Genomic DNA, 53,752 nt, shown 5'->3' with positions numbered 1-53,752 from the left:
GGCGGGTTTGGTTGCCGACCAGATCAATCGCGGGCAGTGGACCGAGGCTCGAAGATCGCTTCGGCAGGGATCGCCCTTCGTTCTGGCGGTTGCGGACTTCGCCGCCGCCTTAAGGCGAATGCGGGCGACGGCAGGATCGGTTGCGGCCTAGCTAAGCCCGCCGCGCCAAGGCCGCCCCGGTTTGCGCCCCGTGAGATGGAAACAAGAAGCGGCCGGCGCGCGCGCCATCACGCAGTCGGATCTCCAAGACCACAGGCTCCCCGGCGTCCGCCAGGCGATGGGCCAAGTCACGCGCGGCCTGCTCGGCGCGGGCGCCGGTGGCAAACTTGAGGGGACCGCCGCTCAAGTCGCCGCGAACGATCCAGCCGTCGCTCGACGGCTCGACAAAGATGAAACAAGGCATGGTCATAGCGCAAAACAGTGAGCGGAGCGAAGTAGCGGCCGGCCCTCCGCTGGCCGGCCGCCCGCCCCAACTCAAGAGAACATGTCGCGGTCCAGGCGGCGCAGCGCGGACAGGACCTCGCTGAGCGGCACAGGCGCGGGCGTTCCCAAGAGCCATCTCTGACTGGGCCGGTGCTCGACCGCGCTGGCCTCCGACGCCCAGGCCGCCAGGATTTCGCGCTTTTCGGCGAGATCGAGATCTTGATCCTTCAGCACCTCCAAGGGGTGGAGGAAGCCGACCGCCGGCCGAACGGGCCATGGCCGAGCCCGGTCGTTTGCATGGGTGTGCGTGCGCATGGCCAGCTCCTTACGCGGCCTTGCGCGCCTTAGGCGGCTTGAGCTCCAGCGCCTGTTGGCGCGCGCCGACCCCGATCGCGATCTGCTTGGGTTTCAAGGCCTCGGGCACCTCGCGGACCAGATCGATCGACAAGACGCCATGGGCATGGACGGCGTCCTTGACCATGACATAGTCGGCCAGCTCGAACCGGCGCTCGAACGCGCGGTGGGCCAGGCCCTGGTGAAGGAAGGTTCGCGCGCCCAGGTCTTCGTTCGCCGCCCTTCGGCCCTTGATCACCAGGAGATTGGGCTGGGCCACCACCTCGAGATCCTTCGGCGCGAAGCCCGCGACCGCCAGCGAAATGCGGTAGGCGGTCTCGCCGGTTTTCTCGATGTCGAACGGAGGATAGCTGGCGCTCACCTCGGTGCGGAGCGCGGTCTCGACGAGATCGACCATGCGATCCACACCGATCATGGAGCTGTAGAGAGGGCTGAAATCAAAAACAGTGCTCATTTCCATCTCCTCGAAAGTAAGTTGGACATGAGGGGCGCCGAGCCACGCGCTCCGCGCCCCAGGGCCAAGCCCTGTCGGCGCCCGGCAAGCAGGCGATGAATTAGGACGCGGCCGAAAAGCGTCAAGACGCTCGCATCAGAAATTTTTCGATCCGTGAACCGAAGCGTTGCACGGCCTGAACCCAAGGCTTAACCTCGCAGCTGTGCATCACTGTTGGAGGTTAGGTCAACGATCATCCTGAGCGGTGATCTCGGCGACCAAACACGACCCGCGTGAGACCTTGCGCCTGGTCGTCTCAGTCCCCAAACGCGAAAGCCTGGGGAGGCCGCGCGCTCAGCACGGCTTCCCATCTTGAAATGGTCGCCGGAGAAATGCGCCTAGTGGCGGCCTTCGGCGAATTCCTCGACCATCTTGGCGCAAAAGGCCGGTAGGTCGTCGGGCTTGCGCGAGGTGACCAGGCCGTTGTCGACCACCACGTCCTGGTCGACCCAGTTTGCGCCGGCGTTCTTCAGGTCGGCTTCCAGCGACGGCCACGAGGTCATCTCCTTCCCCTTGACGGCGCCGGCGTTGATCAGGGTCCAGGGCCCGTGGCAGATCGCGGCGATCGGCTTCTTCGTCGTCACGAAATGCTTGATGAAGTCGATGGCCTTGGGCTCCAGCCGCAGGGCGTCGGGGTTCATCACCCCGCCCGGCAGGACGATGGAGTCGTAGTCTTCAGGCTTGGCGGCCGAGAGTTCGCGATCGACAAGCACCGTGCGGCCCTTGTCATGGTGTTCCCAGCCTTGGATCTGCCCGCCCTTGGGCGAGACGACCTCGACCTGCGCGCCGGCGGCCTTCAGGGCCTCGACCGGCTTTTCAAGCTCCGACTGCTCGAAGCCGTCGGTGGCGAGCACGGCGACCTTTAGGCCAGCCAGGGTTTGATCGGGCATGGGAGGACTCCTCGGTAAGCGGCAGGGATAAAGTCTTGGCGGAAACCCGGTCTGGCGAGCGGCGGTTCCAATCAGCGCCGACAGCGGAAAAGCCAGAAGCCGTTTCCGAGATTTCGGCGCCGTTCGAGGTGCTAAACGCCCTCAGTTATGGGCGTGATGCTCGGCGTTGCGCTTGCGCGTCGCGGCCGCCTTCTTGGCCGAGGCCGAGCGGTCGGCGGCGCTGCGATGGGCCGACGCTTTGCCCCCCGCCTTGCCGCCCTTATGCGCCGCCGGATGACCCGTGGACTTTCCGCGTCCGGAGCCGCCCTGCTTCTTGCCGCCGCCGTCGTCCTTGTTGACCGTGGCCCAGGCCCGTCGCTCGACTTCCTTCTCTGAAACGCCCTTAGCCTCATACCCACCACACACCATGCGGCCGAAGACGGTGAGCGCTTCGCCAAAGCGGCGCTCAAGCGTCGGGGCGGGATCGACATCCTCGCCCACGCATGGGCAAGGCATGTAAGCACCCGGCCTTAACGGCAAGGCCGAACGCTTCATCCAGACCCGTCCGCGCAAATTGCGCCTAGAAGCGCACGTCACGCTCGTCCTTAAGGTTGGGCTTGGATACGCCACTGGGCGTTGGCGTTCTTAGGGTTGCCCGTGCGCGTCAGATAAGGTTCGTCGCCCGACAGCCAGATGTACTGGTTCCAGTAGGTGTTGCGGATCGACGTGCCCTGGCCGGCGCTCTGCAGGTCGTAGATGGCTGGCTGGGTCCCGTTGCCGGGGGCGAACAGCTTCACCGCCCCGGTCAAGGCCCGGTAGTCGAGGAACAGCATCGGGTCCTGGGCGGATCGGAACATCGTGTTGGTGTTGGGCCCGATCCGGGCGAAGTCAAGCGGCGTTCCGTCGCGATTGTAGATCAGCGAGTCGGGGACCACCCCGTCCGGGGCGATCATGTACTTGCCGTTGGCCACGCTCTGGATCCGCACGACCGTGCTGGTGCTGGCCGGTTGGGTCGGGATCTGCCAGCCGGCGGGCGTCGGGCTCATGGGCGCGATCGGCCCGTTGCGCCAGCGCCAGTTGTACCAGATCCGGGTCTGCGGATCGAACTGGTCCTCATAGCCGGGATTGGGCAGGGCGTTGTAGAGGCACTGGCGCTGGGTGTCCTGCAACTGGCGGACCGCCGCGGCCTGGTCGGTGGTTCCGAAGTCCAGTTTGCTCATGCACTGGGCCTGGGTCATTCCCTTGCCGGTCTGTCCGGCGGCCAGCACATAGGTGTCGCCACGGTTGGCGGCGTTGGCGTACCAGCCGCGCATCTCGGTCTCGTCGTAGCTCAGCCAGTTCTTGACCAGGGTGTTGGCCTCGGCCCGGGCGGCGGCGGCGCGCTGGGCCGGCGGCAGGCCCATGGTGCGGATGAAGGCGGCCCAAAGGTCCTTGCTGGCTTCGGTCGCGACAAGGGCCGTCGGCTTCATGTTGCTGGCCTTATAGGCGTCCCAGCTGGGGTTCAGCCGCCCGTCAACCGTGGCCTTCCAGATCACGTCGCCGCTGGAATAGTCGACGGCCACGGCCCAGTTCGAGTGGCTGTGCTGCTCGGAGCCAAGCGCGCACAGGTAGCTCTTGACCTCACGCACCTTGATATAGTTGTCGCTGGCGATCCGCACCGTGTGCTCGGAGCTGAACGAGTCCTGGAAGAGGTGCACGGCCCGGCCGAACAGGAAGTAGTTACGGTCGACCGTCACCAGCGACGAGGTCACCCCGCCGTCATAGACCGCGATGTTCGACTTGGGCGCCGTGGCGGCGGCGACGAAGTAGTCGACGAAGCGCTGTTGCGAGGTTTTGGCCGCGCGTACGCCGCCGTCCGGGCCGTTGTCGTCGTAGCGGCGCATGAAGTGATCGTACTGCACCTCGGCCGGCTCCTGGGCCACGGCGTCCCAGCACTTCTTCGATTCGGCGACGCTGTAGCCGGCCAGGTCGACCCAGCGTTCGCCGATGATGGCGTCGTAGACGGCCTTGTAGCGCGAGGCATAGCGGGTGTCGTTCCATCGCTGGCTGCGGATGCGCTGGGCCTCGGCCTGGCCAGGACCGTTCAGGACGGTGTTCCAGGCCTTGCCGCCGCCCACGGTCCAGCCGCGCCGCGGGTCGTTGGGGTCGGGCAGGTCGGGCGCGCTGGCCGGCGAATAGCCAAGCAGCTCGATGGCCGACATGCGGGTCAGCCACTCGTGTCCCATCGGCACGGCGTTGACGGGCCCCAGGCTGACGCTCTGGGTGAAGGCCCCGCCCGGCACGGCCGCTCCCACGCCAAGGGTGAAGGCTACGGCGGCGCCCAGCTTGCCGAGGATCGATGCGCGCATGATGTGTCCCCATTCGCGATCGCCCACACGACCGCTTGCCTGAGCCGGAAAACACAACACCACGCACTCTTGAGATGTATTTATTTTCACACCCTTATTGCGAGCATTTCTAGGGCGGGACTAGGCCGATCTTTGAGCTGAGGAGCGCTGCGCTCGCGCGACACGGCGCGGACTTGCGGCGGATCACGATCGCATGCACGTTCGAACCCTCGGGCGAGATCGCGCCAGTAATACACGTGGCCTCGGCTTCGACGGCCCAGCGGCCTACGTATTCGCTTGAAGGCTGAGCGCGGCTAATTTGTCTAGCGCGCTTGGCAGGGCGACAGCAGACCAAGCCAATGACATCAGTCCACCCTTCTCTGCCGAGCCGGAGGTCTGTATCGCTGGCCGGGTCGCGCCAGTTGCTGCCATTGGCCTCCTTCCAGCAAGCGGACATTCAGCCCGCCATGCACAAGGGCGAGAGATCCTTTGCGGAAGTCGGCGCCGTTCGCTTTTGGCGCTCGCCGACGTATTGCTGGATGACCAACGGCCTGTACGGCTGGTCTATTAGTGTTCCTTCAAAATCGCCGGATGCGCCGCTGCGGCAAGAGCGTAGGGCGACGGCGCTTGGCGCGCGTCGTTCTGGGTTGCGAACGACGCAGCCAGCAGCGCCAGGCCAATGACGGCGGGCGCCGCCCCCTTGAAGCTACGCACGCCCAGATGGGCCATTCCCGACAGGATCAGGTGATAGAACATACCGGCATAAGCCAGATCGCTGAGCGGCACGCTGACGCGCGTCAGGATAGCCGCAGGTCCGAGGATCTTCACGACGATCATCAGCGGGATCAGATGGGGGGCCTGATAACCCAGATCGGCCTGCGCCTTTTGGACGAAGTCCTTCTTGGTCAGGTAGAGAAATGCGGATGAGAGATACAGCGCCGACAGGAGCGCGGTGCTGATCCAGTACGTATAGGTGGCGGCCATGAGGTGTTTCCCGTCGCCAATGTCTTGGCGAGATTGTTCGACAAAGCGTGAGCCTGGCAGTCCGGCAGATTGCGACATCGTTCAGGAGCCTGTATCGAACCTGTCCACTATGATGATCTGTTGCAAGTAGGATGAATTTGCGACAGCAAGTATGGAAGTTCTGACTAATGTCCGAGATTGTCGCCACCATGCAGGAGGAGATGCGCCGCGCCTTCGCGATGCTGTCGGGCAAGTGGAAGCTCGAGATCATGTGGCTGCTCAACCAGCGCATCCATCGCTTCGGCGAACTGCGCAAAGCCATACCGGGGATCACCCAGCACATGCTCACCGCCCAACTGCGGGAGTTGGAAGCCGACGGCCTGGTCTCACGGACGGTCTTCGCGGAGGTGCCGCCCCGCGTCGAATACGAGATGACGGCCAAGGCACGCGCCCTGGGCGCAACGATGGAAGCCCTGACGGCATGGTGGCTGGAGTACGGCTCAAGCCTTCCCAGGAAGTCGGCCGGCCCAGGTCGCAAGAGATCGACCTGACCGGAAGGCGCGTCCGAAAGCGGGATCAGAGAGCGAAAAGAATAAGTCCGCCGCCGGCGAGCACGCCGTAGGTCGCCAGGATGCCCAGCCCGCGGAGGACTGGGGTGTCCCTGTACATGCCTACGGCGTGCAGCAGCCGACCGACCGCAAGCGCTGTCCCCAGCGAGAGGATGGCGACGGCAGGTAGGCCCCGCAGTTCGATCAGGGCCAGTACGATGAACCCGAGCGGCACATATTCGATGAAGTTCGCCTGGGCCCGGACACGGCGACGCAAGCTTACGTCATCGCCTTCGCCAAGCAGGATCGTCGTCTTCACGCGACGCAGGGTCACCATGAGCGAAAGGCCGACCAGGGCCAGCGCGAAGCCCCCTGCGAACAGGGATGTAATGGGCAGATCGGCCATAAGGCCTCCCGAATGTCAGAGGATGGGATGAGCGTAGCCCGACCTGTCGCCGGGCGGATTGCCCGTCAGCGCGCGCCGTCGATCATCGCCCCGCCGTCCGGGGACAGGCTGTAGCCGGTGATGAAGCGGGATTCGGCGCTGGCGAGGAACAGGACGACCGGCGCGATATCGTCCTCGGGAGACCCCATCCGTTCCAGCGGGGACTGAATCCTCGGAACACCCGTTTCGGGGATCTCTTCGAGCGTGTTTGCGATCGGCAGGATGTTGTTGACGGTGATCGCATCTTTTCCCCACTCCCGGGCGGCGACGCGGGTTAGGGCCCGGACAGCTTCCTTGGCCATGGCATAGGGCGCGTAGCCCGCCATGCCGGTGACCCCGGCAATGGACGCCAGATTGATCACCCGGCCCCCGCCGCTCGCTTTCAGGTGGGGATGACAGGCCTGCATCAGGCGCAGATAGGCGATCGGACCGACCTCGAAATTGCGCTGGAGTTGCTCGATGGCGAGGTCCGTCACCGGGGCCATCACGACGGAGGGATCGAACGCATTGTTCACCAGAATATCGATCCGGCCAAAGGCGCTGGCGACCTGGTCGATGGCGGCGGCAATCTGAGCAGCATCGGAGATGTCGCAGACGACCCCGATCGCTTCTCCGCCCTTGGCCCTGATGCCGGCGACGACCTCCTCGACGTTCCGCGGCGTGCGCGACACCACGGCGACCTTGGCGCCTTCGGCCGCGAACCGTTGCGCCACGGCGCGGCCTATGCCCCGACCCGCTCCGGTCACAATGGCGACCTTTCCGTTCAGTCGTGTCATCGAACTCTCCTCTCGAACATCTGTGTTCGTTTTTGCCGTCCGCGTTTGGGCACGCAGACCGGCTCGCTCGGAGAGATCGAAATGTAGGCTTGGATCGAAATTGAAAAGAAGGATGAAATCTTCACCCTAAGGATGTAATTGTATACTAATGGACTTCTCAGGCTTGGAATTCGGTCGGCGCGGCTGACGCCGACGTGAAGGACATATTTGCGTGAGGGTCACTGAGTCCGCTCCCCCCTATCTCGGCAGAGAGCGATGGCAGCTTTCGCGGCGATGCTGCGCCAATTGCGGACTCGACGATCTCTCCAGGAAGGCGACGCTCAGTGAGCTTGTCTTCCGGTGAGATGAACCACCCGGCAAATTGAGAGGTAATCCGTCATCGGCTCGATAGAAAGAACGTATTCCCGTCGGGATCCTGGAAATAGACATGAGGGAAAGGCTTTAACTCTGGCGGCGCCAAAAAGGTCACGCCCTTTTCCAACAATCGTTCGTATTCGTACTGCACGCTGTCACAGCCAAATGAGCCGTTGAAAAAGGTGCCAACTCTGTCTTCGTGGCCTTCCGGCGTGAAGAGCAAGATGCCGGTTTGGGCGCCTGGGATGGAGAGTTCAATCCAGCGCCTGTCGCCGATCGGGCGATCCGTCGTGATGATAAATCCCATGACGCCTGTCCAAAAGGCTAGGGCCCGCTCCTGATCTCTGGTTGGAATTCCAACATAGTTGAGCTTCTTGATCACCAGACAGTTTCCGCGCCACAGGCCGTCAACTTGCGACCAGACACCCGCGTGGTATCGGCTAGTCCGATGAGCAACAAGCAGTACACGGTGGACGCCTATGTCCTCGACACTCTCATGCGCGACCTGGTGGGTCACGATCACCGGGCCTCGGCGTTTCTGGTCTATCTAGCCTTAGCGGCCCTGAGCGATACCCGCCCTCGCCTCAGTCACGCCCAGTTGGCGGAGCGGACCGGCCTGTCAAAGCGCAGCGTTCAGGCAGCGGTGGTCCATCTTGCCGAGCGAGACCTGATACGCCCCACCCGGTCCGGCGCCACCGACGCGACCCGCTACGAGGTTCTGGCCCCCTGGCGGCGTGGGGCCGAACCCGCGCCAGGTCCGTAGGACTCATTTAGGCTGCCACAACTCAACCAGCGTGCCGTCGGGGTCTTGCACCCAGGCAAACCGTCCGAAGGCATTGTCGTCGTCGCGCTTTAAAATGGCGACGTGTGACGCCCGCAACCGAGCGATGATCGCATCCATGTCATCCACGGCGAAGTTGACCATGAACTCGCGCGTTGATGGCGCCATATGGTCCGAGGTCTCTGGGAAAGCCATCCAGGAGATCTTAGGTGGGTGGCCCGGCGCATTGTAAGGCAGCGCCGCGCCGCCCCAGTCGGCGACATCCAAACCAAGGACATCGCGATACCAGTTTGCCAGGGCTTTGGAATCCTTGCTTTTGACGAACACGCCGCCAATGCCGGTAACACGACCGATCGGCTCAGCCATGGCCGCCCCCTGCCAGGTAAGCGCGAAGGTGATCGCGTAGACTGGTTTCAAGAACGCCTGCATTCATGGTGCTCCCCGCAGGTCCCAAGCAGGTCCAACCCTGCGTCAACGTTATAGATCGGGTGGCGCCTAACGCGCACCGGAAGCAACAATTGCTATAGCAGCGATTGTAGATCGCGTTTGCACGAGCCTGGGCGGGGTCGCTGCTGATGAAGTCGCGGATCGGCTGGCTGGCGCCATGAACGGACGTTGGCGCACCTGCAGAAACTCGACCTTCAGCCGCGCGCTCGATCAGGGGCGTTAGGCGGGTGGGTAGGTTAGAGCCCGCTGAACGGTGGCGCTGTCCACGTACTGCTCCATGCGAACGATCTTGCCGTCCTTGAACGTGTAGAGGTGAGCGAAGGTCGCGGTCATGGCCTTGCCAGTGGCGCGATATGTCCCCGAATAGACCCCGAAGGCGGCGACTTTGTCGCCGTCTTCCGGGCGGGTCACACGGTGCTTGGCCATGCCCGGATTGAGCCTCAAGCCGGGGCGCGGAGAAATCGGGCGCCGCCGCCGGGGCCGCGCCGGAGCGGCGCGAAGGCCAAATGAATCGAGGGCGTGCCGATCATCCGTCCAGGCGTGCCGGAGTCCGGCACGATCGGTGAGGCCAGCCGGCGCATCGTGGGCCGCCCCGAAGGCGCGGCGAAAACCATCCACAGACTTGTGGCGGCGGCTCGCCCGCCCTCAGCGGCTCGAGCGCCAGATCGCCGCCGTCCGTCGGGCCAACCCTTGCGGCGGGCGCAGGCCAAAGGCGGCGCGGTAGCCGCCTGACGCCAGGCGCTCGGCCGACCGCACCAGTCGCTGGACCCGCATGCGCATGTAGTCGGACGGGACCGTTCCAGTCCTCGGCCACGCGGTCCTCGCCGAAGATCACGCCGGCGATCTGCCTCTGGCTGGCCCCCGCGCGTCGAGCGTCCAGGGCCCGCAGGGCGCGCAGCCAGCGCCCGGTCCTCGCCACTCCGTCCTCGACCGGCGCCGGCAGGCGGCCGGTGTCGCGCAGGGCCAGGAGCCCGCGCACGGCCGCCAGGCTCGCCGCGCCGACCCGCCGGCGAGGGCAGCATGAAACCCAGGCGCACCGGGCCTTCGAGCACGTCGCCGCGGGTCACCGCGAACCGCAGCCGCCGCGGTCCGTCGGCGACCAGGACGTGCTGGTCGCCGACCTGGCTGGTCACCACCAGGGTCGGCAGGCCCAGGGCGGCGACCTCGATGGCGTCGGCCCGCCCGCCGCGCGCGGGCTCGGCCTGAAAGACGGGAATGCTCGGATCGGCCCCGAAGCGCCAAAGCGCCAACGGCCCCTCGACGCCGGCCGCGCCCGCCGCCGCGAAACAGAGGTCTTCGGTGTCCCTCGCCGCCCCGGGCTCGGCGACCTGTCCCCGGCGGGCGAACTCCCAGGCCCAGGACGAGGCGTCGGCGCACAGGAGCGGCCGATAGGTCTCGGCCGCGCGCCAGTCCCTGCCTTGCTCGTCCTCGTCCGCCATGGCGACCCGTCAAGCAGGCCCCCCATGGCGAGTGTCGGCGCCGCGGCCGAGCCTGTCGAGCCGACGGACCGGCTTGCATCCCACCGGCCCAGGGGCTTGTCTGACCCTCGCCCGGCCGACGGGCGGCCACGGATCAGCGTCTTGCAACTGCAGCCCGACATCGCTGACGAGGTCGTCTGGTCCGACAGTCTGACGGCCTACGACCAGGAGCATCTGGCGGTCTATCTGCGGCTGCTGGACGCCGATCAGGCCGGCGCCGACTGGCGCGAGGCCGCCAGGCTGGTGCTGGGCCGCTGCGCCGAAGACGACCCGGGCGCGGCGCGCGCCTGCTGGGAGAGTCATCTGCGCCGGGCCCGGTGGATGACCGAGGTCGGCTACCGCCTCCTGCTGCTTGAAGGCAGGGCCGAGGACTGACGCGCGGCTCAGTGCCGCGTCGGGACGGGGAAATGCTCGTCCAGGAAGTCCCGGATCAGCCGCGCCCCCTGCGTCCACAGCGCCTGGGCCGCGTCGGCGTCGGGCGCGGCGTCCATCCAGCGGGTGATCCGCTCGACCTCCCGGCCCAGCTTGGCGTAGAGCCGCACCTGCCTGGGCGTCAGCCGGCCGGCCTTGAGATCGCCTCGGATCCTGCGGATGCGCGCCAGCAGCGCGTCGGCTTCGGCCTCCATGTCCATGGCGGAATAAAAACGGCGCGGGCCGGCCTTGTCCACGCCTGCGGCCCGGCCTCGCCGGTCAGATCGCCCGGCAATCCTCCTCGGACGCCACCCAGGGCGGCGCCTGGCCGGCGAGGTGTTCGACGCTTATCGCCGCGGCGTGTTCGGATCGCTGACCATCACCACCTTCCCGCTGGCCGAAGCCGCTCGGGCCCACCAGGCGATAGCCGAGCGTTCGCTGCTGGGCTCGGGCGTACCGCTGCCTTAGCGATTTAGCGCTGGAGCTATCCTGCGCCGACCTTGAGCCTTGCCGAGGTCGGCGCGCCGGCTTCCAGCAGATTTCCAGATCCAGTCTGCTTGAAGTCAGCAGCGAATGCGTTGGCCACCCCGCTTGCCACGCATCTGGCGGCAGACCGCGCCGCCAGCCGGTTGACGCTGGCGCTCGGCCTGGGCCGTCGACACGGGCCGGGCATGACCAAAGGGGAGCCGCGCCACGGTCCCTATATCAGGGGTTTTTCGGGGGTAACTCAGATAATCAACGACCAGTTACGCCCAATAACTTGGCGTAAGCCTTTGATATCACTGAGAAAAGGAGATGGTGGACGCGACAGGGATTGAACCTGTGACCCCTACGATGTCAACGTAGTGCTCTCCCGCTGAGCTACGCGTCCGCCGAAGCGATCCGAAGCGCCTTCGTGAAGGCGTCCCGGCCGGGAAGGTGTGGGGGTATAGCGGCGGCTTGGCCGGGGCGCAAGCCGCCTCGAAAACTTTTTCCGAGAAGTTTTCCCGAACCTGTGGAGCCCTTACGCCGCCATCATCTTTTCGACCTCGGAAACCAGGTCGCGCAGGTGAACGGGCTTGGACAGCACCTTGGCGCCGGCCGGCGCGCGGTCCTGGGCCGAGAGGGCCACGGCGGCGAAGCCGGTGATGAACATGATGCGCAGGGCCGGGTCGCGGGCGGCGGCCTGGCGCGCCACTTCGATGCCGTCCATGCCGGGCATGACGATGTCGGTCAGCAGCAGGTCCCACGGATGCTCGAGGTGGCTGACGGCCTCTTCGCCGTCGGCGCAGGCGGTGACTTCGAAGCCGGCCCGTTCCAACGCCCGGGCGAGAAAGCCCCGCAGCGAGTCGTCGTCTTCGGCGAGGAGGATGCGGGCCATGTCGCTTACGTGTCCGTTGGAGCTCGTCTCTGGAAGGCCGAATCTTATGTCCAGGACGGTAAATCGCCGGTGAACCGGCGCGGACCATCCACAGATACGACAGGGCGCGAGGCCATTTGACCGCAAGCCCGGCGCCCTCGACTATGTGACGCATGAACGCATGGGACCCGATCACGCCGACGACGGCCTCCGCCTCGAGCAGCGCCGGCGGCGCGTCCGGGCGCGAGGCGGCGTTCGAGGCCGTGCGGGCCGCGCCGGCCGGCTCGCCGCCGCCCACGCCCGTGGTGTTCGCCTCCCCCCATTCGGGCGCGCTCTATCCGTCGGAGATGATGGCCGCCGCCCGCCTGCCCGAGGCGGTGCTGAAGGGCTCGGAGGACGCCTATGTCGATCGCCTGATCGCCGGCGCTCCATCGCGGGGCGTGGCGACGATCCGTTCGCGCCTGGCCAGGTCCTATATCGATCTCAACCGCGACCCGTGGGAGCTGGATCCGGCGATGTTCGAGGACGACGCCCTGCCGGAGTTCGCCCGCGGCCGCACCGCCCGCGTCGCCGCCGGCCTGGGGGCCATCGCCCGCGTCGCCGACGGCCGGCCGATCTATGCGCGCAAGCTGACCTTCGAGGAAGCCAAGGCCCGGGTCGAGTACGGGCATCGCCCCTATCACGACATGCTCGACCGCCTGCTGGCCCAGGCCCGGGCCGCCCACGGCCTGGCCGTGCTGATCGACTGGCACTCGATGCCAGCGGCGGCCACGCGCGGCACGCGAGCCAGGGTCGGCGGCCCATGCGACATCGTGCTGGGCGACCGCTTCGGCGCGGCCTGCGCGCCGGGCCTGACAAAGCTGATCGAGGAAGCCCTGGAGGGGATGGGCTATCGCGTGGCCCGCAACAGCCCCTATGCCGGCGGCTACACCACCGAGCACTACGGCCGCCCGGCCCGTCGCACCCACGCCTTGCAGGTCGAGATCAGCCGCGCGCTCTATATGAACGAGACGACCCGCGAGCCGACCGAGGGCCTTTCGACGCTGACCGCGCATGTGGAGCAGCTGACGGCGCTGCTGACCAAGGCGGACTGGACGGCGCTGAAGTAGGAAAAGAGGCCGACTGCACGGCCCACACGCCCGCAAACCGCCGCAAAGGGCTGCAAACTCGCGCCCCGTCGGGCCCGGGCCAAAAAAAAGCCCGGCGGTAAGGCCGGGCTAGTTCATTAGGGAGGAAACGCCCAGGAAGGGCAGAGGCGGCAGCGCCGCCTCACACCTTCCTTATAGGGTGCGCTGCGAAATCGAGCAAGCGGAAAGTTGGACAACGTTGTCGAATTTTCCGCGACAACATGAAGCAACCCTTTGCACAGCAAGGATCGGAGAACGCCGATCTTCAAGCTTGACTATAAAATAGGCATTGCTGCGCCGCAGCATTAGTTGCCCAAGAAACGACAACCGCCAGAAACCACCTCAAACCCGGTAGGAATAAGGGTTTGCGAGATGACACCGGTAACCGCGACATAAGGCGCCTTACGCACGGGGTGGATAAACGCAGCGCAGTCGCGTAAAAGCCGCGCGCCTGACGCGCGCAGCGTCTCATCCGATTTTCTCCGAAAGCCCGCCGTCCTCCCATGTCCATGCGAAATATCGCCATCATCGCGCACGTCGATCATGGCAAGACCACCCTCGTCGACCAGCTGCTGGCCCAGTCGGGCGTGTTCCGCGCCAACGAGGCGACGACCGAACGCGCCATGGACTCCAATGACCAGGAGCGCGAACGCGGCATCACCATCCTGGCCAAGTGCACCAGCGTCCTGTGGAACGGTGAAGCGGGCGAAACCCGCATCAACATCATCGACACCCCCGGACACGCCGACTTCGGCGGCGAGGTCGAGCGGATCCTCGGCATGGTGGACGGCTGCGTCCTGCTGATCGACGCCGAAGAAGGCGTCATGCCGCAGACCAAGTTCGTGCTGACCAAGGCGCTGAAGATGGGCCTGCGCCCGATCCTCTGCATCAACAAGGTCGACCGCGCCCACGCCGATCCGGACCGCGTGCACAACGCCGCCTTCGACCTGTTCGCCGCCATCGGCGCCACGGACGAGCAGCTGGACTTCCCGCACATCTACGCCTCGGGCCGTTCGGGCTGGGCCACGCTGGACATGAACGTGCCCAGCGACAACCTCGCCCCGCTGTTCGACCTGATCGTCCGCCACGTGCCGGAACCCAAGCAGATCGCCAAGCGCGACGAGCCGTTCCAGATCCTGAACGTGCTGATCGAAAGCGACCCGTTCCTGGGCCGCCTGCTGACCGGCCGCATCGAGAGCGGCCGCGCCGTCCCCGGCATGGCCATCCACGCCCTGGACCGCAACGGCAAGGAAATCGAGCGCGGCCGCATCACCAAGGTGCTGGCCTTCCGCGGCCTGAAGCGCCAGCCGATCGACGAGGGCGCGGAAGCGGGCGACATCGTCGCCATCGCCGGCATGTCCAAGGCGACCGTGGCCGACACCCTGTGCGCCATGGAAGTCACCGAGGCCCTGCCCTCGCAGCCGATCGATCCGCCGACCATCTCGATGACCGTCTCGGTCAACGACAGCCCGCTGGCCGGTCGCGAAGGCGACAAGGTGCAGTCGCGCGTCATCCGTGACCGCCTGCTGAAGGAAGCCGAGAGCAACGTCGCCATCCGGGTGACCGAGAGCACCGAAGGCGACGCCTACGAAGTCTCGGGCCGCGGCGAACTGCAGCTGGGCGTGCTGATCGAAAACATGCGCCGCGAAGGCTTCGAGGTCTCGATCTCGCGTCCGCGCGTCGTGTTCCAGGCCGATCCGGAAACCGGCAAGCGCCTCGAGCCGATGGAAGACGTCATGATCGACGTCGACGACGAGTTCTCGGGCATCGTCATCGAGAAGCTCTCGCTGCGTAAGGCCGAGCTGAAGGACATGGGTCCGTCGGGCGCCGGCAAGACCCGCATCCAGCTGACCGCTCCGTCGCGCTCGCTGATCGGCTACCAGGGCGAGTTCCTGACCGACACCCGCGGCTCGGGCGTGCTGAACCGCGTGTTCAGCCACTACGAAGCCTACAAGGGCGCCATCGACCAGCAGCGCAAGGGCGTGCTGATCTCGAACTCGGATGGTGAAACCGCGGCCTACGCGCTGTGGAACCTGGAAGAGCGCGGCACCATGTTCGTCGGCGCCGGCGAGAAGACCTATCAGGGCATGATCATCGGCGAAAACGCTCGTCAGGATGACATGGACGTCAACCCGATGAAGGCCAAGCAGCTGACCAACGTCCGCGCCTCGGGCAAGGACGAGTCGATCCGCCTGACCCCGCCGCGCAAGATGACCCTCGAACAGGCCATCGCCTACATCGAGGAAGACGAGCTGGTGGAAGTGACCCCGAAGAACATCCGCCTGCGCAAGCAGACCCTGAACCCGTCGTTCCGCAAGAAGCGCGTGAAGGAAGACTAGTCTTCCGCGCCTTCGGGATCTGAAACGGGCCGCCGACCTCCGGGTCGGCGGCCTTTTTCGTGGGCGCTGGCCGGCCAGTTCCTCCCCCGCTTGCGGGGGAGGGGGACCGGCGAAGCCGGTGGAGGGGGCGAGACTGGGCGCTGAGCTCCGTCACTTGCCCCCTCCGTCACGCTGCGTATCCGCAGCGCGCCACCTCCCCCGCTAAAGCGAGGGAGGTGCTTGAAAAGAAAAGGCCGCCGCCCGCGGGGACGACGGCCTTTCCGGTTTTCAAACCGGGATGCGCTTACCAGCTGCGCTCGATGCTGAGGAAGCCGCGACGACCCCGCAGCTCGTAGCCCCAGATCTCCGAGTTGCCGACGCGATAGCTGCTCGAGATCGAGGGCGGGGCCTCGTCGAACAGGTTCTGCACGCCGAAGGTCATGGTCGTCTTGTCGTCGATCACCTTGCGGGCCGAGACGTTGTGATAGGCCATGAACTCGGTGTGGTACTTCACGTGGACGTACTTGTAGTAGGTAGAGCCGACCGCGTAGTCGTAGCTGGTCGAGGTGGCGTACTTGGCGCTGCCCACGGTGTCGCCCAGCAGTTCGGCGTCCGAAGCCTTGCCGGTGATGGTCGACGACCAAGTGTAGGTCCACGGCCCCTTGCGGTACGACAGGCTGGCCTTACCCGAGAAGTCCGGGCCGTCGTAGATGTAGGTCGTGCCGTTGTAGTCGTCCTCCTCGGTCTCGCCGAACAGGTTCGAAGTGTCCTGCAGCTGCCAGCTGAACTGGCTGTTGAAATAGAGCTGCCCGCCGTTGTCGAAGTCGTGGCGGTAGTCGGTCGTCAGGTCGATCGCGCGGCTCTTCTGCGAGGCGACGTTGACGTAGTCGTTCTTGACCAGGGTCAGGAGGTGCGTGGTCGGGTCGCGCGTCACCAGCTGGCAGAACGGGCTGGAGAGGCCCACCGACTCGTAGCAGCGCGAGGCGATCTTGGCCGCGCCGAACTGGGTGATCTCGTTGCTGATGTCGATGTCGGCGTAGTCGACCGCGACCTTCAGGTTGGTGAAGCTCGGGGTGAACACCACGCCGATGGTCTTCGATTCCGAGGTCTCGGCCTTCAGGATGCCCTTGCCGCCGCCGGCCGTGACCAGGGTGGAGTAGCTGGCCTGGGTGGCCGACACGCCCTGGGCGGCGCAGTTGGTGACGATGGTCTGGCTGGCGCCGCTGCTGCCATACAGGATGCAGGGGTCGGCGACGCTGTAGCCGGTCTGGTCGGCGAGATAGAGCTCGTACAGCGACGGGGCGCGGAACGAGGTGCCGTCGCTCATGCGCAGGCGCCAGGTCGGGGTGATCTGCCAGTTCAGGCCGATCTTGTAGGTGTCGCTGTCGCCGTAGCTGTCGACCTCGGTGTGACGGCCCGAGACCTGCAGGTCCAGGTTCTTGACCAGGAACAGGTCTTTCAGCACCGGCACGTCGATTTCGGCGAAGGCTTCCGTCGTCGTGTCCGTGCCGAAGGTGTGGCCGGCTCGGGTCAGGTTCCAGTTGTTGTTGTTCAGCGACGCCGTGCCTGGGCTGTCGTCGAAGTCGTCGTGACGCCAGGTGAAGCCGAAGGCGGCCCCGACCTTGCCGGCCGGCAGGCTGAACAGTTCGCCCGAGAAGCTGGCCTCGACCAACGACTGCTCATAGGTGGTGTGGCCGACGTCGACGCCGAACAGGAAGGCCTTTTCGGCGTCGGTGAACTGGCCGGCCAGGACGCGCGAGCTGAACCACGGAATGCCGGTGGGCAGGGTCGAGCAGTCGCCGCCCGAGATCGTCACCAGCGACTGGACGCAGTAGTTGGTCGCGCCGGCGGCCGTGGTGGCGGCGATGGCGTCGCTGTTGATCGAGCTGACCGAATAGGTCCCGTCCGACTTGCCGTACTGGCCGTAGACGTCCCAGTCCCAGCCGCTCAGGAAGCCCAGCTTGGAGCCTTCCAGGAACTTGAAGTCGCCGCGCAGCCCGCCCAGGCCACGGTAGTAGTCGACCTTCTGGATCGAGTCGTAGGCCACCGCGATGACCGGATAGGCCGTGCCGCCGGCCGCGCCGAAGATGTTGTTCGGGTTGGTGGTGGCGACGGTCGGGAACAGCTGGCGCGCGCCGTTCTGTTCGGAGTTGCGGCGGTTGTAGAGGAACTCGCCATAGGCCTCGACGCCCGCGCCCAGGTCATAGCCGCCGGTCACGTAGAAGCTGGCGCGCTCGACCGGGCTGATGACCGTGGCCCGTTGCCAGACCGCCGAGTCGTAGTTGGCGACGCGGTAGGTCTCCGGATAGTTGGCGCGCGCCACGCGGGCCAGGTTGGCGAAGGCGGCGTTGCTGGCCACGAAGTTCGGCGCGGTGTTGCCGGTGTACGAGTAGCTCGTGCCCGGCTGCATATACTGGAAATAGCCGCCGTAGCCGCTGGTGTAGGCGACGTTGTTGATCTGGTTGAAGCACTTGTAGTCGCCGGTGGCCGGGTCGGTCAGGTCGACGCGGGCGCCGGTGGTGGTGCTGTAGTAGTTGTCGGCCGAGCAGCTGGTGTAGTCGCGGTCGCCGCGGCGCAGGGCGTTCTGCTTGTAGTAGCTGGCCGAGGCGCTGAGATAGCCGCGCTCGAACGTCTTGCCCCACGAGGCTTCGGCCGAATACTCCTGGCCGCCGCCGCCCTTGGCGAAGGGCGCGTTGCCGTAGACCCGCACGCGGCCGCCGTCATAGTCGGTCTTGGTGATGTAGTTGACCACGCCGGCCACGGCGTCCGAGCCGTAGATCGACGAGGCGCCGTCCTTGAGGATCTCGACGCGGTCGATCATCGCGTTGGGGATGGTGTTGAGGTCGACCGGGCCGACCGTGCCGCGCACGCCCGACGGCGTCAGGCGACGGCCGTTCAGCAGCACCAGGGTGCGGTTGGCCCCCAGGCCGCGCAGCGAGATGGTGTTGACGCCCGGACCGCCGGTGACGTTGTAGCCGGTCAGTTCGTCGGCCACCTGGAACGAGCCGCTGGCGAGCGACGAGCTCTGGATGATCTCGGTGGTGTTGACCAGGCCCTCCAGTTCACTCTGTTCCGAGGTGATCACCTGGATCGGCGAGGCGCTGTTGTAGGCGTTGCGCTTGATGCGCGAGCCGGTGACGACGATGGCCTCCACATCGACGGCGTCGTCGGCGTTCGAGGCCGCGGCCTTGTCGGACTTGGTCTGGGTCTGGGCCTGGGCCCACGCGCCGACGGGCGCCAGCCCCAGGCCGGCGATCACCGACGAGGCCAGCAGCAACTTGCGATCAAGCATCTAGAATATGCCCCCATGGATAGGTTTGCGTGGAAACTTCGCCCCTCGCGAAGCTCCTGCCCTGACGGGGTCTTTAGGACGCGGAAGCCGCCGAAGAAGCGGGAACACGCCCCACCGATCGACTTTCCACCCAATTTTCCCGGCAAAGCCGCCTTCGACAGCAATAGTTAGCCGCCGAAGATCATGGGTCGGACATTAGTTCGTCATAGTTCGGCCGTTATCTCCCGACCGAAAGACATGTATTCTATTTAATAGTTTTGTATATTCACTTTTGAAACACGACGATATTGCTGGTTACAATTTCACTTACTGAAGTTGTGAATGACAACGCCTCGCCACTGCCGGCGGATCGGAGGCGCGAGCGAACGCCCGGCTTTTGGGCGCCGCCCGCATTTCCGGATGAATCGGATCAGCGCCGGGAGACCCGCCAGATGACGTTTCCAACGTCGTCGGCCACCAGCAGCGCGCCGCGCTTGTCGAACGCGACGCCCACCGGCCGCCCCAGGGCCTCGCCGTCGGCGTTGAGGAAGCCCGTCAGCACGTCGCGCGGCGGGCCCGACGGCTTGCCGCCGGCGAAGGGCGCGAAGACCACCTTGTAGCCGCTGTGGGGCTTGCGGTTCCACGACCCGTGCTGGCCGATGAACGCCCCGCCCTTCAGCGGCGCGGGGAACGCCGACGCAGCGTCGAAGGTCAGGCCCAGCGAGGCGGTGTGGGGTCCCAGCGCGTAGTCCGGCTTGATCGCTCGGGCCACCAGGTCGGGGCGCTGCGGCTTCACCCGCGCGTCCACGTGCTGGCCGTAATAGCTGTAGGGCCAGCCGTAGAACCCGCCGTCCTGCACCGAGGTCATGTAGTCGGGCACCAGATCGCTGCCGATCTCGTCGCGCTCGTTGACCACGGTCCACAGGGCGCCGGAGGTCGGCTCCCAGCCCATGCCGTTGGGATTGCGCAGGCCGGTGGCGAACAGCCGCTTGGCGCCGGTGGCGACATCGATTTCCCAGATGGCGGCCCTGCCCTCTTCCTCCGCCAGGCCGTTCTCGGCCACATTGCTGTTGGAGCCGACGGTCGCATAGAGCCGCGTCCCGTCGGGGCTGGCGATCAGCGACTTGGTCCAATGGTGGTTGCGCGGCCCGGCCGGCAGGTCGGTCACCCGCCGGCGCGGCGCGGTGATGGCGGTCTCGCCTTCCTTGTACGGGAAGGCCAGCACCGCGTCGGTGTCGGCGACATAGAAGGTCTCGCCGACCAGGGCCATGCCGAACGGCGAGTTCAGGCCCGACAGGAAGGTCGAGCGCAGGTCCGCCACCCCGTCGCCGTTGGTGTCGCGCAGCAGGGTGATGCGGTTGGCGCTCTTGGTCACCGCGCCGGCGCGCTTCATCACCAGGCCCTGGATCCAGCCCTTCAAACCCTTGCCGTCCTCGGGCTTGGGCGGAGCGTTGGTCTCGGCGACCAGCACGTCGCCGTTGGGCAGGACGTGGATCCAGCGCGGATGATCCAGCTTGTCGGCGAAGGCCTGGACGGCCAGGCCTTCGGCCGGCTTGGGCGCGCCGCCCGCCGGCCAGCCCTTGGCCGGGGCGATGTTCAACGTCGGCAGCAGAGTCTTCTTCGGCGCTGGCAGTTGCGGGTTGGCGCCCGTGCCGGCGGCCACGTCGAGCTTGGCCTGCTCGCCGCAGGCCGCCAGGCTCAAGGCCGCCGCGCCCGCGACGGCCAGCACGAGGCCCCGCATCAGGCGCGTCGGCGGAACAGGCCCAGCAGGGCCAGCAGCACCACCGCGCCCACGGTCGAGACCACCAGGCTGCCGATCCAGCCCGTCGCGCCCAGGCCCAGCATGCTGGCCAGGAAGGCGCCGATCAGCGAACCGACGAGACCGACCACCAGATTGGTCAGCAGTCCGTGGTCGCGCTTCATGATCTTCTCGGCCAGCCATCCGGCGAAGATACCGATGATGATCGCGCCGATGAAACCCACGCCGTTCATGCCGTCTTCCTCCTGTAGCCCTTGGCGTCAGGGAAATGCGCGGGTGCGGCTCAGGTTGCGTGGGGCAAGGAACCTCCCCCTGTGGGGGAGGCGATCGCGCAGCGATCGGTGGGGGGAAATCGGCCAGCCGCTCGGAAGCTGAAAACGTCCCCCCTCCGGCCCTCCGGGCCACCTCCCCCAGAGGGGGAGGATCTAGGCCGGCAAGATGCTCCCCCTCTGGGGGAGCTGTCGGCGAAGCCGACTGAGGGGGCCGGCGCGGCGGAAAGTCTTGGCGGTTCGCCAGAGCCGCGCCAAGGTCGCCGGCCACATCACGAGTCCCCCATGGTCCATCCCGTCTTCGCCGACCTGCCCGTCACCGTCTTCGAGGAGATGAGCGGCCTCGCCCGCGAGCTGGGGGCGATCAACCTGGGCCAGGGCTTTCCCGACGACCAGGGACCGATCGCCCTGCGGCGCAAGGCCGGGCAGGCGCTGATCGAGGGCTCCAACCAGTATCCGCCGATGCGCGGCTTGCCGGACCTGCGCCGCGCCGTCGCCGGGCATTACGGGCGGACCCAGGGCCTGGACCTGGATCCCGACCGCGAGATCATCGTCACCTCCGGCGCGACCGAGGCCCTGGCCGCGGCCTTCCTGTCCCTGATCTCGCCCGGCGACGAGGTGTTGCTGTTCCAGCCGCTGTACGACGCCTACCTGCCGATGGTGCGCCGGGCCGGCGGGATCCCGCGCCTCGTCCGCCTGACCCCGCCGCACTGGCGGTTCGACCGGGCGATGCTGGAGGCGGCGCTCAGTGAACGGACGAAGCTGGTGGTGCTCAACAGCCCGCTCAATCCGGCCGGCGTGGTCATGGCCGACGAGGACCTGGCCCTGCTGGCCGAGTTCTGCGTGCGCTTCGACGTCACGGCCGTCTGCGACGAGGTCTGGGAAGCCGTGGTCTTCGACGGTCGCGTCCACAAGTCCCTGATGGCCTTCCCCGGCATGCGCGAGCGGACGGTCAAGATCGGCTCGGCCGGCAAGCTTTTCGGTATGACAGGATGGAAGGTCGGCTTCCTGTGCGCCGCCCCGCCGCTGGCCAAGGCCCTGGCCGGCGCACACCAGTTCCTGACCTTCACCACCCCGCCCAACCTCCAGGAGGCGGTCGCCTTCGGGCTGGACCAACCGGGCGACTGGTTCGAGGCCATGCCCGCCGGCCTTCAACGCTCGCGCGACAGGCTGGCGACGGGCCTGCGGGAGGCTGGCTTTTCGGTATTGGACAGCGGCGGGACCTATTTCCTCAACATCGACCTGGCCGCCTCGGGGATCGACGAACCCGACCGCGCCTTCGCCCTGCGGACGGTGCGCGAGCACGGCGTGGCGACCATCCCCGTCTCGGCCTTCTACGCGCAGGATCCGGTCACCAGCGTGCTGCGCCTGTGCTTCGCCAAGGGGGATGACGTCCTGGACGCGGCGGTGGAGCGGCTGGCGCGGGCGAAGGGCAGGTAGAGCCCCCTACACGCTCCCTCATCGTCATCCCGGAAAGCGCATGGCGCTTATCCGGGATGACGGGCTTTGGGGTCGAGAAGAGGCTCACGGATGCGCCGCGGCCCAGTCCATCACCTCTTGCAGCGGCGCGACCCAGACCTCTTTCGAATTGGCCTTCAGCCAGGCCAGCAGCTCCTGGTGCGCGGGGTTGGAGACCTGCAGGTAGTCGCCGCCCACGCCATGGAACAGGAACACCGCCACGCCGCCGCCGGCCGAGGCGCTCTTGGCGAAGTCGATCAGCTGGGCGCCGGTGACGCCTTCGGGAAAGCCGCGCGAGGGCACGTGCATCGGATCGATCCGGCGGCCGGCCAGGTCCTCCGGCGTCGTCACCACCCCGCGCGCATAGGTGACCAGGTTCGAGGCCCGCAGCGCCTCCAAGTAGTCGACCCCGCCAGCCTTGCTGGCCCCGCAGGGGGTGGCGAAGCCGTGGCGGGCCTTGCCGTCGATGGCGGTCAGCAGGACGTTCTGCTGCTCGATCTCCTTGAGCAGGCTGGCGGGCGTGTAGGCCTCGGCCACGTAGCGCGGATCGGCCGGGAAGTTGGCCGCCGGACAGGCGTGGAAGATCGTGTGGTTGGCCAGTTCATGGCCCTGCGTGGCGGCGGCCCGCCAGCGCGGAATGTCGGCCGCCTTCACGCTCGACAGGAAGAAGCTGCCCCTGAAGCCCGCCGCGTCGAGCGCCGGGATCGCGTTGTCGAGCTGCGAGGCCAGGGCGTCGTCATAGGTCAGGGCCACGGCCGCCTTGGCCCCGTTCGGCCACTGGGCGGCGCAGGCGACGGAGACACCGCACGCCAGGCTCATGACGATCGCCAGCAACGTCTTCATAGGCGCGCGCTCCCTAAAGCCGCTTGGAGAACGAGAAGCGGGTTTCCTGGTCGTCGGACTCCAGCGCCAGGGCGCCGCCGTGGGAGCGGGCGATCTCCGAGGCGATGTAGAGGCCAAGGCCCAGTCCCTGTTGCATCTCGGCCGAGCCGCGCGTGAACGGCTGGAACAGCTTGGCCATCGTCTCCGGCGGGATGGCCGGGCCGCCATTGACCACGGCCAGCACGAACTGGCCGTCGCGGGTGACGGCCTCGACCCTCACCGGCTTGGCCGGGTCGCCATGGGTCAGGGCGTTGCCCAAAAGGTTGGACAGCATCTGGGCGATCCGGGCCTGGTCGCAGACGACCGTCTGGCTCACGGCGATCTCGGACTCGATCCGCCGATGCGGCTGGGCGCTGCGCAGTTCGGCGACCAGCTGTTCCAGCGACTGGTTCAGCGCCTCTGGCGGGACGGCGCGGGCCTCCAGCCCGAAGCCGCCGCCCAGCCGCACGCGGGCGAAATCCATGACGTCGTCGATCAGCCCCGCCATCCGCGCGACGCTCTGATCCATCTGACGAAGGATGAACTCGGCCTTCTCGCGCGTCGGCTCCTTGCGCAGCAGCCGGGTTCCGCCGTTGATCGCGGCCAGGGGGTTGCGCAGGTCGTGGCCGAGCACGGCGATGAACTGGTCGCGCAGCTCCGAGGCCCGCTGCGAGGTGGCCAGGGCGACCTGGCTTTCGGCAAGGCGGTCCTGGGCGTCCAGGTGGCTGCCGATCAGCTTGGCGAACAGCTCGAAGGTCGCCAGGGCCTGGGTGCCCCGCAGATTGGCCGGGCGTGGATCGATGGCGCACAAGGTGCCGAAGAACTGGCCGTTGTGGTGGATCGGCGTCGAGATGTAGCTCTGCAGGCCGTATTTCAGCGGCGTGTGGTGGTCGCGCCAGACCGGATCCTCGGCCACGTGGTCGATGACCACGGCGGTCTGGTTGTCGCGGATCTCGTCGCAGATGGTGGTGGCGACTTCCAGCTCGCCGCCGGGCAGCAGGCCAAAGCCGATCTCGTCGCGCACGGCGCAGGCCATCCAGCGGTCCTTGGTGACCCGGGCCACCGCGGCGAAGCCCATGCCCGTGGTCTGGCAGACCACTTCCAGGATCTGGGGCACCACCTCGATCTTGGCGACCTTGGCGACATCGGCCAGCAGCTCGGGCAGGGCGGCGTCCCGAGGCGTCGACGCCTTGGCGGTCAAGTCGTCGGGAAGGTCGTCGGTGGTCGTGCCGCTCTCGGAATCCATGCGCCCCTCCCAGAACACCCTGACAACCCACTGGGATGGGTTTCGCGAAGAGGCTTCCGACCTCTCATCGACAGAGCATAGCAAGGCCGGCCGTCAGGGCGCCATAGGCCGTGCGAGCGACGCCGGACCTCAGGCCGCGACCCGCTCCTCGTCGCGCACGCTGCGGCGGAAATCCCGGGGCGAGCAGCCGTACTGGTCGCGGAAGGCGCGGCTGAAGTGGGCGCTGCCATTGAAGCCCCAGCGGAAGCAGATCTCCGAGATCGACAGCCGGGCGAACTGCGGGCTGGCCAGGTCGTTGCGGCAGCGCTCCAGGCGTCGCGTGCGCAGATAGTGGCTGAAGGTCTCCTCCACCCCCTCGAACAGCTTCTGCACGTAGCGCGGCGAGACGCCTTCCTCGTCGGCCACCCGGCGGATGGTCAGGTTCGGGTCGGGCAGCAGGGTCTCGATGGTCTGGCGCAGGCGCTGCAGGTGGGCGCTGCGGGCGTCGGTCGGCCAGGCCGCGCCGCGCTCCTCGCCGGCTTCCAAGAGACACAGGCCCAGGAACTCGGCGAGGGCCAGTTCGACGGGGCGCAGCTGGTCGACGGTCAGGTCCTCGAGCGAATCCGCCGTCGAGCGCAGCAGGCCCGACAGGATGTGCTTGACCCCGCCCTCGCCGCGCAGCCGTCCCACCCGCAGGGCGCGCGGCGCCACCAGGCGATGGTTCAGGGCCACGCGCGGGGCGCGCACGAACATCAGCCGGCAGCGGGTGGCAAGACGCAGGGCCGCCGCCTGGCCGGTGGGGCCGAAGGCGATGTCGCCCACCGTCAGGTCTTCGGCCAGGTCGTCGCTGACCACCGCCGCCTGGCCGTCGAGCAGCACCGCCATCCAAACCGCCGCCGGCTGGTTGGTCAGGCGGCCCGAGATGGTCTGGGCCCCGGCGTTGACCAAAGCAAACTCGATGCCCAGCGGGCTGGTCAGGCAGACCACCGAGGTCGAGGCCGGCTCCAGGTCCGACAGGCTCTCGACCGGCAAACCGAGGCGCGACATGGCCTCGCGCCAGGCGTCCGATCGCTCGGCGCGGGGATAGCTGTCGGTGCTGAACGACCAGGCCCGCAAGGCGGATCAGGCCTTGGTCGGGAAGATGTCGCGCGGAATGCGCACGTGGCAGCCCTGCTTGCCGTCGACCACCTGGGTGACGCCGAAGTCGGAGGCCACGCTCATCAGCGAATAGGCGTCGTTCCTGCTCAGCCCGACGTGATCGGACAGCAGGCTCAGCATGTTGAGGGAGGCTTGCTTCATGGCCACGTTCAGGTCCTCGTCGAACCCGTGGACGATCCACCACTTGGGGGTCTCCAGCAAAGGCCCGGGGGTCTCGAAATCCTTCCGCAGTACGATCTGCATCAGGACGTTGAGCGAACTTTCGATCGCGGTGCCTGAAAGTTCGCCATCGCCCTGGCTGACATGGGGATCTCCGATGGAGAACAGTCCGCCTTCCACCTGAACGGGATAATACATCGTCGCCCCGGCCCCGATCCGCCAGTTGTCGATGTTGCCGCCGTGCAGGCCGGGCGGGATGGTGCTGACGCGGCCGTCGACGGCGGGCGCGACGCCCGCCGTGCCCAGGTGCGGGCGGGCGGGGATGCGCACGCCCGGCAGCGCGCTCTGGCGGTCGCATTCGGGGCAGTTGGTGATCGTGCCGGGCGTCAGGTACTTGCCCGGAAAGTCGTAGGCGTAGAGGGCGCTGGCGGTGTTGTAGTCGGCGTCGAGCTCGTAGATCGTCACCCGCTCCTTCTCGCCGAACTCCTTGTAGAGATAGCCCCAGTTGGCGGCGAGGTTGGAGCCGTAGCGGTTGCGCGGGACCATGCGCAGGTAGCGCACCTCGAGCACGTCGCCGGGCTTGGCGTCTTCGACGTAGATCGGGCCGGTCATGATGTGGACGCCGGGATTGCGGTCGTCCTCGGGGACCTCGGTGAAGATGCGGGTCACCGCCTCGTCCATCATCAGCTCGGGAGCGTCGCCGGCGTGGTGGGTGATGGCTTCGGCCTGGATCAGGTCGCCGCTCTTGATGCGCAGGGCCGGCTTGATCGACGGATCGAAGTATCCCCAGTGGATGGTCTCGGGCGTGGCCTTCAGGTGGTGCAGGGCGCCGGGCGCGACGTCGGGGCGGACCTTGCCGGGTTCGCAGATGAAGGGCATCGGAAAGTGTCCTCTCAAGCGGCAGCCAGCGTCACGCTGGTCATGCTCAGCGAGCCGTGCTCGATGTGGTCGGGGGAAAAGCGGGCGACGTCGCCGGGCAGGCGTGCGCCCAGCACGTAGAGCAGCGGCCAGTAGTGGTCGGGCGTCGGCACGGACCGGCGGGCGTCCTCGCCGAGCTTCTCGAACTCGACGGCGGTCAGCGGCTGGTCGTGCGCGATCGCCGTCTTGATCGCCTCGTTGAAGCGCTGCGACCAGTCGTAGGGCGGGCAGTGCCGGTCGCCCCAGTCCATGGCCGGCAGGTTGTGGACGATGTTGCCCGTGCCGACGATCAGCACGCCCTCGTCACGCAGCGAGGCCAGGCGCTTGCCCATCTCGTAGTGCCATTCAGGAGACTTCGTGCCGTCCATCGACAGCTGGATCACCGGCACGTCGGCTTCGGGCCAGGCCTTGCACAGCACCGACCAGGTCCCGTGGTCCAAGCCCCACTGGCGCTCGTCCAGCACCACCGGGATTTCGGGGGCCAGCAGGTCGCGCACCCGCGCCGCCAGTTCCGGCGAGCCCGGCGCGGGATACTGCACCTCGAACAGGGCGCGCGGAAACGAGGCGCCGAAGTCGTGGATGGTGCGGGGCTGGCTCATCGCCGTGACCCCGACGCCCCGGGTGATCCAGTGGGCCGAGACGCAGAGGATGGCCTTGGGCTTGCCGTGGGCGGCCTCGATCTCTTCGGCCATGGCTCGCCAGGTCTTGGTGGTGTCGTTGGTCTCGAGCGCGATCATCGGGCTGCCGTGACCGAAGAAGACGACGGGGAGGCGCGAGGTCATCTCAGGCGGCCTCCACCGGGGCGGAGGGTGCGGCTTCGGCGCCCTTCATCCGGTCCCACTGGGCCTGGTAGCGCGGGGCGAGCCAGCGGTTGAACTGCACCTGCGCCCCCTCCTGCCAGGAGTAGCGGCCGCGGATGGCGAAGCGCGAGCGCAGGCCCTTCTGGACCAGCTCGTCGACATGCATGTCCTGGGCGATGATCTGGCCGGCCGAGGTCATGATCATCTCCAGCCGCTCCTTGAAGCCGTAGGAGTCGCGCGCGCCGGGGGCCACCAGGATGCCGGTGTCCTGGGCCATGGTCTCCGGGCCCGTGGGCCGCAGGATCAGGTAGATGACCATGTCGCTGGTCATCACCAGCGACAGGGTCGGCGGGATGTTGGCGAAGGTCGCCCGGCTGCGGTCCTCGTCCGACAGCTTGGGGAAGATCGGCAGCACCGCCTTCTGGGTCGGGTTGAAACTCGCGTCCGGGTGCAGGGTGCCGTTGTAGCGCAGGAAGCCCGCATCGCCGGGCTCGGCCTCGGGGAAGCTGGCCAGCTCGCTGGGGATGAAGTCGTGCAGCACCCCACGGTGCAGCTTGCTGGCGTGGTAGCCGTCGTTGTTGTTCTCGAACATCACCTTCCAGTTCCAGGCGAACTCGCCGGTCATGGGCTCGAGCGCCTCGGCGGTCGTAAGGTCGAAATTGGCGATGGCGGCCTCGACGGCGGCCAGGCGCGGGGCCAGCGGCGGCGCCTCGGCGTCGAAATTGACGAAGATGAAGCCCAGCCAGATCTCGACCTTGAAGGTCGGCAGGCTGATCTTCTTCTTGTCGAAGCCGCAGGTGCGGTCCATGGCCGGAGCGTTCACCAGGTCGCCGTTCAGCGAATAGACCCAGTGGTGATAGGGGCAGACGAAGCCGCGGGCGTTGCCCTTGCCCTCGGCCACCAGCATGGCGCGGTGCTGGCACACCGACGACATCGCCTTGATCTCGCCGGCCCGGTTGCGGGTGACGAGGATCGGCTCGCCGACGATCTCGGTGGTGAAGAAGTCGCCGGGCTCCTGCACCTGGTCCACCCGGCCCACGCACAGCCACTCGCGGTCGAACAGGGCGGCCTTCTCGAACTCGTAGAACGCCGCGTCGGTGTAGCAGGCCGGCGGCAGGGTCTCGGCCGCGCCCACCTCGTGGGTGGAGCTGGACAACCCGTCGAAGAAGGCGTCGCTGAACAGGGTCACGGCCGGGCGCTCGCTGATGGGGAAGAAGACCTCTCAAGGCTGGCGCCGCCCCGCGCCCCGGTCTTGCTCCAGCGCGCACGAAAACTTGGTCAGCAGCAGGCCGGCGCCGCGCGGTCGCCCGCTGATCGGGCGCTGCTGTCGCCGCGCTGCGCAAGGACCTCGCTTTTGACCGTACGCGCACGAGACATGGGCAAGAGACGGTGCGCGCTGAGGCAAGACCGTGATTTTTCAGCCGCCTAGGCTCAAGGCCAGACAGTCACCGAAGGTCGCCGACATGCTCGCGCAAGCCCTGCCCGCCCTGGCCAAGAAGCCGCTGAAAGACGACTTCGGCGCCGAGATCCTCGACATCGACCTGCCGACCGCCTCGGACGCGCAGCTCGACGGCGTGGTGGCCGCCTTCCACGCCCACGGCGCGGTGCTGGTGCGTGACCAGAAGATGACCCCCGACGACCTGATGGCCTTCATCGGCCGGTTCGGCGATCCGGAGGACCACACCCAGACCCGCTTCACCCTGCCCGGCTATCCGAAGATCTTCATCCTCTCCAACCGCGTCGTCGATGGAAAGCCGATAGGGGCCCACAACGACGGCGTCGGCTGGCACACCGACTACAGCTACAAGCCGCAGCCGGTGATGCTGACCATGCTCTATTGCGTGGAGGCGCCGGAGGAGGGATCCGACACCCTGCTGGCCGACGGCTGCGCGGCCTGGGAGGCGCTGGGCGCCGAGAAGCAGGCCGAGCTTCTGCCGCTGCGCCTGCACCACAGCTACAAGCACTTCATGGCCACCCGCGAGTTCGGGGCCCAGATCCTCTCGCCCGAGATGGAGGCGGCCAATCCCGATGTCGAGCACCCGCTGATCCGCACCCACCCGGCCGACGGCCGCAAGGCGCTGTGGCCCTCGACCGGCACGGTGACCGAGGTGATCGGCAAGCCGGGTCCCGAGGGCCTGGCCCTGCTGGACGAGCTGGTGACGTTCATGACGCAGGAGCGCTTCGTCCACGCCCACAAGTGGCGGCCGGGCGACATCCTGATGTGGGACAACCGCTGCACCCTGCACACGGGGACGCTGTACGACGACCAGAAGTATTTCCGGACGATGCACCGCCTGTGGGTGAAGGGCGACGCGCCGTTCTGAAGTTCAATAAAGGCCGTCATCCCGGAAAGCCCGAAGGGCTTATCCGGGACCCAGGAGCCGCCGCACTGCTGTCGCCCCTGGGTCCCGGCTCTCCGCTGCGCTACGGCCGGGATGACGAGCAATAGGAAATGCGAACATGACCCAGACCTGGCTGATCACCGGCGTGTCCGGCGGGCTCGGGCGCGAGATCGCCGCGGCGGCGCTGGCGCGGGGCGACGTCGTGGCCGGCACGGTGCGCAAGCTGGCCGATGTCGCCGCCTTCGAGGCCCTGGCGCCCGGCCGCGCCCACGGCCTGGTGATGGACGTCACCGACCCGGTCGCGGTCGAGAACGCCGTGAAGACGGCGCAGGCCCTGACCGGCCGGATCGACGTGCTGGTCAACAACGCCGGCTACGGCCTGGTGGGCGCGGTGGAAGAGGCCTCGCTCGAAGAGGTCCGCGCCCAGTTCGAGACCAACGTCTTCGGGCCGCTGGCCGTGCTCAAGGCCGTTCTGCCGGCCATGCGGGCCCGGCGCTCGGGCCGGATCGTCAACATCACCTCGGTCTCGGGCCTGGCGGTCTGGGCTGGCACCGGCGTCTACTGCGCCAGCAAGTGGGCGCTGGAAGGCCTGACCCAGTCGCTGGCCGCCGAGGTCGCCGAGCTAGGGATCAAGGTGGTGAATGTCGCTCCGGGCGGCCTGCGCACCAGCTTCGCCAAGGGCTCCAAGACCATCGTCGAAGGCAAGATCGCCGACTACGACGGCCTGGCCCGCGACGCCGAGCGGATCATGGCCGACCACGCCGGCGCCGAGCCCGGCGATCCGGCCAAGGCCGCCCAGGCCGTGCTGGCGATCGTCGACGCGAAAAGCCCGCCCCTGCACCTGCTGCTCGGCGAAGACGCCCTGAAATACGCCGCCTACGCCGCCGACGGCCTGAAGGCCGACATCGACGCCTGGCGGGAGGTGTCGCTCTCGATCGGCTTCGATTGAGCAACCGGACCCCGCCCTTCGACAAGCTCAGGGTGAGGTCCGGAATGCTGCTTCAACAGTAGCCCTCATGCTGAGCCTGTCGAAGCACGAGGGCGTCCCAACACCGCAACCAAGGACTTCCCCCGTGACCAACACCCTGATCTTCGTCGACCTGGCCAGCGACGACCCCGCCAAGGCCGGCGAGTTCTACGCAAAGGTGTTCGGCTGGCAGAACGACGCCCGGCCGCAGGGGATCTATCACCGCATGGTCCCGGGCGGTCAGTTCAAGAACCCCGACGGCTCCGACAGCCAGATCGGCAACCTGCACTTAGGGATCTTCGACGCCGCCAACGCCCGCCCGCATCCGCAGGCTTCCGGCGTCGAGCCCCGCACCCTGTCGACCGACGGCCGCAAGCCGCGCATCTGGATCCTGATCGGCGACGACGACAGCGCCGACCGCATCCTGGGAACCGCCGAGAGCCTGGGCGCGACCTTGCTTTGGCGCGACCACTACTGGGCCGAGTTCAACGGCTACAACCACGCCTTCCGCGATCCCTGGGGCAACGAGATCGTGCTGTGGGGCAAGGCGGGGCAGAACCCGGAAGTGCCGGAGAGCTTCAGCCGGGAGTAGCCGCGCCCAAAGGAACCTCCCTCTGTGGGGGAGGCGGCCGCAGGCCGGTGGGGGGAAGTTTTCAGCCGCCACGGCGGTGGAAAGTCAACAACCACGCCCCCCCACCGTCGCCTTCGGCGACACCTCCCCCCCAGGGGGAGGTTTCTTTAAGTCCAGGCTCGGCAAACTCGCACCTGCGAAGCCTCATATTGCACCGCACCCAACACGGGCGCATCATCCGGCGATAACCAGAAAAGACCGCCGGGAGCGCGAGGATGTCGGACAAGGCCTATCAGCACGCGCCCGATCCGCCGTGGATCTTCCGCACCTATGCCGGCCATTCGACGGCCGAGAAATCCAACGCGCTCTATCGCTCGAACCTGGCGCGGGGCCAGACGGGCCTGTCGGTGGCCTTCGACCTGCCCACCCAGACCGGCTACGACCCCGACCACATCCTGTCGCGCGGCGAGGTGGGCAAGGTGGGCGTGCCGATCAGCCACCTGGGCGACATGCGCGCCCTCTTCAGCGAGATCCCGCTGGAGAAGATGAACACCTCCATGACCATCAACGCTCCGGCCGCCTGGCTGCTGGCGATGTACGTGGCCCTGGCCGACGAGCAGGGGGCCGACCGACGCTTGCTTCAGGGCACCACCCAGAACGACCTGATCAAGGAATACCTGTCCCGCGGCACCTACATCTTCCCGCCCGGCCCGAGCCTGCGGCTGATCGGCGACATGATCGCCTGGTGCTATCGCGAGGTTCCGAAATGGAACCCGATGAACGTCTGCAGCTACCACCTGCAGGAAGCCGGGGCGACGCCGGAGCAGGAGCTGGCCTTCGCCCTCGCCACCGCCATCTCGGTGCTCGACACCGTCAAGGCCGGCGGCCAGGTGCCCGAGGAAGACTTCGAGATCGTCGCCTCGCGGATCAGCTTCTTCGTCAACGCCGGCGTGCGGTTCGTCACCGAGCTCTGCAAGATGCGCAGCTTCACCAAGCTGTGGGACGAGATCCTGCTCGAGCGCTACGGCGTGCAGGACAAGAAGGCCCGCCGCTTCCGCTACGGGGTGCAGGTCAACAGCCTGGGCCTGACCGAGCCGCAACCCGAGAACAACGTCTACCGCATTCTCATAGAGGCCCTGGCCGTCACGCTGAGCAAGGACGCCCGCTGCCGCGCCTTGCAGCTGCCGGCCTGGAACGAAGCGCTGGGCCTGCCGCGCCCGTGGGATCAGCAGTGGTCGCTGCGGCTGCAACAGGTCCTGGCCTACGAGACCGACCTCCTGGAGTACGAGGACCTGTTCGCCGGCAGCCACGTGGTCGAGGCCAAGGTCGCCGAGCTGTCGAAGGGCGCGCTGGAGCAGCTGGCTTTGATCGACGGGATGGGCGGGGCGGCCAGCGCCATCGATTACATGAAGGCCGAGCTTGTCGGGTCGAACGCCAAGCGGGTGCGGGCCGTCGAGACCGGCGAACTGACCGTGGTCGGCGTCAACCGCTGGACCGACAGCGAGCTCTCGCCGTTGTCGGCGGGCGAAGGAAACATCGAGACCATCGACCCGAAGCTGGAGGCCGAGGTCGTCGCCCGCATCCAGGCCTGGCGCGCGGCCCGCGACGCCGCCGCCGTCGAGGCCGCCCTGGCCGAGCTGAAGGCCGCCGCAAGCGATGGCCGAAACATCATGGAACCCTCGATCGCCGCCGCAAAGGTCGGGGTCACCACCGGCGAGTGGGCCGGCGCCCTGCGCGAGGTGTTCGGCGAGTATCGCGGTCCCACGGGCGTGGCGGTCGTCGTCTCCACCGGCGAGGCTGAGGACGTCGAGGCGGTGAAGGCCGAAGTGGAGCGGGTCTCCGAAATCCTCGGCCGCACCCTGACCTATCTCGTCGGCAAGCCGGGCCTGGACGGCCACTCCAACGGCGCCGAGCAGATCGCCACCCGGGCCCGCGCCTGCGGCATGGAGGTGGTCTATGACGGCATCCGCTCGACGCCGGAAGAGATCGTCCGCCGCGCCAAGGAAAGCCGCGCCCACGTGGTGGGCCTGTCGATCCTGTCGGGCTCGCACCTGGATCTCGTGCAGGAGGTCGTGCGGCTGATGCGGGCCGAGGGGCTGGACCACGTGCCCGTGGTCGCTGGCGGCATCATCCCCGAGGCGGACGCCCTGATCCTGAAACAGATGGGCGTGGCGCGGATCTACACCCCCAAGGATTTCAGGATCACGCAGATCATGGGCGACGTGGTCAAGCTGGTCGAGGCGACGGCGCTGGCGGAAGCCGATTGAACGCCGCCACGGCCACGCTACCCTAGGGTGATGAGCCAGGCCTTTTCCTACGATCCGGAAAACCCGCTGCGTGTCGAGACGCGCAGTGAGACGCAGGCCCGCGTGCTGCAGGGCGCGGCCTGGATCGGTCTGCTGCTGGTCGTCATGCTCGACCCCGATCGTCGCGGGCTGATCGCCTTCGTCATCGCCGCCGCCTTACTGCCGCATCTGATGCTGTTGGGCCAAGACGCGCCGGACGCGCCTCGCCCCGGCCTCTGGCGCACAAGCCGCGACGGCCGGCGCCGGATCTGGATCGTCCGCGTGCGGCCCCTGATGGGCCTGGCGACGAGCCTGTTCGTGACGGCGCGCTTCTGGTGGTACGGCGAGATCGCCGGCGTCGCCGGCGGCCTGGCTTGCGCGGCCCTGCACCTGCTGTCGCTGCCCTTCTCGTGGCGCGCGCCGGTCAGCCGCGACGAGCTGGAGATCGACGCCTCGGGCCTCACCTCGGCCGCCCTGGCCCGGCGCATGGGGTGGAACGAGGTCGCCGCGATCAGCCCCCGCCTCGCCGCCGACAAGGGCGCCCTGCGACTGATCCTGACCTCGGGCGAGGAGGTTATGGTCGATCTTTCGGCGGTCGGCGTCTCGCGCGAGCCGATCGTCGCCTTCATCGAGACCCTTCGCCCGGGCCTGCTGGACGACGCGCCGCTCGACCTTTCCGGACCCAGCGTCGCCGCCCGCATCGCCTCGGCCGAGAGCGAGCCCCCCGCCTTTGAAGGCCCGCCCATCGTCCGGATGACCGCGACCCTGCTCGAGGAGGCGCAAGAGCGCCGCGCCTTCAGGGCCAGGGTCGAGGAAGGCCGGTCCAGGCGGCGAGGACCGACGCCATGACCGACAAGCCCCCTCTGAGCAAGGTCGCCGACGGCGTCCTGACCCGCCTGCCCACCACTGACATCGCCAGGGAGATGACGACCACGGCGATCTGGTGCGGTCTGGCCCTGGGCGTCTGGGGCGGATCGCCGGAGGTCGGCTCGCCGCTGTTCGTCGCCGGCCTGGTCGCGGGCGCGGCCTTCTGGTTCGCCAACCGCCGGGAAGACGCCCCCGACCAGCCTGAGCCCGGCGTCTGGCGCGCCAGCCGCAAGACCCTGTTCCAGGCGCGGTGGAAGCGCCGCGTTCCGTTCGGCGGCCTGGGCATCGGCCTGCTGCTGGCCGGACAGTCGTGGTGGTACGGCGACGCCTGGGGCGTGGCCTACGCCCTGGCCCTGTGCGGTGGCTTTAGCTGGCTGGCCTGGCGACGTCCGCCGCTGGAAGACTGGGTGGAGCTGCGGATCGACGCGGCGGGGCTCTATGCCCGCGAGTTCGGCTACACCATTCCCTGGCCGGTGTTGCAGGCCGTGCGGCCCCGCGCGCGGCATCGGGCGGGCCGGCTCGGCTTGCGGCTCGGCCCCAACGCCCTGCCCGGCCTGGACCGCGCCGACCAGGCCGTGGGCCGCGACGTCGAGATCGACCTTTCGTCCCTGGCGGTCGGGGTCGACGTCGTCCGCGCCGAGATCTTCCGCTATCGCCCCGACCTCGAGGCCGGTCCGACGCCCGACGCCCCGCCCGATTCCATTGTCACGCCGATTCCCGGCGCCTCCGGCGAGGCCGCCGACCTCGACGATGGCGCCATGGCCGCCGTCGCGATGCTGGCCGTGGCCCAGAACCCGGCCCTGGCCCTGATCGCGCTCAGCAACACCAGCGACCGTTAGGCGGCCGTCAGGTGCGCGCCAGCCGCCATGCGGCCGCGCATCCGACCAGCGCCAGCGGAACGAAGGCCCCGAACAGCCAGGGGCCGTGGACGAAGGCGGCGGCCGGATCGATGCCGTGGCCGAAACCCAGCAGGTTGGCCATGGCCCCGGCGGCGGCCGAGCCGGCCGCCCCACCGATCAGCTGCACCGTCGGCACCGCCGAAGAGGCTAGGGCCTGCTCTTCGACCGGCGCGCCGGCGATGGTGCGGCGGGCCAGGAACGCCCAGCAGAGGCCAAAGCCGCAGCCGACGGCCAGCAGCGACAGGCCCGTGCTCCACAGGCCGCCGCGCGTGACCGCCAGAGCGGCCAGCGCCACCCCGACCAGGATCACCAGCGCGCCGGCGCGGATGGCCAGGGGCTCACGCTTAGCCTTCAGCCGGGCCACCAGCATGGCGCAGACGGTCCAGCCGGCGGCGATGCCGCCGGTGACATAGCCGGCGACCAGGGGCGAGGCGCCGTGGCGGGCCTGGATGAAGGCCGGGCCATAGACGGTGAAGCCGATGGCGGCGGCCTCGCAGGCGAACATGGTCAGAAGGCCAAGGCCGGTGGCTGTCGACAGGTCGGCGGCCGAGCGCGGCAGCAGGCGGTCGGGCGAGGCGCGGTTCACGGCCAGCATCGCCGCCATGGCCACGACGCCGAGCACCGCGCAGGCGCCCGCCACGGCCGGCGAGGCCACCACACCGGCCGCGCCGATCAGGCCGACGCCGACGACCAGCAGCAGCAGCTGGCGACTGGGAATGCGGGTGCGGCCGGCCTCGCGCTTCTCGCCCGGCAGCATGGCCAGCACGGCGACGACGAAGATCACGCCCTGGATGACGAAGGCCCAGAACGCCCCGCGCCAGAAGCCGGCGGCGGCGAACAGCCCGCCCAGCATCGGCCCCAACAGGGTCGCCCCGCCCCACACCCCAGCCACCGCGCCATAGACGCGCGGCCACAGGCTTTCGGGGAACAGGGCGGTGATCGCCACGTAGCACAGCGCCACCACCGCCCCCGCGCCCAGGCCCTGCACCAGGCGGCCGGCGACGAAGGTGACGAAGTCGGGGGCCAGGGCGCTCATGGCGCAGCCGATCGCGTAGACCACGCCGGCGAAGGCCGTGGCCCGCCGCAGGCCCAGGCCTTGCGAGAACTTGCCGCTGCACGCGCCGGCGACGATCGAGCCGATCAGGTAGGCCGCCACCGACCAGCCGAAATACTGGTGGCCGCCGATCTCGCGGGCGACGCTGGGCATGATGGTGGCGGTGACCAGGGTGTCGGCGGCGTTCAGCCAGATGCCCAGGCACAGCAGGCCAAAGCGCGGCAGCAGGGCGCGGTCGAGCAGGGCGGCGCGGTCGGCGGACATCCAAGGTCTCTGGTGCGATCCTTGCGGACCGGGCAGGCGGTCATGCCCTGTTCAGCGCCGGCCGCCAAGGCCGTGCGCGCCATCCTCGCCCTGCGGCGAGCACTGCGTGGCGAAACCTCCGCTCCGACCGGCCGTTGCAGCCTGGGTGAAACCCGCTTCGCCCCAGGCCCTGGCGCTGGCCGAGATCGGCGGCCTGCTGCTCGACGCGGCCCTCGTCGGCCTGCTCGTCTTCGCGCTGGTCGACCGCATCGCGCCGCCTCAGGACCTGGCCTGGAAGCCGTTCTCCATCGACCAGCCGCTGGGCCTGGCGACGCAGGCCAAGCTGGCCAGGATCGGCGCCGATCCGGCCGCCTGCCGCGCGGCCCTGCGCGACGTCGGGATCACACCCGTCGACCAGCCCGTCCGAGAAGACGGCTTCTGCTCGACGCGCGACACGGTGCGGGCCCAAAGCCGCCTCTCGCCGGCCGCGCCGGTGATGACCTGCCCGCTGGCGCTGCGCTATGCGGTCTGGGAACGGCAGGTGCTGGACCCCGCCGCCGAACACCTGCTGGACAGCGATCTGGTCAGGGTCGAGCACCTGGGAACCTATGCCTGCCGGACGATCTACGGCCGCGAGGGCGAACGCCCCAGCCAGCACGCCAGCGCCTCGGCCCTCGATGTCTCCGGCGTGCGCCTGGCCGACGGACGCCGGCTGACCATCGCGGCAGATTTCCACAAGGACAGCCCCGAGGGCCGCTTCCTGCGGGTCGCCCGGGCCGGCGCCTGCGAGCTGTTCGGCGCGGTGCTGGGCCCCGACTACAACACAGCCCACGCCGACCACCTGCACCTGGACCTCAGCCCCTACCGCCTGTGCCGCTGAAACCGCGACAATAAGCGCGGCCCCGGCGCGCACGCGGGGGTGCGACAGGCTCGCAACGCGCGCTATAGTTGGTCGAGTACCCGACGCGTAGATTCTGGAAATCCCGCCGATGCCGCACGCTGTCCTGGTGATCGACGACGATCCCCTGATCCGCGACTTCGTCGACCTGGTGCTGAGCCAGTCAGGCCACCGGGTCTCGGCCGCGCCCAACGGCGCGATCGGGCTGGAGGCTCTCAGCCACGTCCGCGCCGACCTCGTGCTGCTCGACATCCAGATGCCCGGCATGAGCGGGCTGGAGATGCTGCGGCTGATGCGCAAGCATCGCAGGCTGCGCACGCCGGTGATGATGATCACCGCCCGCGGCGACATCGACACCGTCAAGCTGGCCCTGAACGAGGGCGCCAACGGCTATATCGTCAAGCCGTTCACCGCCGCCGACCTGTCCAAGCGGGTCAACGCCCTGCTGAGCCACGAGCCCAAGGCCGCTCCGCCGCCGCCCGCGCCGGTCCCGACGCCCGCCGCGCCGCGCCAGCCCGACACCTTCGAGATCGACTAGCCGTCCGGCCGGATCGAGACGCGTTGCAGGGCGTGCTGTCCTCCCGGCAACAGGAAATCCACGACGTATCCGCCTTCGCGATCACGCAGCAGTCGCCGGCAGCGACGCTCGTCGAAGCCGGTGACGCACACCTGATCACCCGTGACGACATAGGCTCCCACCACGGGCGCGCGGTGGAACACGACATATCTGCCGTCGGCCCCGAAGATTTCATCGCCCTCGCCCCCGCCGTACGAGAACCTCGCGTCGACCACCGTCGCCTTGAGCTCCTCGCCGGTCAGCAGCTTCAGCCCTTGCGGTTCTCCCGCGAGCATAAGGCTCGCCAGCAGGATCATCATCCGGCCGCCCCCTTCGATCGTCGGACTATCGCAGGAAGAGGATAGCGCGATCCAGAAGCGATCGCCTCGTCAGGCGCGCACGCCGGCGGCCTTCCGCGAGCGCGTCGCCGTGCGCGCCTGGGCGGCGACCACCACCTGGGCCAGGATGGTCAGCAGGTTGCGCATGTCGATCGGCTTGGCGACGTGGGCGTCCATGCCCGCCTCCAGGCAGGTGCGGATCTGGGTGCTCATCACGTCGGCGGTCAGGGCGACGATCGGCAGGTTGCGCCAACGCGGATCGGCGCGCAGGCGGCGCGTGGCCTCCAGTCCGTCCATCACCGGCATGTTGACGTCCATCAGCACGATGTCGAAGGCCTCGGCCTCGACGGCGGCCAAGGCCTCCTGGCCGTTCTCGACCTCGACCAGCTCGCAGCCGAACGGCTCGAGGAACAGACGGATGACCCGGCGGTTGACCGGATGGTCGTCGACCACCAGCACCCGCCGCCCGCCCAGCGAGGCCAGGGCGTCCAGCTCGAACACCGCGGCCGGCGCTTCGGCCAGCGCCGTCGGGACCGCGGCCTCGGCTAGGTCAGCCATGAACTTCAGGGTGAACAGCGAGCCCTCGCCCTCGCGGCTGCGCACATTGACCGAACCGCCCATCAGCTCGGCCAGCCGCCGGGTGATGTTCAGCCCAAGGCCCGAGCCGCCGTAGTTGCGGGTGGTCGAGGCGTCGGCCTGGGTGAAGGCGCCGAACAGCTTGTCCAACGTGGCCGAGTTCATGCCGATGCCGGTGTCGCTGACCGTCAGGCGCACGGCCTGGCGGCCGCTGTTGGGCTCCAGGGCGCAGGCCAGGGTCACCTCGACCCGGCCCTCGCTGGTGAACTTCAGGGCGTTGGACACCAGGTTGGCCACGCACTGGCGCACCCGCACGACGTCGAACATCAGACACGGCGGCGCGTCGCCGTCGATGTTGAACGACAGGACGATGCCCTTCTCGCGCGCCGTCGGCTGGAAGCCGTTGACCAGGCGGCTCACCGTCTGGACCAGGTCGCCGGCGGTGGGGGCGATTTCCAGTTTGCCGGCCTCGATCTTCGACAGGTCGAGGATGTCGTTCAGCAGCACCAGCAGGGTCTCGCCGGAGTCGATCAAGAGGTCGACCTGCTCGCGCTGGCCCGCGTTCAGCGCATCGGCGCGCAGGGCCTGGGCCATGCCCAGCATGCCGTTCAGCGGGGTGCGCAGCTCGTGGCTCATCACCGCCAGGAACGACGACTTGGCGTCGCTGGCGGCCTCGGCCCGGCCGCGGGCGTCCTTCAGGTTGGCCTGGGCCCGGCGCATGTAGACCGCCCAGCCGATCCCGCCGACCACAAGCAGGGCCATCAGGGCGGCGATCACGCCGGTGGCCTGGGCCAGGCGCCGGGTCAGCTCGACCTCGGCGGTCAGGCGGCGGCTCTCGCTGCGCTTGGCCCGCAGCTCGGCCTCGAGGGCCGACGAGATCTGGGCGGCGGTGGCGGCCTGGGTGGCGCTGGCCTCGCGGGCGTGGGTGGCGCGCCAGCGGTCGAACAGGGCGAAGGCGTCCTTGCCGCGCCCTTCGGCGTTGGCGATGTAGGCCTCGACCAGCAGGCGGCCGATCGGATCGGGGCGCGCCGCGCGCGGCGGCGCCTGGTCGAGCACGGCGAGGTCCGCGCGGGCCCGGGCCGCATATCCGGTGCGCGCCAGGGCCTTGGCCCTCAGGCGCAGCATCGACACAGACACCCGGTCGCGCGGCGCGGCCAGAGCCGGGCCGGCGTCGACCAGGCAGCGCAGCACCGCGCGCGGATCGTCGCGGGCGTCGGCGATCACCGCGCACAGGTTCTGGTCCCAGGTCAGCAGGTCCTGGTCGCGTGTGGCCTCGCTCATCCGGTGATGCATGTCGGCGAACTGCTCGGCGGCCTGGATCTCGCCCAGCTCGGCGGCGGTGTAGGCGATGTCGTACAACCGCTCGATCTTGCGCATGTAGAAGGCGTCGCGCTCGTCCAGCCGCGCGGCCTCGGCCATGTGGTCCAGGGCCCCGTCCTTGTCGCCGATTTCCGACAGCGTGTAGGAGTGCACCTGGTGGGCTTCGGCCAGCAGCGGCCGGGCGATGGAGCCGCGCTCCTCCAGGTCCTCGAACAGCTCGCCGGCGAACTGGCTGGCCTGGGTCCAGCGGCCGCTGCGGGCCAGCAGGCGGATGCGCTCGACCCCGGCCATCAGGCCGATCTCGCGGCCCGAGCCCTCCAGGAACCGGGCCCAGCGGGCGTCGTCGACACCGCTCGGACCGCGGGTCTCCAACTCGTAGGCGGCCTCCATCATCTCGGCCAGGGTGGTCAGCTCGGCGTCGTCGTCGGCGCGGGCGGTGGCCCGCACCGTGGCGATCCAGTCCTTGAAGGCCTGGTCGACGTGATTGCTCTTGTAGGCGTAGAGCACCCGCCACAGGGCGTAGAGCCGCGTGTCGCCCCGCTGACGCAGCGCCCGGCGGCCGGCCCGTTCGACATCCTCGTTGGCCTGCGGCGCAGGCCCGGCCCGCTGGACGCCGATCTCGCGATAGAGCGTCTGCAGCTTGCCGGCCTGCCCGCCGATCTCCGGCGACGCGGCGCGGGCCGGCAGGACGCCGGCCAGGGCGACGAGCGCGAGCAGCAGGGGAAGGATGCGCTTCAAGCGGCGGGTCCTCGATTGACCCGTACCTCCTAGCGGCAACCTCTTATGCTGGCGGTTAATTTCTGGCGGGGCGCGACCCTGAGCCGCACCAAAAACCGTCGTTATCGCGCCTCGGTGGAGCTTGGCTCAGATGGTCGCCCCGCCGTCCACCACCAGGGCTTGCCCGGTCATGAAGCTGCCCGCGCTTGACGCGAGGTAGACCGCCGCCCCGGCGATCTCGTCCGGCTCGCCGATCCGGCGCAGCGGCACCCCGGCGGTCGAACGCTCCAGGGTCTTGGGATCGTCCCACAGGGCTTTTGCGAAATCGGTCTTGATCAGGCCCGGCGCGATGCAGTTGACCCGCACGTTGTCGGGACCGAACTCGTGGGCGAGGTTGCGAGCCAGCTGGAAGTCGGCCGCCTTGGAGATGTTGTAGGCTCCGATGATGGCGTTGCCGCGCAGGCCGCCGATCGAGCTGACGATGACGATCGCGCCGTCCTTCCGCTCGCGCATCTCCGGCGCGACCATCGAGATCAGCCAGTGATTGCTGATGATGTTGTTGTCGAGGATCTTGCGGAACTGGTCGTCGCTGATCCCGGCCAGCGGGCCGTAATAGGGATTGCTGGCGGCGTTGCAGACGCAGACGTCGACGCGGCCGAAGGCGGCGCGGGTCTCGTCGACCAGGCGCTGCAAATCCTCCTTCGAGGCGATGTTGGCCGGCACGGCGATGGCGGTTCCTTGGCCATGCTTTTCATTGAGCGCCGCCGCCACCTCCTCGCAGGGACCGGCCTTCCGCGACGAGATCACCACCTTGGCGCCGTGCTCGGCCATGCGCTCGGCGATCGCCTTGCCGATCCCGCGCGAGGACCCGGTGATGATTGCCACCTTGCCGGACAAGTCGAAGAGGCTCACGGCGCGCTCCCTAAACGTTTGTTTGAATTGCCGGCACAGTGGCCCCGGGGGCGAGGCGGGTCAACCGGCTTCGGAAAAATGCGGCGGGGCGTGTCGGGACGGGTCGACCTCCCACGTCCTTGGGCCGAACACTGCTTCCAACGACACGGAGAAGACGCCATGGCTCTCGACGCCGCCGCCCCGCAAGCCGCCGCTCACGAACTGATCCTGACCCGGATCATCGACCAGCCGGCCCAAAAGCTCTTCAAGTGCTGGACCACGCCCGAGCTGCTGCCCGAGTGGTTCTGCCCGCCGCCCTGGCGCGTCAGCCACGCGCAGATGGACGTGCGCACCGGCGGCTCCAGCCTGATCGTCATGAGCGGCCCCAACGGCGAGGAGATGCCGAACCAAGGCGTCTATCTGGAGGTGGTCGAGAACCAGCTGATCGTCTTCACCGACGCCTTCACCAGCGCCTGGGTCCCCTCCGACAAGCCGTTCATGGTCGGCATCGTCCGCTTCGAGGACCTGGGCGGCGGCCAGACCCGCTACACCGCCATCGCCCGCCACTGGTCGGCCGAGGACAAGGCGATGCACGAGCAGATGGGCTTCCACGAAGGCTGGGGCGTCGCCGCCGACCAGATGGCGGCCCTGGCGGCGAGGCTTTAGGGGGAACTACTCTCCCTCTTCTCCCGTCATTCCCGCCACAAGGGCGGGAATGACGGGCGGATAGGTAAGCGCCAGATAACCTACCGCCCCTCCCCCGCCAGCTTCTCGTAGTAATCCGCCAGCACCTTGAAGGCGGCCTTGCGCCGGCCGGCAGGCGAGATCAGGCCCTTGCGGTTCCAGCCCTGCTGGTAGACCGGGTGCTGGCGGCGGGGCGAGCGGAAGTCCTTGAGGATCCACGGCGACATGCCGCGAAGGGACGGCGCGTTGGCGGCCATGGCCAGGGTCTGGATGTAGTAGCGGGCCTGGAAGTCCTCGGAGAACTTGCGCAACAGCGCCGGGTCGCTGAAGCCCGCCAGGGCGTCGGCGCCGAACTCGGAGAACACCATAGGCTTGTCGGTGGGCCGCCAAGCGATCCTGGCCACCGCGTCGAGGCCGTCGTCGGAGTACCAACCGGCATAGGTGTTGACCGCCAGCACGTCGAGCTTGGCGGCCAGCGGATCGTCGATGCCCATCACCTGCCTGCCGCCCTCGATCTTGCGGTCGGCCAGCAGGGCGGCGGTGACCAGGCGGGTGTCGTCCAGCGCGCGGACGTCGTCGGCCAGGGTTCCCAGGAAGGCGTTGCGGGCGTCGCTGATCGGGGTCTCGTTGGCCACGCTCCACAGCACGATCGAGGCGCGGTTGCGATCGCGGCGGATGGAGTCGGCCAGCATGTCGCGCGCCAGCTTCAGGGTGCGGGCGTTGCCGAAGTCGACCAGCCAGTAGATCGGGATCTCGCTCCAGACCAAGAGACCCATTTCGTCGGCCAGGCGCGTGGTCACCTCCGAGTGCGGATAGTGGGCCAGGCGCACGAAATTGGCGTGCAGGCCGTCGCGCGCCTCGGCCAGCAGGGCGTGGGCGGAGGCGTCGGTGATGGTGCGGGCCGGGTACTCGCCCAGTTCCTCCTCGTGCAGGCAGATGCCGCGCAGGAAGACCGGCCTGCCGTTGACCAGGATCTCGCCGCCGCGCACCTCGACGGTGCGGAAGCCGACGCGATCGGTCAGCACGTCGTCGCCGGCCTCGACGCGGACGTCATAGAGCGCCGGCGCGCCGGGCGCCCAGCGCTTCAGGCCCTTGGGCGCGGGGGTCGACAGCCTGGCCACGCCGTCCGAACCGGCCTGGCCGGAGAGGGTGAGATTCAGACCCGCGACCTTGACGCTGACCGTCTGGCCTGCGGCGGCGGGACCGTCCAGGCGCACGTCGGCGGCGATCGCCTTGCCGTCGCGGGTCAGGCGCACCCAGGCCTCGTCGACGAAGGTGGCGGGGGTGATCACCAGCCGCACCGGCCGGGTGATGCCGCCGTAGTTTTCCCAGTCGGTGACCGGCGGCGGCGCGCCGTCGACGGCGGGGGTGGAGTCGACCCCGACCGTCACCTGGTTCTGGCCGCCGCGCAGCAGCCTGGTCACCTCCAGCGAGAACGGGGTGAAGCCGCCCTCGTGCTCGCCCACGGCCTGGCCGTTCAGATAGACCTTGGCGGTGTAGTTGGCGGCCTCGAAGCGCAGGAAGGCCCGCTGGCCGGGCTTCAGCGCCGGCGTCTCGAACCGCCGCTGGTACCACACGAGGCCCTGGTAGTGGCGCATCTCGGGCGCGTGGGTCAGCCACGAGGCCGGCAGGGTCGCGGTCGGCGAGCGCTGCATGTCGTATTCATAAAGCGCCTTGGGATCGGCGCGGGTCACCTGCTCGACGTCGCTGTCGTCGTAGCGTCGGTGGCCGACGCCGGGCGGGCCGCGATGGAAGCCGGCGATCCCGTCGCGATAGGGGTCGACCGAATAGTTCCAGGTTCCCGACAGGTCCTGGCCGTCGCGCCGGTCGGCCCGCGTAAGGGTCGGCCCCGCCTGCGCCGCCGACGCGGCCATGACCAGCACGGCCGCGGCCGCCAGAACGCGCTCGAACACCCGCCGCATCCACCTCTCCCTGCCTTCGCAACGCTGGTAATGCCAACGTTGTCATTGTGCGGGATATTGGTCAGGCCGGTTGCAAGTTGTCTAGGCCTCGGTGCGTCCCCATCCGCCCCCGTCATTCCCGCCCTCGTGGCGGGAACCCCTCTGTCAGCCGTAGGGGCGGGAGGGGCGGCGCGCCCAGCACGCCGCTTGCGACGCCCTTGCGAGCGGAACCAGAGTTTCCCGCCACAAGGGCGGGAATGACGGGAGACAAGGAGTTAGGTTCGCGCGCCCCTCAAGCCTTCGGGCACTTGGCCCCGGTGTCGATCCAGGCCTTGATGATCTCGCCGAACTGACCTTGCGTGCCCGGCGCCGGCTTGCGGCCCTCGCCGGGGTTCCAGCCCCAGCCGACCAGGTGGTCGCGGGCCATGTGCTCGTGGATCTGGGCCAGGGTCTTGCCGCCGTTGCGGGCCGGATCCTTCAGCTGGGCGCAGATCGCGCCCAGCGACTTGCCCTGCCAGGCCATCTCGGCCGGGGCCAGCGCCCAGTGCGGATCGCCGGGGATGCTTTTGACCTGCTGGCCGAAGGTCCTGACATTGGCCGGGCCGTGGCACGACAGGCAGGGCATGCCCGGGGGGCCATGGCCGCTCTGGCCGGCGACCATCGGCGGATTGTGCGGATGCAGGTCGTCGCCCTGGGTGGGCGCGCGGGTCGCCGGGTGGCAGTTGAGGCAGCGCGGGCTCTGGATCACCTTGCCGGCCTCGGTGAACAGGGCGACCGAGCGGGCGGCCGGGTCCTTGATCGACTGGAAGCTGGCGACGGTCTTCAGGCTTTCGGCCGACGCAGCGGCGGGCGCGGGACCGGCCGCGCCCTGGGTCATGGCGATCACGGCGCCGCCCGCGAGGGTCAGGCCGGCGGCGAGCATCACGGTGGCGAGACGCATGGCGTTGTTCTCCCGCTTGCCCAGCCGCAACGGCCAAGTCAGGCCTTGGTTGCTTTCCGTAGGAAGCTGTCGATCCAGCCGGCGATGCGGTTGCTGTCGTTGGGCGCGGCCAGCGAGGCCACGGCCGCGTCGGCCTGCTCCTGCGAGAAGCGCGTGCCGCGCCGGCTTTCGATCAGCGCCGTGGCGTAGGCGGGATCGAACTCCGGGCGGAACTGCATCGAGATGGCCTTGTCGCCATAGGCCAGCACGCCGAACGGGGTGAAGTCGCTGCCGGCCAGCACCTGACCGCCCGGCGCCAGGGCCACGACCTGGTCCTGGTGCGAACCGGGGGCGCTGACATGGGCCACGTCGTCCATCCAGGGCGCGGCGTTCGAGACCGAATAGCTCTGCAGGCCGATGCCCCAGCCCTTGTCGGACTTCACCGCGCTGCCGCCGAAGGCCTCGGCCATCACCTGGTGGCCAAAGCACACCCCGACCAGCGGAACCTGGTCGCGGGCGCTGGCCAGGAAATCCTTCAGCGGGTCGATCCAAGGCAGGTCGTCATAGACCCCGGCCGAGCTGCCGGTGACGACATAGGCGTCGCAGGCGTCGAGCGCCTTGGGCAGCACGCCGGCCTGGACGTCGAAGGTCGCGTAGTCGTGGACAGGCCCCAGCAGGCGCTGGAACATGCCGCCGTAGCGGCCATGGGCGGAGATCAGGCTTTCGGGCGGTTCGCCCGTTTCCAGGAGGCCGATGCGCATCGAAGACAATCCTATCGCGTCGCGCCGGGCTTCCACAGCACGTCGCTCGCGCCGTCGGAATTGGCGCGCCGCGCGGCCACGAACAAGAGGTCCGACAGCCGATTGAGATATTTCAGCGCCGGCTGGCCGACGATCTCGCCCTCGGTCGCGGCCAGGGCCACGCAGGTGCGCTCGGCCCGGCGGCAGACGGTGCGGGCCACGTGCAAGGCGGCCGACAAGGGCGAGCCGGCCGGCAATACGAACGAGGTCAAGGGCGAGAGGCGTTCGTTGATCAGGTCGATCTCGGCCTCCAGCCGCTCGACCTGGGCTTCGATGACGCGCAGCGGCTCCCATTCGGGCTTTTCGTTCTGCTCGGGCGTGGCCAGGTCCGCGCCCAGGTCGAAGAGGTCGTTCTGGATCCGCTCGAGCATGGCGTCCAGTTCGGCGTCGCCGCCGGCGTGCTGGCGGGCCACGCCGATGAAGGCGTTGGTCTCGTCGACGCCGCCATAGGCCTCGACCCGCAAGCTGGCCTTGCTGACCGGCTCGCCCGTCGACAGCCGGGTCGAGCCCTTGTCGCCCGTGCGCGTATAGATGCGGTTGAGCACGACCACGCCGTTACCTCCTGAAACAAAGCTGCAAAATCAGCCGGCTACAGCTTTACCGGTGGCTCCACCAGAAAGCGGCCACCAGGACCAGCACGGCGACGAACTGCAGCACCACGCGCAGGCGCATCAGCCGGTTGGAATAGGAGCGGCCGAAGTCGCCGCCGCGGAAGAGGGCGTAGATCCCCACGCACAGCGTCGCCAGCACGGCGAACAGGGCGACGGGGATGGCGATTTGGAAAAGGTTGGCCATGGCGCCCAACCTAGGCCGCTCGCCTCATGAACGCCAGCGCCGCCCCGCTCGCCTCAAAATCGCAAAACACGTTCGCCGAGTGTGTTCGTTGAGCGCATTTGACGCATCGACGGATGAGCAGCGCTACCATAGAACGATTTCCAGCAAAGTTTGACAGACTTTGACACGTTTTGTGGGTTGAAAAGCCTTGTTTGCAAGGGTAGACGGCCCCACCTGAATTCACAGTGCGCGTTCGTTGAACATGATCGACGCCAAGCCGCGGATCGTTCAGCGCAGTTTGTTCCCGCGGCCGGCCTGGAGAGAGAAATCATGTCGCAGAGCGCACGGCTCGCCGCGGCCCCATCCGAGAGGGACGAAGCCCTCGCGGAAGTCCGCCAACTGATCATCGACCTTCGAGACGCCGCCCAGGATGGGCGCGATCTCGCCCGCCGCTACGCCGACGTCCTGCAAAACGTCGTCGACGAGTATTGCATCGAATTTGAGAAGCGCGCCGAAGCCGCGCTCGCCCGCCTGGAGGCCGCCGCATGAGCTTTGTTTCCGTCAACATCGAGTCCGGTTCCGAAACCCCGGTGAAGCTGACCCGCCGCGCGCTGGCCAAGCAGCGCACCCGCGAACGCGTCCTGTCGGCCGCCCGCCGCCTGTTCAGCGAACGCGGCTACGAAGGCGCCACGATCCGTGACATCGCCCAGGCCGCCGGCATGTCGACCGGCGCGGTGTTCGCCAGCTTCTCGGACAAGTCGGAACTGTTCGACGAGATCCTGACCGCCGACTACGAAGTCATCTACGCCCAGATGAAGCAGGCCGCCCGCGAAGGCGAGACCGTCGCCGACGCCCTGATCGGCCTGTTCGGCGTGGCCTACAGCTTCCACCTGGAGCAACTGCCGCTGCTGCAAGCCAGCATCGCCGTCAGCTGGACCCGTTCGGACGCCGCCGAAAAGCGCGCCCGCACCGATATCAAGCACCTGTTCGCCCTGATCACCGACGCTCTGGAGCGCGGCGTGCAGGCCGGCGAACTGAAGGCCGACGTCGACGCGAAACTCGTGGCCGAGATCGCTTGGGACGTGTATGTCGCCAACTACCGCCGCGCCGTCTACGACGGCTGGACGGTCGAAAACCTGGTGGCTCACCTGCGTGAACAGCTGAAGCTGATCCTCGCCGGCGTCCGCGCCTAAGGACGGTTCCGCCGGGGGGCGGAAACGTCGCCCGGTCGTCCAGGTCAACGACAATAAGAACGAGACATGCGCCCGTTGGGGTCGGGCGTGCGTTTCGATGTTTTGAAATCAGCGCTGCGTGTCCGGAGGGGGAACTGCGTGGGCGTACGCGACGAACAGAAACAGGCGACGCGCGAGCGCGTGCTCGAAGCCGCGCGAGACCTGTTCAACGAGACCGGTTACGAGGAGACCACGATCCGCGCCATCGCCGAACGGGCGAGCGTGTCGGTGGGCAGCGTCTTCACGACCTTTGCGTCCAAGGCCGAGGTTCTCAGCCACGTGATGGAGCGCCGCCTAGGCGATCTCTATGCCGAATTCGACCGGGTGCTGCCGTTCCTGCGCGGCTCCACGGCCGACCGGCTGTGCTCGATCTTCGCCATCCACTACGAGTTCGAGACCCGGCGCGTGCGGCTGTTCCTGGCCCATATCGCCGCCTCCTACAGCCCGAGCAACGACCCGGGGGTTACCCCCTACGGCCGTAACGAGCGGCTGTCGGACATGCTCGAACAGGTGCTGCAGGAGGGCGTAGCGCGCGGCGACGTGCGGCCCGACCTAGACTTTCCGCTGACCGTGGAAGTGCTCAAGGCCTGCTACGCCTCCAACTACCGCCTGGCCGCCGCCCGCGGCGCCAATGCGGCCGAGATGTCGGCCGTCATGGACAGGCAGGTCGGGCTGATCGCCAGCGGCTGGGCGCCGCGCTGACGACGGCCTGACCGGGACATCCCTTCGAACGCCTTGCAAGCCGCCCTCCGAAAGGAGGGCGGCTTTTGCTTTGCCGGCTCACCCGCCCCTTGAGTTATCCACAGCCTCATATATAACTATCTGGTCAGTTATATAGCGAGAGCCGAGACCATGCAGCCAGGCCCGCCCAAATGGCGACGGCGCAGCGAGGCCCGGCCGGGCGAGATCGTCCAGGCCGCGCTGGAGGTCTTCGCCGAGCGCGGCTTCGCCGGCGCCCGGCTGGACGAGATCGCCGCCAGGGCCGGCATCTCCAAGGGCGCGCTCTATCTCTATTTCGAGACCAAGGACGACATCTTCCGCGCCGTGGTGCGCGAGGCCGTCGCGCCCAATCTCGACGTGGTCGAGGCGGTGCTGGCCCAGGCGACCCTGCCCTTCCCCGACCTGCTGCGGATGGTCTTCGCCCGCATCGTCCAGCTGATCGGGACCTCGCGCCTGGGCGCGGTGGCCAAGCTGGTCATCGGCGAGTCGCGCAACTTCCCCGAACTGGCCCGCGTCTGGCACGACGAGGTGGTCAGCCGCGCCCTGACGCTGATGAGCGGCGCCATCGCCCGCGCCCAGGCGCGCGGCGAAGTCGCGCCGGGCGATCCGCGCCTCTACGCCTTCAGCATCGTCGGCCCGATCCTGATGGGGGTGATCTGGAAGGAGACCTTCGTGCCCGTCGGCGCCCCGGCCATGAACCTGGAGGCCCTGGTCCGCCAGCACGCCGACACCGTGCTCCTGGGCCTGACCCCGCATACGGAGGCAGGCGCATGAAGCCCGCCGCCCGCATCGCCGCCGTCGTCATCGGGATCGGCGTCGTCGGCTTCGTGGGCTGGCGGCTGCTGGGCCCCGACACCCACCGCCCCCGCCGGCTGTCGGGCTATGTCGAGGGCGAAACCCTCTATGTCGCCGCCGCTTCGGCCGGGCCGGTCAGCGCCCTTTCAGTACAGCGCGGCGATCGGGTAAAGGCCGGCCAGCCGCTGTTCGCCCTCGACGCGGCCCAGCTGACCGCCGCCCGCGACCAGGCCGCCGCCCAGCTGGAGACCGCGCAAGCCCAGCTGCGCGACGCCGAGAAGGGCCAGCGCCCGCAGGAACTGGCGGTGTTCGACGCCGAGCGCGCGGCCGCCGAGGCGGCGATGCGTCAGGCCCAGGCCGACTACGACCGCATCGCCCCGCTGGTCGCCAGGGGCATCTACGCTCCGGCCCGGCTGGACCAGGCCCGCGCCGCCCGCGACACCGCCCGCGCCAACGCCGTCGCCGTGACCCGCCGCAAGGCCGTCGGAACCCTGGGCCAGCGCCCCGACACTGTGGCCGCCGCCGGGGCGGCCGTCGCCTCGGCTCGCCAGGCCCAGGCCGCCGCCCAGGACCGCCTCGACCAGATCAGCCCCAGGGCCCCGGCCCCGGCCCTGGTGCAGGACGTCTTCTACCAGCCCGGCGAATGGGCGGCCGCCAACCAGCCGGTCGTGGCGCTGCTGGCCGATGACCGCGTGCGCCTGCGCTTCTTCGTGCCCGAGGCCGAGATTGCCCGCTATCGCGTCGGCGCCGACGTGCGGTTCTCCTGCGACGACTGCGGGCCCGAGCGCTCGGCGAGGATCAACTATGTCAGCCCGCGCGCCGAGTTCACCCCGCCGGTGATCTACAGCCGCGAGACCCGCCAGCGACTGGTGTTCCTGGTCGAGGCCCGGCCCGCGCCCGGCGCGCCCCTGGCGCCGGGCCTGCCGGTCGACGTCGCGCCGCTGGAGGCAGGAAAGTGAGCGACCTGGCGGTCGACGTCTCGGGGCTGAACAAGAGCTTTGGCCCGCGCCACGTGGTGCAGGACGTGTCGATCCAGGTCGAGAAGGGCCGCATCACCGGCTTCCTGGGCCCCAACGGCTCAGGCAAGACCACCACCCTTCGCATGCTGTGCGGCCTGTTGACGCCCGACAGCGGCGAGGGCGAGGTGCTGGGCTTGGACTTCCGCAAGGAGGCCGAGGCGGTCAAGCGCCAGACCGGCTACATGACCCAGAAGTTCTCGCTCTACGAGGACCTGTCGATCGAGGAGAACCTCGACTTCGTCGCCCGGGTGCACGAACTCCCCCGCCGCCGCGAGCGGGTGGCCGAAAGCCTCGAGCGGCTGGGTCTGACCGCCCGTCGCAAGCAGCTGGCCGGCAGCCTGTCGGGCGGCTGGAAGCAGCGCCTGGCCCTGGCCGCCAGCATCATGCACGGGCCCCGGCTGCTGCTGCTCGACGAGCCGACGGCCGGCGTCGACCCCAAGGCGCGGCGCGAGTTCTGGGACGAGATCCACGCCCTGTCGGCAGAGGGCCTGACCGTCATGGTCTCGACCCACTACATGGACGAGGCCGAGCGCTGCCACGACATCGCCTATATCGCCTATGGCCGGCTGATGGCGCGGGGCACGGCCGACGAGGTGATCGCCCGCTCGGGCCTCGTCACCTTCCGCGGCGAGGGGCCAGGCGCCGACCGGCTGGCGCGGGACTTGGCCACGGCGCCGGGCGTGGCCATGGTCGCCCCGTTCGGCGCAGCCCTGCACGTCAGCGGCGTCGACCGCGCCGCGCTGGAAGCCGCCATCGCCCCCTATCGCAAGCCGCCGGTGACCTGGAGCGAGGTCCAGCCGACGCTGGAGGACGTGTTCATCCGGCTGATGAGCCAGTCGTCGGACAATTTCCAATGAGCGCCGCGGGCGCCAGGGGCCTGTCGGGCGCGCGCATCCTGGCGGTGCTGATCAAGGAGTTCATCCAGCTCACCCGCGACCGGCTGACCTACGCCATGATCCTGGTCATGCCGATCGTGCAGCTTCTGCTGTTCGGCTACGCCATCAACAGCGATCCGCGCGATCTGCCCACGGCGGTGCTGGTGCAGGACCAGGGGCCGATGGCCCGCTCGACCCTGTCGGCCCTGGTCAACAGCGGCTATTTCGAGATCGTCCGCACCGCCTCTTCGCCGGCCGAGCTGGACGACGCCGTGGCGCGGGGCGAGGTGCAGTTCGCCCTGACCATCCCCGCCGACTTCACTCGGCGCGTGGTGCGCGGCGACGGAGCCCAGATCCTGGTCGAGGCCGACGCCTCCGATCCCGCCGCCACCGGCGGGGCGATCGCCGCCCTGGCCAGCCTGCCGCGCACGGCCCTGTCGCGCGACCTGGTCGGCGCGGCCACCAAGCCCGGCGCCGATCCGTTCGAGGTGGTGATCCACCGCCGCTACAATCCGGAAGCCGTCACCGCCTACAACATCGTGCCGGGCCTGCTGGGGGTGATCCTGTCGATGACCCTGGTGATGATGACCGCCCTGGGCGTCACCCGCGAATACGAGCGCGGCACGATGGAGAGCCTCTTGGCCACCCCCGCCCGCCCCATAGAGGTGATGATCGGCAAGCTGGCGCCCTATGTCGTGGTGGGCCTGGTCCAGACGGCGGTGATCCTGATCCTGGCCAGGGTGCTGTTCGCCGTGCCGATGGCCGGCGGCTGGATCGCCCTTGGCCTGGGCGTCCTGCTGTTCATCGTCGGCTCGCTGGCCCTGGGCTTCCTGATCTCGACCGTGGCCCGGACCCAGCTGCAGGCCATGCAGATGTCGTTCTTCTATATGATGCCGTCGATCCTGCTGTCGGGCTTCATGTTCCCGTTTCGCGGCATGCCCGGCTGGGCCCAGGCCCTGGGCAGCGTGATCCCGGTGACCCACTTCCTGCGGGTGGTGCGCGGCGCCCTGCTCAAGGGCCTCGACGTCGTGGCCCTGTGGCCCAGCCTGGGAGCCCTGGCTCTCTTCGTGGTGGTGATCGCCGGCGCGGCCATGGCCCGCTACCGCACGACCTTGGACTAGTTGCCGTCCTCCAGCAGGCGGCGGGCGATGACCTGGGCCTGGATCTCGCCGGCCCCCTCGAAGATGTTGAGGATGCGGGCGTCGGCCAGCAGGCGGCTGGCGGCGTACTCCATGGCGAAACCGTTGCCGCCGTGGATCTGCAGGGCGTTGTCGGCGGCGGCCCAGGCGACGCGGGCGGCGACCAGCTTGGCCATGCCGGCCTCCAGGTCGCAGCGCTTGCCCTCGTCCTTCTGGCGGGCGGCGAAATAGGTCAGCTGGCGCACACCCATGATCTCGGCCGCCATCATGGCCAGCTTGTTGTGCACCCGGGGGAAGGCGAAGATCGCGTCGCCGAACTGCTTGCGGTCGAGCGCGTAGGAAAGCCCGACCTCCAGCGCCGCCTGGGCCACGCCCACCGCCCGCGCCGCCGTCTGGATGCGGGCGCTCTCGAAGGTTGCCATCAGCTGCTTGAAGCCCTGCCCCGGGACGCCGCCCAGCAGGTTTTTGGCCGGCACGGCGAAACCGTCGAAGCCGAGCTCGTATTCCTTCATGCCGCGATAGCCGATGACGCCGATCTCGCCGCCGCTCATGCCCTGGGCCGGAAAATCGTCGCCCTCGACGCCGCGCGGCTTGGGGGCCAGCAGCATGGAAAGCCCGCGATAGTCGTTGGTGGCCGGATCGGTGCGGACCAGAAGGGTCATGACGTCGGCGCGGGCGGCGTGGGTGATCCAGGTCTTGTTCCCGGTCACCACATAGGCGTCGCCCTCCAGCACGGCGCGGGTGCGCAAGGACCCCAGGTCCGAGCCGGTGTTGGGCTCGGTGAAGACGGCGGTGGGCAGGATCTCGGCCGAGGCGATCCTGGGCAGCCAGTATTGCTTCTGGTCTTCCGTGCCGCCGGTCAGGATCAGCTCGCCGGCGATCTCCGAGCGGGTGGCCAGCGAGCCGACGCCGATCCAGGCCCGCGACAGCTCTTCCGAGACCACGCACATGGCGGTCTTGCCCATGCCGCTGCCGCCGTACTCCTCCGGGATGGTCAGGCCGAAGACGCCCAGCTCGCCCAGTTCCTCGACGAGCTCGA

57 protein-coding genes, 1 tRNA gene and 2 pseudogenes (2 of these 60 cut by a window edge) are annotated in these 53,752 nt (G+C 68.4%); 24 read left to right on the top strand and 36 right to left on the bottom strand.

The genetic code is table 11. The annotated features are described in order from the left end of the window. On the top strand, window positions 1-151 hold the final stretch of the coding sequence (locus SGCZBJ_RS06070; RefSeq protein ID WP_101717112.1) for a CZB domain-containing protein. 212 nt of this gene lie to the left of the window's left edge; only the last 151 of its 363 coding nucleotides appear in the window; the start codon falls outside the window, past its left edge; its stop codon occupies window positions 149-151. Between the two features lie 323 nt (window positions 152-474). Here the strand turns inward: SGCZBJ_RS06070 and SGCZBJ_RS06060 are convergent, their stop codons facing one another. The 6 genes from SGCZBJ_RS06060 to SGCZBJ_RS06035 form a co-directional block, all read right to left on the bottom strand. Continuing rightward, window positions 475-738 carry a hypothetical protein gene (locus SGCZBJ_RS06060; protein ID WP_101717111.1) on the bottom strand — a complete coding sequence of 88 codons (264 nt, stop codon included), beginning with the start codon at window positions 736-738 and terminating at the stop codon, window positions 475-477. Between the two features lie 10 nt (window positions 739-748). After that, window positions 749-1,237: an Hsp20 family protein gene (locus SGCZBJ_RS06055; RefSeq protein WP_165799252.1), complete on the bottom strand. Its 489-nt coding sequence runs from the start codon at window positions 1,235-1,237 to the stop codon at window positions 749-751. A gap of 371 nt (window positions 1,238-1,608) precedes the next feature. Beyond that, window positions 1,609-2,160, bottom strand: coding sequence for a type 1 glutamine amidotransferase domain-containing protein (locus SGCZBJ_RS06050; protein WP_101717109.1), 552 nt, complete (start codon window positions 2,158-2,160; stop codon window positions 1,609-1,611). A 141-nt stretch (window positions 2,161-2,301) separates the two neighbouring features. After that, window positions 2,302-2,694 (bottom strand): hypothetical protein, encoded by a 393-nt coding sequence (locus SGCZBJ_RS26020; protein ID WP_240621422.1) that lies wholly within the window; start codon window positions 2,692-2,694, stop codon window positions 2,302-2,304. Window positions 2,695-2,744: 50 nt separating this feature from the next. Then, window positions 2,745-4,487 carry a hypothetical protein gene (locus SGCZBJ_RS06040; RefSeq protein ID WP_205685321.1) on the bottom strand — a complete coding sequence of 581 codons (1,743 nt, stop codon included), beginning with the start codon at window positions 4,485-4,487 and terminating at the stop codon, window positions 2,745-2,747. 546 nt (window positions 4,488-5,033) lie between these two features. Then, window positions 5,034-5,450, bottom strand: a complete 417-nt coding sequence (locus tag SGCZBJ_RS06035; protein ID WP_101717108.1) for a DoxX family protein — start codon at window positions 5,448-5,450, stop codon at window positions 5,034-5,036. Window positions 5,451-5,617: 167 nt separating this feature from the next. Between SGCZBJ_RS06035 and SGCZBJ_RS06030 the strand changes: the two genes are divergently transcribed. Then, window positions 5,618-5,980 (top strand): winged helix-turn-helix transcriptional regulator, encoded by a 363-nt coding sequence (locus tag SGCZBJ_RS06030; protein ID WP_101717107.1) that lies wholly within the window; start codon window positions 5,618-5,620, stop codon window positions 5,978-5,980. A gap of 25 nt (window positions 5,981-6,005) precedes the next feature. Here SGCZBJ_RS06030 and SGCZBJ_RS06025 read toward each other — a convergent pair whose 3' ends face one another. From SGCZBJ_RS06025 to SGCZBJ_RS06015, 3 genes are all read right to left on the bottom strand, one after another. Then, on the bottom strand, window positions 6,006-6,383 hold the full coding sequence (locus SGCZBJ_RS06025) for an MAPEG family protein (protein WP_101717106.1): 378 nt from the start codon (window positions 6,381-6,383) through the stop codon (window positions 6,006-6,008). A gap of 65 nt (window positions 6,384-6,448) precedes the next feature. Next, window positions 6,449-7,255, bottom strand: coding sequence for an SDR family NAD(P)-dependent oxidoreductase (locus SGCZBJ_RS06020; protein WP_338065443.1), 807 nt, complete (start codon window positions 7,253-7,255; stop codon window positions 6,449-6,451). 319 nt (window positions 7,256-7,574) lie between these two features. Further along, window positions 7,575-7,934, bottom strand: a complete 360-nt coding sequence (locus SGCZBJ_RS06015) for a VOC family protein (RefSeq protein ID WP_101717104.1) — start codon at window positions 7,932-7,934, stop codon at window positions 7,575-7,577. Between the two features lie 66 nt (window positions 7,935-8,000). On the opposite strand from SGCZBJ_RS06015, the gene SGCZBJ_RS06010 reads away from it, so the two are divergent. Next, a complete protein-coding gene (locus SGCZBJ_RS06010) occupies window positions 8,001-8,315 on the top strand; it encodes a MarR family transcriptional regulator (RefSeq protein WP_101717103.1) in 315 nt (104 codons plus the stop codon). A 3-nt stretch (window positions 8,316-8,318) separates the two neighbouring features. Here SGCZBJ_RS06010 and SGCZBJ_RS06005 read toward each other — a convergent pair whose 3' ends face one another. The 4 genes and pseudogenes from SGCZBJ_RS06005 to SGCZBJ_RS26470 all read right to left on the bottom strand — a co-directional run. Further along, window positions 8,319-8,762 (bottom strand): VOC family protein, encoded by a 444-nt coding sequence (locus SGCZBJ_RS06005; protein WP_205685320.1) that lies wholly within the window; start codon window positions 8,760-8,762, stop codon window positions 8,319-8,321. A 237-nt stretch (window positions 8,763-8,999) separates the two neighbouring features. Beyond that, complete coding sequence (locus SGCZBJ_RS06000) at window positions 9,000-9,206, bottom strand: nuclear transport factor 2 family protein (protein ID WP_101717102.1); 207 nt, start codon at window positions 9,204-9,206, stop codon at window positions 9,000-9,002. Between the two features lie 219 nt (window positions 9,207-9,425). Then, entirely contained in the window at window positions 9,426-9,554 is a 129-nt protein-coding gene (locus tag SGCZBJ_RS26340; RefSeq protein WP_276308933.1) for a hypothetical protein, read from the bottom strand. An 82-nt stretch (window positions 9,555-9,636) separates the two neighbouring features. Further along, a pseudogene (locus SGCZBJ_RS26470) lies at window positions 9,637-9,759 on the bottom strand (DUF2285 domain-containing protein); the annotation flags it as partial. 601 nt (window positions 9,760-10,360) lie between these two features. Between SGCZBJ_RS26470 and SGCZBJ_RS05990 the strand changes: the two are divergent. Then, window positions 10,361-10,633: a DNA -binding domain-containing protein gene (locus SGCZBJ_RS05990; protein WP_240621421.1), complete on the top strand. Its 273-nt coding sequence runs from the start codon at window positions 10,361-10,363 to the stop codon at window positions 10,631-10,633. Window positions 10,634-10,641: 8 nt separating this feature from the next. On the opposite strand, the gene SGCZBJ_RS05985 is transcribed toward SGCZBJ_RS05990, so the two are convergent. After that, the gene (locus SGCZBJ_RS05985; protein ID WP_133149195.1) at window positions 10,642-10,926 is read right to left on the bottom strand and encodes a hypothetical protein; all 285 of its coding nucleotides are present in this window, start codon (window positions 10,924-10,926) and stop codon (window positions 10,642-10,644) included. A 79-nt stretch (window positions 10,927-11,005) separates the two neighbouring features. Between SGCZBJ_RS05985 and SGCZBJ_RS26335 the strand changes: the two genes are divergently transcribed. Beyond that, entirely contained in the window at window positions 11,006-11,137 is a 132-nt protein-coding gene (locus SGCZBJ_RS26335; RefSeq protein ID WP_276308932.1) for a hypothetical protein, read from the top strand. A gap of 328 nt (window positions 11,138-11,465) precedes the next feature. Here the strand turns inward: SGCZBJ_RS26335 and SGCZBJ_RS05980 are convergent. Continuing rightward, a tRNA-Val gene (locus SGCZBJ_RS05980) sits at window positions 11,466-11,540 on the bottom strand. A 132-nt stretch (window positions 11,541-11,672) separates the two neighbouring features. Then, the gene (cpdR, locus tag SGCZBJ_RS05975; RefSeq protein ID WP_058350243.1) at window positions 11,673-12,029 is read right to left on the bottom strand and encodes a cell cycle two-component system response regulator CpdR; all 357 of its coding nucleotides are present in this window, start codon (window positions 12,027-12,029) and stop codon (window positions 11,673-11,675) included. 152 nt (window positions 12,030-12,181) lie between these two features. Here cpdR and SGCZBJ_RS05970 point away from each other — a divergent pair, with 152 nt between their 5' ends. Next, window positions 12,182-13,117: an N-formylglutamate amidohydrolase gene (locus SGCZBJ_RS05970; protein WP_101717098.1), complete on the top strand. Its 936-nt coding sequence runs from the start codon at window positions 12,182-12,184 to the stop codon at window positions 13,115-13,117. 521 nt (window positions 13,118-13,638) lie between these two features. Further along, window positions 13,639-15,474: a translational GTPase TypA gene (gene typA, locus SGCZBJ_RS05965; RefSeq protein WP_101717097.1), complete on the top strand. Its 1,836-nt coding sequence runs from the start codon at window positions 13,639-13,641 to the stop codon at window positions 15,472-15,474. Between the two features lie 283 nt (window positions 15,475-15,757). On the opposite strand, the gene SGCZBJ_RS05960 is transcribed toward typA, so the two are convergent. From SGCZBJ_RS05960 to SGCZBJ_RS05950, 3 genes are all read right to left on the bottom strand, one after another. Then, window positions 15,758-18,745 (bottom strand): TonB-dependent receptor plug domain-containing protein, encoded by a 2,988-nt coding sequence (locus tag SGCZBJ_RS05960; protein WP_101717096.1) that lies wholly within the window; start codon window positions 18,743-18,745, stop codon window positions 15,758-15,760. A 409-nt stretch (window positions 18,746-19,154) separates the two neighbouring features. Then, window positions 19,155-20,465 (bottom strand): PQQ-dependent sugar dehydrogenase, encoded by a 1,311-nt coding sequence (locus tag SGCZBJ_RS05955; protein ID WP_101717095.1) that lies wholly within the window; start codon window positions 20,463-20,465, stop codon window positions 19,155-19,157. Then, a complete protein-coding gene (locus SGCZBJ_RS05950; RefSeq protein WP_101717094.1) occupies window positions 20,465-20,716 on the bottom strand; it encodes a GlsB/YeaQ/YmgE family stress response membrane protein in 252 nt (83 codons plus the stop codon). The genes SGCZBJ_RS05955 and SGCZBJ_RS05950 overlap by 1 nt, the downstream gene beginning before the upstream one ends. 321 nt (window positions 20,717-21,037) lie before the next feature. Here SGCZBJ_RS05950 and SGCZBJ_RS05945 point away from each other — a divergent pair, with 321 nt between their 5' ends. After that, complete coding sequence (locus SGCZBJ_RS05945) at window positions 21,038-22,192, top strand: aminotransferase (RefSeq protein ID WP_101717093.1); 1,155 nt, start codon at window positions 21,038-21,040, stop codon at window positions 22,190-22,192. A gap of 84 nt (window positions 22,193-22,276) precedes the next feature. On the opposite strand, the gene SGCZBJ_RS05940 is transcribed toward SGCZBJ_RS05945, so the two are convergent. The 6 genes from SGCZBJ_RS05940 to SGCZBJ_RS05915 all read right to left on the bottom strand — a co-directional run bounded on the left by SGCZBJ_RS05940 (window position 22,277) and on the right by SGCZBJ_RS05915 (window position 28,520). Then, entirely contained in the window at window positions 22,277-23,053 is a 777-nt protein-coding gene (locus SGCZBJ_RS05940) for a polysaccharide deacetylase family protein (protein ID WP_101717092.1), read from the bottom strand. Window positions 23,054-23,066: 13 nt separating this feature from the next. Continuing rightward, a complete protein-coding gene (locus SGCZBJ_RS05935; RefSeq protein WP_101717091.1) occupies window positions 23,067-24,317 on the bottom strand; it encodes a GAF domain-containing sensor histidine kinase in 1,251 nt (416 codons plus the stop codon). Window positions 24,318-24,446: 129 nt separating this feature from the next. Further along, on the bottom strand, window positions 24,447-25,412 hold the full coding sequence (locus SGCZBJ_RS05930; RefSeq protein ID WP_101717090.1) for a helix-turn-helix domain-containing protein: 966 nt from the start codon (window positions 25,410-25,412) through the stop codon (window positions 24,447-24,449). 6 nt (window positions 25,413-25,418) lie between these two features. After that, window positions 25,419-26,492 carry an acetamidase/formamidase family protein gene (locus SGCZBJ_RS05925; RefSeq protein WP_101717089.1) on the bottom strand — a complete coding sequence of 358 codons (1,074 nt, stop codon included), beginning with the start codon at window positions 26,490-26,492 and terminating at the stop codon, window positions 25,419-25,421. Between the two features lie 14 nt (window positions 26,493-26,506). Then, a complete protein-coding gene (ygiD, locus tag SGCZBJ_RS05920; RefSeq protein ID WP_101717088.1) occupies window positions 26,507-27,313 on the bottom strand; it encodes a 4,5-DOPA-extradiol-dioxygenase in 807 nt (268 codons plus the stop codon). A 1-nt stretch (window position 27,314) separates the two neighbouring features. Continuing rightward, window positions 27,315-28,520, bottom strand: coding sequence for an aromatic ring-hydroxylating oxygenase subunit alpha (locus tag SGCZBJ_RS05915; protein WP_165799250.1), 1,206 nt, complete (start codon window positions 28,518-28,520; stop codon window positions 27,315-27,317). A gap of 274 nt (window positions 28,521-28,794) precedes the next feature. Here SGCZBJ_RS05915 and SGCZBJ_RS05910 point away from each other — a divergent pair, with 274 nt between their 5' ends. Then, on the top strand, window positions 28,795-29,655 hold the full coding sequence (locus SGCZBJ_RS05910) for a TauD/TfdA dioxygenase family protein (RefSeq protein WP_101717086.1): 861 nt from the start codon (window positions 28,795-28,797) through the stop codon (window positions 29,653-29,655). A gap of 42 nt (window positions 29,656-29,697) precedes the next feature. On the opposite strand, the pseudogene SGCZBJ_RS26015 reads toward SGCZBJ_RS05910, so the two are convergent. Then, a pseudogene (locus tag SGCZBJ_RS26015) lies at window positions 29,698-29,793 on the bottom strand (hypothetical protein); the annotation flags it as partial. Here SGCZBJ_RS26015 and SGCZBJ_RS05905 point away from each other — a divergent pair. The 5 genes from SGCZBJ_RS05905 to SGCZBJ_RS05885 all read left to right on the top strand — a co-directional run bounded on the left by SGCZBJ_RS05905 (window position 29,792) and on the right by SGCZBJ_RS05885 (window position 35,202). Further along, complete coding sequence (locus tag SGCZBJ_RS05905) at window positions 29,792-30,622, top strand: oxidoreductase (protein WP_101717085.1); 831 nt, start codon at window positions 29,792-29,794, stop codon at window positions 30,620-30,622. The pseudogene SGCZBJ_RS26015 and the gene SGCZBJ_RS05905 sit on opposite strands and share 2 nt — an antisense overlap. A 124-nt stretch (window positions 30,623-30,746) precedes the next feature. Next, window positions 30,747-31,232 (top strand): VOC family protein, encoded by a 486-nt coding sequence (locus SGCZBJ_RS05900; protein ID WP_101717084.1) that lies wholly within the window; start codon window positions 30,747-30,749, stop codon window positions 31,230-31,232. A 254-nt stretch (window positions 31,233-31,486) separates the two neighbouring features. Beyond that, window positions 31,487-33,478 (top strand): protein meaA, encoded by a 1,992-nt coding sequence (locus SGCZBJ_RS05895; RefSeq protein WP_101717083.1) that lies wholly within the window; start codon window positions 31,487-31,489, stop codon window positions 33,476-33,478. A gap of 30 nt (window positions 33,479-33,508) precedes the next feature. Next, window positions 33,509-34,345, top strand: coding sequence for a hypothetical protein (locus SGCZBJ_RS05890; protein ID WP_101717082.1), 837 nt, complete (start codon window positions 33,509-33,511; stop codon window positions 34,343-34,345). Further along, entirely contained in the window at window positions 34,342-35,202 is an 861-nt protein-coding gene (locus SGCZBJ_RS05885; protein WP_101717081.1) for a hypothetical protein, read from the top strand. The genes SGCZBJ_RS05890 and SGCZBJ_RS05885 overlap by 4 nt, the downstream gene beginning before the upstream one ends. A 7-nt stretch (window positions 35,203-35,209) precedes the next feature. On the opposite strand, the gene SGCZBJ_RS05880 is transcribed toward SGCZBJ_RS05885, so the two are convergent. Continuing rightward, complete coding sequence (locus SGCZBJ_RS05880; RefSeq protein WP_101717080.1) at window positions 35,210-36,580, bottom strand: MFS transporter; 1,371 nt, start codon at window positions 36,578-36,580, stop codon at window positions 35,210-35,212. Between the two features lie 145 nt (window positions 36,581-36,725). Here SGCZBJ_RS05880 and SGCZBJ_RS05875 point away from each other — a divergent pair, with 145 nt between their 5' ends. Together SGCZBJ_RS05875 and SGCZBJ_RS05870 are read left to right on the top strand one after the other, a co-directional pair. Continuing rightward, window positions 36,726-37,439, top strand: a complete 714-nt coding sequence (locus SGCZBJ_RS05875; RefSeq protein ID WP_101717079.1) for an extensin-like domain-containing protein — start codon at window positions 36,726-36,728, stop codon at window positions 37,437-37,439. Between the two features lie 109 nt (window positions 37,440-37,548). Beyond that, window positions 37,549-37,995: a response regulator transcription factor gene (locus SGCZBJ_RS05870; RefSeq protein WP_101717078.1), complete on the top strand. Its 447-nt coding sequence runs from the start codon at window positions 37,549-37,551 to the stop codon at window positions 37,993-37,995. Here the strand turns inward: SGCZBJ_RS05870 and SGCZBJ_RS05865 are convergent. The 3 genes from SGCZBJ_RS05865 to SGCZBJ_RS05855 form a co-directional block, all read right to left on the bottom strand. Next, window positions 37,992-38,333 (bottom strand): hypothetical protein, encoded by a 342-nt coding sequence (locus SGCZBJ_RS05865; RefSeq protein WP_101717077.1) that lies wholly within the window; start codon window positions 38,331-38,333, stop codon window positions 37,992-37,994. The two genes, SGCZBJ_RS05870 and SGCZBJ_RS05865, sit on opposite strands and share 4 nt — an antisense overlap. Window positions 38,334-38,402: 69 nt before the next feature. Continuing rightward, window positions 38,403-40,985: a hybrid sensor histidine kinase/response regulator gene (locus SGCZBJ_RS05860; protein ID WP_101717076.1), complete on the bottom strand. Its 2,583-nt coding sequence runs from the start codon at window positions 40,983-40,985 to the stop codon at window positions 38,403-38,405. 126 nt (window positions 40,986-41,111) lie between these two features. After that, window positions 41,112-41,876, bottom strand: coding sequence for an SDR family oxidoreductase (locus SGCZBJ_RS05855; RefSeq protein WP_101717075.1), 765 nt, complete (start codon window positions 41,874-41,876; stop codon window positions 41,112-41,114). A 159-nt stretch (window positions 41,877-42,035) separates the two neighbouring features. On the opposite strand from SGCZBJ_RS05855, the gene SGCZBJ_RS05850 reads away from it, so the two are divergent. After that, the gene (locus SGCZBJ_RS05850) at window positions 42,036-42,521 is read left to right on the top strand and encodes an SRPBCC family protein (protein ID WP_101717074.1); all 486 of its coding nucleotides are present in this window, start codon (window positions 42,036-42,038) and stop codon (window positions 42,519-42,521) included. Between the two features lie 80 nt (window positions 42,522-42,601). On the opposite strand, the gene SGCZBJ_RS05845 is transcribed toward SGCZBJ_RS05850, so the two are convergent. The 5 genes from SGCZBJ_RS05845 to SGCZBJ_RS05825 form a co-directional block, all read right to left on the bottom strand. Beyond that, a complete protein-coding gene (locus SGCZBJ_RS05845) occupies window positions 42,602-44,461 on the bottom strand; it encodes a glycoside hydrolase family 2 protein (protein ID WP_101717073.1) in 1,860 nt (619 codons plus the stop codon). A gap of 271 nt (window positions 44,462-44,732) precedes the next feature. Then, on the bottom strand, window positions 44,733-45,380 hold the full coding sequence (locus SGCZBJ_RS05840; protein WP_101717258.1) for an Isoquinoline 1-oxidoreductase subunit: 648 nt from the start codon (window positions 45,378-45,380) through the stop codon (window positions 44,733-44,735). A gap of 38 nt (window positions 45,381-45,418) precedes the next feature. Next, window positions 45,419-46,120 (bottom strand): type 1 glutamine amidotransferase, encoded by a 702-nt coding sequence (locus SGCZBJ_RS05835; RefSeq protein ID WP_101717072.1) that lies wholly within the window; start codon window positions 46,118-46,120, stop codon window positions 45,419-45,421. 11 nt (window positions 46,121-46,131) lie between these two features. Beyond that, window positions 46,132-46,710: a cob(I)yrinic acid a,c-diamide adenosyltransferase gene (locus tag SGCZBJ_RS05830; RefSeq protein ID WP_101717071.1), complete on the bottom strand. Its 579-nt coding sequence runs from the start codon at window positions 46,708-46,710 to the stop codon at window positions 46,132-46,134. Window positions 46,711-46,756: 46 nt separating this feature from the next. After that, on the bottom strand, window positions 46,757-46,954 hold the full coding sequence (locus tag SGCZBJ_RS05825) for a twin transmembrane helix small protein (RefSeq protein ID WP_101712735.1): 198 nt from the start codon (window positions 46,952-46,954) through the stop codon (window positions 46,757-46,759). Between the two features lie 309 nt (window positions 46,955-47,263). Between SGCZBJ_RS05825 and SGCZBJ_RS05820 the strand changes: the two genes are divergently transcribed. The 7 genes from SGCZBJ_RS05820 (at window position 47,264) to SGCZBJ_RS05790 (ending at window position 52,695) form a co-directional block, all read left to right on the top strand. Then, window positions 47,264-47,482 carry a CC0731 family SpdR-regulated protein gene (locus SGCZBJ_RS05820; protein ID WP_101717070.1) on the top strand — a complete coding sequence of 73 codons (219 nt, stop codon included), beginning with the start codon at window positions 47,264-47,266 and terminating at the stop codon, window positions 47,480-47,482. Further along, window positions 47,479-48,126 (top strand): TetR/AcrR family transcriptional regulator, encoded by a 648-nt coding sequence (locus SGCZBJ_RS05815; RefSeq protein WP_101717069.1) that lies wholly within the window; start codon window positions 47,479-47,481, stop codon window positions 48,124-48,126. The genes SGCZBJ_RS05820 and SGCZBJ_RS05815 overlap by 4 nt, the downstream gene beginning before the upstream one ends. Before the next feature lie 138 nt (window positions 48,127-48,264). Next, a complete protein-coding gene (locus SGCZBJ_RS05810; protein WP_101717068.1) occupies window positions 48,265-48,867 on the top strand; it encodes a TetR/AcrR family transcriptional regulator in 603 nt (200 codons plus the stop codon). 150 nt (window positions 48,868-49,017) lie between these two features. Further along, on the top strand, window positions 49,018-49,659 hold the full coding sequence (locus tag SGCZBJ_RS05805) for a TetR/AcrR family transcriptional regulator (RefSeq protein WP_101717067.1): 642 nt from the start codon (window positions 49,018-49,020) through the stop codon (window positions 49,657-49,659). After that, window positions 49,656-50,639 (top strand): HlyD family secretion protein, encoded by a 984-nt coding sequence (locus tag SGCZBJ_RS05800; RefSeq protein ID WP_101717066.1) that lies wholly within the window; start codon window positions 49,656-49,658, stop codon window positions 50,637-50,639. Before SGCZBJ_RS05805 ends, SGCZBJ_RS05800 begins: the two co-directional genes overlap by 4 nt. After that, window positions 50,636-51,556, top strand: a complete 921-nt coding sequence (locus SGCZBJ_RS05795; protein WP_101717065.1) for an ABC transporter ATP-binding protein — start codon at window positions 50,636-50,638, stop codon at window positions 51,554-51,556. Before SGCZBJ_RS05800 ends, SGCZBJ_RS05795 begins: the two co-directional genes overlap by 4 nt. After that, window positions 51,553-52,695 (top strand): ABC transporter permease, encoded by a 1,143-nt coding sequence (locus SGCZBJ_RS05790; RefSeq protein WP_101717064.1) that lies wholly within the window; start codon window positions 51,553-51,555, stop codon window positions 52,693-52,695. The genes SGCZBJ_RS05795 and SGCZBJ_RS05790 overlap by 4 nt, the downstream gene beginning before the upstream one ends. Here SGCZBJ_RS05790 and SGCZBJ_RS05785 read toward each other — a convergent pair. Continuing rightward, on the bottom strand, window positions 52,692-53,752 hold the 3' portion of the coding sequence (locus SGCZBJ_RS05785) for an acyl-CoA dehydrogenase family protein (RefSeq protein WP_101717063.1). Its footprint extends 631 nt past the window's final position; the window shows 1,061 of its 1,692 coding nt (coding positions 632-1,692); the start codon falls outside the window, past its right edge — the gene reads right to left on this strand; its stop codon occupies window positions 52,692-52,694. The two genes, SGCZBJ_RS05790 and SGCZBJ_RS05785, sit on opposite strands and share 4 nt — an antisense overlap.

The sequence above is a fragment of the Caulobacter zeae genome, from assembly GCF_002858925.1.
Lineage (GTDB): Bacteria > Pseudomonadota > Alphaproteobacteria > Caulobacterales > Caulobacteraceae > Caulobacter > Caulobacter zeae.
Note: the sequence above shows the minus strand (reverse complement) of the source record. Positions and strands in the feature narration are given on the sequence as shown.

What these genes read in the sequence shown, in the direction of transcription:
- SGCZBJ_RS06060 (WP_101717111.1), bottom strand. Translation starts at nt 738, where the DNA reads ATGCGCACGCACACCCATGCAAACGACCGGGCTCGGCCATGGCCCGTT.
- SGCZBJ_RS06055 (WP_165799252.1), bottom strand. Translation starts at nt 1,237, where the DNA reads ATGGAAATGAGCACTGTTTTTGATTTCAGCCCTCTCTACAGCTCCATG.
- SGCZBJ_RS06050 (WP_101717109.1), bottom strand. Translation starts at nt 2,160, where the DNA reads ATGCCCGATCAAACCCTGGCTGGCCTAAAGGTCGCCGTGCTCGCCACC.
- SGCZBJ_RS26020 (WP_240621422.1), bottom strand. Translation starts at nt 2,694, where the DNA reads ATGAAGCGTTCGGCCTTGCCGTTAAGGCCGGGTGCTTACATGCCTTGC.
- SGCZBJ_RS06040 (WP_205685321.1), bottom strand. Translation starts at nt 4,487, where the DNA reads ATGCGCGCATCGATCCTCGGCAAGCTGGGCGCCGCCGTAGCCTTCACC.
- SGCZBJ_RS06035 (WP_101717108.1), bottom strand. Translation starts at nt 5,450, where the DNA reads ATGGCCGCCACCTATACGTACTGGATCAGCACCGCGCTCCTGTCGGCG.
- SGCZBJ_RS06030 (WP_101717107.1), top strand. Translation starts at nt 5,618, where the DNA reads ATGTCCGAGATTGTCGCCACCATGCAGGAGGAGATGCGCCGCGCCTTC.
- SGCZBJ_RS06025 (WP_101717106.1), bottom strand. Translation starts at nt 6,383, where the DNA reads ATGGCCGATCTGCCCATTACATCCCTGTTCGCAGGGGGCTTCGCGCTG.
- SGCZBJ_RS06010 (WP_101717103.1), top strand. Translation starts at nt 8,001, where the DNA reads ATGAGCAACAAGCAGTACACGGTGGACGCCTATGTCCTCGACACTCTC.
- SGCZBJ_RS06005 (WP_205685320.1), bottom strand. Translation starts at nt 8,762, where the DNA reads ATGCAGGCGTTCTTGAAACCAGTCTACGCGATCACCTTCGCGCTTACC.
- SGCZBJ_RS06000 (WP_101717102.1), bottom strand. Translation starts at nt 9,206, where the DNA reads ATGGCCAAGCACCGTGTGACCCGCCCGGAAGACGGCGACAAAGTCGCC.
- SGCZBJ_RS26340 (WP_276308933.1), bottom strand. Translation starts at nt 9,554, where the DNA reads ATGCGGGTCCAGCGACTGGTGCGGTCGGCCGAGCGCCTGGCGTCAGGC.
- cpdR (WP_058350243.1), bottom strand. Translation starts at nt 12,029, where the DNA reads ATGGCCCGCATCCTCCTCGCCGAAGACGACGACTCGCTGCGGGGCTTT.
- SGCZBJ_RS05970 (WP_101717098.1), top strand. Translation starts at nt 12,182, where the DNA reads ATGAACGCATGGGACCCGATCACGCCGACGACGGCCTCCGCCTCGAGC.
- typA (WP_101717097.1), top strand. Translation starts at nt 13,639, where the DNA reads ATGTCCATGCGAAATATCGCCATCATCGCGCACGTCGATCATGGCAAG.
- SGCZBJ_RS05960 (WP_101717096.1), bottom strand. Translation starts at nt 18,745, where the DNA reads ATGCTTGATCGCAAGTTGCTGCTGGCCTCGTCGGTGATCGCCGGCCTG.
- SGCZBJ_RS05955 (WP_101717095.1), bottom strand. Translation starts at nt 20,465, where the DNA reads ATGCGGGGCCTCGTGCTGGCCGTCGCGGGCGCGGCGGCCTTGAGCCTG.
- SGCZBJ_RS05950 (WP_101717094.1), bottom strand. Translation starts at nt 20,716, where the DNA reads ATGAACGGCGTGGGTTTCATCGGCGCGATCATCATCGGTATCTTCGCC.
- SGCZBJ_RS05945 (WP_101717093.1), top strand. Translation starts at nt 21,038, where the DNA reads ATGGTCCATCCCGTCTTCGCCGACCTGCCCGTCACCGTCTTCGAGGAG.
- SGCZBJ_RS05940 (WP_101717092.1), bottom strand. Translation starts at nt 23,053, where the DNA reads ATGAAGACGTTGCTGGCGATCGTCATGAGCCTGGCGTGCGGTGTCTCC.
- SGCZBJ_RS05935 (WP_101717091.1), bottom strand. Translation starts at nt 24,317, where the DNA reads ATGGATTCCGAGAGCGGCACGACCACCGACGACCTTCCCGACGACTTG.
- SGCZBJ_RS05925 (WP_101717089.1), bottom strand. Translation starts at nt 26,492, where the DNA reads ATGCCCTTCATCTGCGAACCCGGCAAGGTCCGCCCCGACGTCGCGCCC.
- ygiD (WP_101717088.1), bottom strand. Translation starts at nt 27,313, where the DNA reads ATGACCTCGCGCCTCCCCGTCGTCTTCTTCGGTCACGGCAGCCCGATG.
- SGCZBJ_RS05910 (WP_101717086.1), top strand. Translation starts at nt 28,795, where the DNA reads ATGCTCGCGCAAGCCCTGCCCGCCCTGGCCAAGAAGCCGCTGAAAGAC.
- SGCZBJ_RS05905 (WP_101717085.1), top strand. Translation starts at nt 29,792, where the DNA reads ATGACCCAGACCTGGCTGATCACCGGCGTGTCCGGCGGGCTCGGGCGC.
- SGCZBJ_RS05895 (WP_101717083.1), top strand. Translation starts at nt 31,487, where the DNA reads ATGTCGGACAAGGCCTATCAGCACGCGCCCGATCCGCCGTGGATCTTC.
- SGCZBJ_RS05890 (WP_101717082.1), top strand. Translation starts at nt 33,509, where the DNA reads ATGAGCCAGGCCTTTTCCTACGATCCGGAAAACCCGCTGCGTGTCGAG.
- SGCZBJ_RS05885 (WP_101717081.1), top strand. Translation starts at nt 34,342, where the DNA reads ATGACCGACAAGCCCCCTCTGAGCAAGGTCGCCGACGGCGTCCTGACC.
- SGCZBJ_RS05880 (WP_101717080.1), bottom strand. Translation starts at nt 36,580, where the DNA reads ATGTCCGCCGACCGCGCCGCCCTGCTCGACCGCGCCCTGCTGCCGCGC.
- SGCZBJ_RS05870 (WP_101717078.1), top strand. Translation starts at nt 37,549, where the DNA reads ATGCCGCACGCTGTCCTGGTGATCGACGACGATCCCCTGATCCGCGAC.
- SGCZBJ_RS05865 (WP_101717077.1), bottom strand. Translation starts at nt 38,333, where the DNA reads ATGATGATCCTGCTGGCGAGCCTTATGCTCGCGGGAGAACCGCAAGGG.
- SGCZBJ_RS05850 (WP_101717074.1), top strand. Translation starts at nt 42,036, where the DNA reads ATGGCTCTCGACGCCGCCGCCCCGCAAGCCGCCGCTCACGAACTGATC.
- SGCZBJ_RS05845 (WP_101717073.1), bottom strand. Translation starts at nt 44,461, where the DNA reads ATGCGGCGGGTGTTCGAGCGCGTTCTGGCGGCCGCGGCCGTGCTGGTC.
- SGCZBJ_RS05840 (WP_101717258.1), bottom strand. Translation starts at nt 45,380, where the DNA reads ATGCGTCTCGCCACCGTGATGCTCGCCGCCGGCCTGACCCTCGCGGGC.
- SGCZBJ_RS05835 (WP_101717072.1), bottom strand. Translation starts at nt 46,120, where the DNA reads ATGCGCATCGGCCTCCTGGAAACGGGCGAACCGCCCGAAAGCCTGATC.
- SGCZBJ_RS05825 (WP_101712735.1), bottom strand. Translation starts at nt 46,954, where the DNA reads ATGGCCAACCTTTTCCAAATCGCCATCCCCGTCGCCCTGTTCGCCGTG.
- SGCZBJ_RS05820 (WP_101717070.1), top strand. Translation starts at nt 47,264, where the DNA reads ATGTCGCAGAGCGCACGGCTCGCCGCGGCCCCATCCGAGAGGGACGAA.
- SGCZBJ_RS05815 (WP_101717069.1), top strand. Translation starts at nt 47,479, where the DNA reads ATGAGCTTTGTTTCCGTCAACATCGAGTCCGGTTCCGAAACCCCGGTG.
- SGCZBJ_RS05805 (WP_101717067.1), top strand. Translation starts at nt 49,018, where the DNA reads ATGCAGCCAGGCCCGCCCAAATGGCGACGGCGCAGCGAGGCCCGGCCG.
- SGCZBJ_RS05800 (WP_101717066.1), top strand. Translation starts at nt 49,656, where the DNA reads ATGAAGCCCGCCGCCCGCATCGCCGCCGTCGTCATCGGGATCGGCGTC.
- SGCZBJ_RS05790 (WP_101717064.1), top strand. Translation starts at nt 51,553, where the DNA reads ATGAGCGCCGCGGGCGCCAGGGGCCTGTCGGGCGCGCGCATCCTGGCG.